This window comes from Propioniciclava sp. LT294, assembly GCF_059516005.1.
Window position 1 is genome coordinate 397,817 of record NZ_JCAKNG010000001.1, and the last position, 56,791, is coordinate 454,607.

General features: G+C 69.8%; 52 protein-coding genes and 1 pseudogene (1 of these 53 only partly in view). 21 read left to right on the forward strand and 32 right to left on the reverse strand.

What is annotated here, in order from left to right:
- Together AC5YDA_RS01860 and AC5YDA_RS01865 are read left to right on the forward strand one after the other, a co-directional pair.
- On the forward strand, positions 1-588 hold the 3' portion of the coding sequence (locus AC5YDA_RS01860) for a magnesium and cobalt transport protein CorA (protein ID WP_496188200.1). It extends 474 nt beyond the left edge of the window; the window shows 588 of its 1,062 coding nt (coding positions 475-1,062); its start codon lies off the left edge, out of view; the stop codon is at positions 586-588.
- A 53-nt stretch (positions 589-641) separates the two neighbouring features.
- The gene (locus AC5YDA_RS01865; protein ID WP_496188201.1) at positions 642-1,952 is read left to right on the forward strand and encodes a TrpB-like pyridoxal phosphate-dependent enzyme; all 1,311 of its coding nucleotides are present in this window, start codon (positions 642-644) and stop codon (positions 1,950-1,952) included.
- A 363-nt stretch (positions 1,953-2,315) separates the two neighbouring features.
- On the opposite strand, the pseudogene AC5YDA_RS01870 reads toward AC5YDA_RS01865, so the two are convergent.
- Together AC5YDA_RS01870 and AC5YDA_RS01875 are read right to left on the reverse strand one after the other, a co-directional pair.
- Positions 2,316-2,819, reverse strand: a pseudogene (locus AC5YDA_RS01870) (YflT domain-containing protein); the annotation flags it as partial.
- The gene (locus AC5YDA_RS01875; RefSeq protein ID WP_496188202.1) at positions 2,816-3,772 is read right to left on the reverse strand and encodes an HpcH/HpaI aldolase/citrate lyase family protein; all 957 of its coding nucleotides are present in this window, start codon (positions 3,770-3,772) and stop codon (positions 2,816-2,818) included. The gene AC5YDA_RS01875 and the pseudogene AC5YDA_RS01870, both read right to left, overlap by 4 nt.
- A 51-nt stretch (positions 3,773-3,823) precedes the next feature.
- Here AC5YDA_RS01875 and AC5YDA_RS01880 point away from each other — a divergent pair, with 51 nt between their 5' ends.
- Entirely contained in the window at positions 3,824-5,032 is a 1,209-nt protein-coding gene (locus AC5YDA_RS01880) for an MFS transporter (RefSeq protein ID WP_496188203.1), read from the forward strand.
- Between the two features lie 61 nt (positions 5,033-5,093).
- Here the strand turns inward: AC5YDA_RS01880 and AC5YDA_RS01885 are convergent, their stop codons facing one another.
- Together AC5YDA_RS01885 and AC5YDA_RS01890 are read right to left on the reverse strand one after the other, a co-directional pair.
- Complete coding sequence (locus AC5YDA_RS01885; RefSeq protein ID WP_496188204.1) at positions 5,094-6,392, reverse strand: Nramp family divalent metal transporter; 1,299 nt, start codon at positions 6,390-6,392, stop codon at positions 5,094-5,096.
- Positions 6,393-6,526: 134 nt separating this feature from the next.
- Entirely contained in the window at positions 6,527-7,207 is a 681-nt protein-coding gene (locus AC5YDA_RS01890) for a GNAT family N-acetyltransferase (RefSeq protein ID WP_496188205.1), read from the reverse strand.
- 61 nt (positions 7,208-7,268) lie between these two features.
- Here AC5YDA_RS01890 and AC5YDA_RS01895 point away from each other — a divergent pair, with 61 nt between their 5' ends.
- The gene (locus AC5YDA_RS01895; RefSeq protein ID WP_496188206.1) at positions 7,269-7,688 is read left to right on the forward strand and encodes an OsmC family protein; all 420 of its coding nucleotides are present in this window, start codon (positions 7,269-7,271) and stop codon (positions 7,686-7,688) included.
- A gap of 103 nt (positions 7,689-7,791) precedes the next feature.
- Here AC5YDA_RS01895 and AC5YDA_RS01900 read toward each other — a convergent pair whose 3' ends face one another.
- The 5 genes from AC5YDA_RS01900 to dapA form a co-directional block, all read right to left on the reverse strand.
- Positions 7,792-8,943, reverse strand: a complete 1,152-nt coding sequence (locus tag AC5YDA_RS01900; RefSeq protein WP_496188207.1) for an Mrp/NBP35 family ATP-binding protein — start codon at positions 8,941-8,943, stop codon at positions 7,792-7,794.
- A 129-nt stretch (positions 8,944-9,072) separates the two neighbouring features.
- Positions 9,073-9,606, reverse strand: coding sequence for a DUF1003 domain-containing protein (locus AC5YDA_RS01905; protein ID WP_496192726.1), 534 nt, complete (start codon positions 9,604-9,606; stop codon positions 9,073-9,075).
- Positions 9,587-10,858 (reverse strand): magnesium transporter MgtE N-terminal domain-containing protein, encoded by a 1,272-nt coding sequence (locus AC5YDA_RS01910; RefSeq protein ID WP_496188209.1) that lies wholly within the window; start codon positions 10,856-10,858, stop codon positions 9,587-9,589. The genes AC5YDA_RS01905 and AC5YDA_RS01910 overlap by 20 nt, the downstream gene beginning before the upstream one ends.
- Positions 10,859-10,880: 22 nt before the next feature.
- Complete coding sequence (locus AC5YDA_RS01915) at positions 10,881-11,327, reverse strand: sec-independent translocase (RefSeq protein WP_496188210.1); 447 nt, start codon at positions 11,325-11,327, stop codon at positions 10,881-10,883.
- A 31-nt stretch (positions 11,328-11,358) separates the two neighbouring features.
- Positions 11,359-12,240: a 4-hydroxy-tetrahydrodipicolinate synthase gene (dapA, locus tag AC5YDA_RS01920; protein ID WP_496188211.1), complete on the reverse strand. Its 882-nt coding sequence runs from the start codon at positions 12,238-12,240 to the stop codon at positions 11,359-11,361.
- Positions 12,241-12,291: 51 nt separating this feature from the next.
- Here dapA and AC5YDA_RS01925 point away from each other — a divergent pair, with 51 nt between their 5' ends.
- Positions 12,292-12,942, forward strand: coding sequence for an O-methyltransferase (locus tag AC5YDA_RS01925; RefSeq protein ID WP_496188212.1), 651 nt, complete (start codon positions 12,292-12,294; stop codon positions 12,940-12,942).
- Between the two features lie 78 nt (positions 12,943-13,020).
- Here AC5YDA_RS01925 and glgC read toward each other — a convergent pair whose 3' ends face one another.
- Entirely contained in the window at positions 13,021-14,244 is a 1,224-nt protein-coding gene (gene glgC / locus AC5YDA_RS01930) for a glucose-1-phosphate adenylyltransferase (RefSeq protein ID WP_496188213.1), read from the reverse strand.
- Positions 14,245-14,386: 142 nt separating this feature from the next.
- Here glgC and glgA point away from each other — a divergent pair, with 142 nt between their 5' ends.
- Positions 14,387-15,583: a glycogen synthase gene (glgA, locus tag AC5YDA_RS01935; RefSeq protein WP_496188214.1), complete on the forward strand. Its 1,197-nt coding sequence runs from the start codon at positions 14,387-14,389 to the stop codon at positions 15,581-15,583.
- A gap of 70 nt (positions 15,584-15,653) precedes the next feature.
- Here the strand turns inward: glgA and AC5YDA_RS01940 are convergent, their stop codons facing one another.
- From AC5YDA_RS01940 to dapE, 4 genes are read right to left on the reverse strand one after another with little or no spacing between them, the layout of a single operon-like run.
- The gene (locus AC5YDA_RS01940; RefSeq protein ID WP_131167178.1) at positions 15,654-15,821 is read right to left on the reverse strand and encodes a DUF3117 domain-containing protein; all 168 of its coding nucleotides are present in this window, start codon (positions 15,819-15,821) and stop codon (positions 15,654-15,656) included.
- The gene (locus tag AC5YDA_RS01945) at positions 15,793-16,122 is read right to left on the reverse strand and encodes a DivIVA domain-containing protein (RefSeq protein WP_496188215.1); all 330 of its coding nucleotides are present in this window, start codon (positions 16,120-16,122) and stop codon (positions 15,793-15,795) included. Before AC5YDA_RS01945 ends, AC5YDA_RS01940 begins: the two co-directional genes overlap by 29 nt.
- A 1-nt stretch (position 16,123) precedes the next feature.
- Positions 16,124-16,882: an LOG family protein gene (locus AC5YDA_RS01950; protein WP_496188216.1), complete on the reverse strand. Its 759-nt coding sequence runs from the start codon at positions 16,880-16,882 to the stop codon at positions 16,124-16,126.
- 16 nt (positions 16,883-16,898) lie between these two features.
- Positions 16,899-17,954, reverse strand: coding sequence for a succinyl-diaminopimelate desuccinylase (gene dapE, locus AC5YDA_RS01955; RefSeq protein WP_496188217.1), 1,056 nt, complete (start codon positions 17,952-17,954; stop codon positions 16,899-16,901).
- Between the two features lie 65 nt (positions 17,955-18,019).
- Here dapE and AC5YDA_RS01960 point away from each other — a divergent pair, with 65 nt between their 5' ends.
- From AC5YDA_RS01960 to AC5YDA_RS01970, 3 genes are all read left to right on the forward strand, one after another.
- Positions 18,020-19,069, forward strand: coding sequence for an Rv0361 family membrane protein (locus AC5YDA_RS01960; protein WP_496192727.1), 1,050 nt, complete (start codon positions 18,020-18,022; stop codon positions 19,067-19,069).
- 80 nt (positions 19,070-19,149) lie between these two features.
- Entirely contained in the window at positions 19,150-20,085 is a 936-nt protein-coding gene (gene dapD, locus AC5YDA_RS01965) for a 2,3,4,5-tetrahydropyridine-2,6-dicarboxylate N-succinyltransferase (protein WP_496188219.1), read from the forward strand.
- 8 nt (positions 20,086-20,093) lie between these two features.
- The gene (locus AC5YDA_RS01970) at positions 20,094-20,963 is read left to right on the forward strand and encodes a hypothetical protein (RefSeq protein WP_496188220.1); all 870 of its coding nucleotides are present in this window, start codon (positions 20,094-20,096) and stop codon (positions 20,961-20,963) included.
- A gap of 16 nt (positions 20,964-20,979) precedes the next feature.
- On the opposite strand, the gene dapC is transcribed toward AC5YDA_RS01970, so the two are convergent.
- On the reverse strand, positions 20,980-22,080 hold the full coding sequence (dapC, locus tag AC5YDA_RS01975) for a succinyldiaminopimelate transaminase (RefSeq protein ID WP_496188221.1): 1,101 nt from the start codon (positions 22,078-22,080) through the stop codon (positions 20,980-20,982).
- Positions 22,077-22,397: a ferredoxin gene (fdxA, locus tag AC5YDA_RS01980; protein ID WP_496188222.1), complete on the reverse strand. Its 321-nt coding sequence runs from the start codon at positions 22,395-22,397 to the stop codon at positions 22,077-22,079. The genes dapC and fdxA overlap by 4 nt, the downstream gene beginning before the upstream one ends.
- Before the next feature lie 70 nt (positions 22,398-22,467).
- Here fdxA and AC5YDA_RS01985 point away from each other — a divergent pair, with 70 nt between their 5' ends.
- Positions 22,468-23,022, forward strand: a complete 555-nt coding sequence (locus AC5YDA_RS01985) for a hypothetical protein (protein ID WP_496188223.1) — start codon at positions 22,468-22,470, stop codon at positions 23,020-23,022.
- 5 nt (positions 23,023-23,027) lie between these two features.
- Here the strand turns inward: AC5YDA_RS01985 and AC5YDA_RS01990 are convergent, their stop codons facing one another.
- From AC5YDA_RS01990 to AC5YDA_RS02010, 5 genes are all read right to left on the reverse strand, one after another.
- Positions 23,028-24,794, reverse strand: coding sequence for a VanW family protein (locus tag AC5YDA_RS01990; RefSeq protein WP_496188224.1), 1,767 nt, complete (start codon positions 24,792-24,794; stop codon positions 23,028-23,030).
- 159 nt (positions 24,795-24,953) lie between these two features.
- Positions 24,954-27,023, reverse strand: a complete 2,070-nt coding sequence (tkt, locus tag AC5YDA_RS01995; protein WP_496188225.1) for a transketolase — start codon at positions 27,021-27,023, stop codon at positions 24,954-24,956.
- Between the two features lie 102 nt (positions 27,024-27,125).
- Complete coding sequence (locus AC5YDA_RS02000; RefSeq protein WP_496188226.1) at positions 27,126-28,475, reverse strand: MFS transporter; 1,350 nt, start codon at positions 28,473-28,475, stop codon at positions 27,126-27,128.
- Positions 28,476-28,606: 131 nt separating this feature from the next.
- Positions 28,607-31,276, reverse strand: a complete 2,670-nt coding sequence (gene pulA / locus AC5YDA_RS02005) for a pullulanase-type alpha-1,6-glucosidase (protein WP_496188227.1) — start codon at positions 31,274-31,276, stop codon at positions 28,607-28,609.
- Positions 31,277-31,285: 9 nt separating this feature from the next.
- Complete coding sequence (locus tag AC5YDA_RS02010) at positions 31,286-33,079, reverse strand: ABC transporter ATP-binding protein (RefSeq protein ID WP_496188244.1); 1,794 nt, start codon at positions 33,077-33,079, stop codon at positions 31,286-31,288.
- Positions 33,080-33,150: 71 nt separating this feature from the next.
- Between AC5YDA_RS02010 and AC5YDA_RS02015 the strand changes: the two genes are divergently transcribed.
- The 8 genes from AC5YDA_RS02015 (at position 33,151) to AC5YDA_RS02050 (ending at position 40,511) form a co-directional block, all read left to right on the forward strand.
- Positions 33,151-33,618: a MarR family winged helix-turn-helix transcriptional regulator gene (locus tag AC5YDA_RS02015; protein WP_496188228.1), complete on the forward strand. Its 468-nt coding sequence runs from the start codon at positions 33,151-33,153 to the stop codon at positions 33,616-33,618.
- Positions 33,619-33,729: 111 nt separating this feature from the next.
- Positions 33,730-34,191 carry a hypothetical protein gene (locus AC5YDA_RS02020; RefSeq protein WP_496188229.1) on the forward strand — a complete coding sequence of 154 codons (462 nt, stop codon included), beginning with the start codon at positions 33,730-33,732 and terminating at the stop codon, positions 34,189-34,191.
- Positions 34,192-34,497: 306 nt separating this feature from the next.
- Positions 34,498-35,475 (forward strand): metal ABC transporter solute-binding protein, Zn/Mn family, encoded by a 978-nt coding sequence (locus AC5YDA_RS02025; protein WP_496188230.1) that lies wholly within the window; start codon positions 34,498-34,500, stop codon positions 35,473-35,475.
- Between the two features lie 9 nt (positions 35,476-35,484).
- Entirely contained in the window at positions 35,485-36,330 is an 846-nt protein-coding gene (locus tag AC5YDA_RS02030) for a metal ABC transporter permease (protein ID WP_496188231.1), read from the forward strand.
- Positions 36,327-37,148 carry a metal ABC transporter ATP-binding protein gene (locus AC5YDA_RS02035; protein WP_496188232.1) on the forward strand — a complete coding sequence of 274 codons (822 nt, stop codon included), beginning with the start codon at positions 36,327-36,329 and terminating at the stop codon, positions 37,146-37,148. The genes AC5YDA_RS02030 and AC5YDA_RS02035 overlap by 4 nt, the downstream gene beginning before the upstream one ends.
- 46 nt (positions 37,149-37,194) lie before the next feature.
- Entirely contained in the window at positions 37,195-38,148 is a 954-nt protein-coding gene (locus tag AC5YDA_RS02040) for a COX15/CtaA family protein (protein ID WP_496188233.1), read from the forward strand.
- A gap of 121 nt (positions 38,149-38,269) precedes the next feature.
- On the forward strand, positions 38,270-39,157 hold the full coding sequence (locus tag AC5YDA_RS02045; protein ID WP_496188234.1) for an RNase H family protein: 888 nt from the start codon (positions 38,270-38,272) through the stop codon (positions 39,155-39,157).
- 82 nt (positions 39,158-39,239) lie between these two features.
- Positions 39,240-40,511, forward strand: coding sequence for a citrate synthase (locus AC5YDA_RS02050; RefSeq protein WP_496188235.1), 1,272 nt, complete (start codon positions 39,240-39,242; stop codon positions 40,509-40,511).
- A gap of 21 nt (positions 40,512-40,532) precedes the next feature.
- Here AC5YDA_RS02050 and AC5YDA_RS02055 read toward each other — a convergent pair whose 3' ends face one another.
- From AC5YDA_RS02055 to AC5YDA_RS02095, 9 genes are all read right to left on the reverse strand, one after another.
- On the reverse strand, positions 40,533-41,162 hold the full coding sequence (locus tag AC5YDA_RS02055) for a prepilin peptidase (protein WP_496188236.1): 630 nt from the start codon (positions 41,160-41,162) through the stop codon (positions 40,533-40,535).
- Positions 41,159-42,040 carry a type II secretion system F family protein gene (locus AC5YDA_RS02060; RefSeq protein ID WP_496188237.1) on the reverse strand — a complete coding sequence of 294 codons (882 nt, stop codon included), beginning with the start codon at positions 42,038-42,040 and terminating at the stop codon, positions 41,159-41,161. The genes AC5YDA_RS02055 and AC5YDA_RS02060 overlap by 4 nt, the downstream gene beginning before the upstream one ends.
- 10 nt (positions 42,041-42,050) lie before the next feature.
- Positions 42,051-42,986, reverse strand: coding sequence for a type II secretion system F family protein (locus AC5YDA_RS02065; protein WP_496188238.1), 936 nt, complete (start codon positions 42,984-42,986; stop codon positions 42,051-42,053).
- Positions 42,983-44,239, reverse strand: coding sequence for a TadA family conjugal transfer-associated ATPase (locus tag AC5YDA_RS02070; protein WP_496188239.1), 1,257 nt, complete (start codon positions 44,237-44,239; stop codon positions 42,983-42,985). The genes AC5YDA_RS02065 and AC5YDA_RS02070 overlap by 4 nt, the downstream gene beginning before the upstream one ends.
- A 212-nt stretch (positions 44,240-44,451) precedes the next feature.
- Positions 44,452-45,639, reverse strand: a complete 1,188-nt coding sequence (locus AC5YDA_RS02075) for a CpaE/TadZ family protein (RefSeq protein WP_496192728.1) — start codon at positions 45,637-45,639, stop codon at positions 44,452-44,454.
- Positions 45,636-46,388 carry a Flp pilus assembly protein CpaB gene (cpaB, locus tag AC5YDA_RS02080; RefSeq protein WP_496188241.1) on the reverse strand — a complete coding sequence of 251 codons (753 nt, stop codon included), beginning with the start codon at positions 46,386-46,388 and terminating at the stop codon, positions 45,636-45,638. The genes AC5YDA_RS02075 and cpaB overlap by 4 nt, the downstream gene beginning before the upstream one ends.
- 31 nt (positions 46,389-46,419) lie before the next feature.
- The gene (locus AC5YDA_RS02085; protein WP_496188242.1) at positions 46,420-47,439 is read right to left on the reverse strand and encodes a pilus assembly protein TadG-related protein; all 1,020 of its coding nucleotides are present in this window, start codon (positions 47,437-47,439) and stop codon (positions 46,420-46,422) included.
- On the reverse strand, positions 47,427-47,810 hold the full coding sequence (locus tag AC5YDA_RS02090; protein WP_496188243.1) for a TadE family protein: 384 nt from the start codon (positions 47,808-47,810) through the stop codon (positions 47,427-47,429). Before AC5YDA_RS02090 ends, AC5YDA_RS02085 begins: the two co-directional genes overlap by 13 nt.
- A 102-nt stretch (positions 47,811-47,912) precedes the next feature.
- Positions 47,913-48,119 carry a Flp family type IVb pilin gene (locus AC5YDA_RS02095; protein WP_496189428.1) on the reverse strand — a complete coding sequence of 69 codons (207 nt, stop codon included), beginning with the start codon at positions 48,117-48,119 and terminating at the stop codon, positions 47,913-47,915.
- Positions 48,120-48,502: 383 nt separating this feature from the next.
- Here AC5YDA_RS02095 and AC5YDA_RS02100 point away from each other — a divergent pair, with 383 nt between their 5' ends.
- Positions 48,503-50,002, forward strand: a complete 1,500-nt coding sequence (locus tag AC5YDA_RS02100) for a vWA domain-containing protein (protein WP_496189427.1) — start codon at positions 48,503-48,505, stop codon at positions 50,000-50,002.
- A gap of 14 nt (positions 50,003-50,016) precedes the next feature.
- Here the strand turns inward: AC5YDA_RS02100 and AC5YDA_RS02105 are convergent, their stop codons facing one another.
- Positions 50,017-50,745, reverse strand: coding sequence for an FCD domain-containing protein (locus AC5YDA_RS02105; protein ID WP_496189426.1), 729 nt, complete (start codon positions 50,743-50,745; stop codon positions 50,017-50,019).
- 183 nt (positions 50,746-50,928) lie between these two features.
- On the opposite strand from AC5YDA_RS02105, the gene AC5YDA_RS02110 reads away from it, so the two are divergent.
- Positions 50,929-52,359, forward strand: coding sequence for a serine/threonine-protein kinase (locus AC5YDA_RS02110; protein ID WP_496189425.1), 1,431 nt, complete (start codon positions 50,929-50,931; stop codon positions 52,357-52,359).
- Positions 52,360-52,369: 10 nt separating this feature from the next.
- Here the strand turns inward: AC5YDA_RS02110 and AC5YDA_RS02115 are convergent, their stop codons facing one another.
- Positions 52,370-53,758, reverse strand: a complete 1,389-nt coding sequence (locus tag AC5YDA_RS02115) for a serine hydrolase domain-containing protein (RefSeq protein WP_496189424.1) — start codon at positions 53,756-53,758, stop codon at positions 52,370-52,372.
- 766 nt (positions 53,759-54,524) lie between these two features.
- Between AC5YDA_RS02115 and AC5YDA_RS02120 the strand changes: the two genes are divergently transcribed.
- Positions 54,525-56,735: an NADP-dependent isocitrate dehydrogenase gene (locus tag AC5YDA_RS02120; protein ID WP_496189423.1), complete on the forward strand. Its 2,211-nt coding sequence runs from the start codon at positions 54,525-54,527 to the stop codon at positions 56,733-56,735.
- The last annotated feature ends 56 nt before the right edge of the window (positions 56,736-56,791 follow it).

Here is a 56,791-nt window from a genome sequence, read left to right on the forward strand (position 1 = left end):
GCCACCCCCCACGAGCTGGCCGAGGGCCCTTGGCGCATCCTGTACGCCATCCTCGACCATGTCGTGGACGACTTCACCGAGACGGTGACCGAGATCGAGCAGGACGTCGACGCCGTCGAGGAGGTGGTGTTCGCCCCCGATGTCCGCACGGACGTGGACGGGGTCTACCACCTCAAGCGTGAGCTCATCGAGTTCAAGCGCTGCCTCATGCCCCTGGCCCTGCCCCTGCAGCGACTGCAGAGCGACCGGCTGCCGAACGTGCCCGCCGAGGCGCGCGCCTACTTCCGGGAGGTCTCCGACCACCTGACGGCAGCGCGCGAGTCGACCGCCGCGCTGGACGAGGTGCTGACCGCGCTCATCCAGTCAGCACTCACCCGGGTGTCGCTGTCGGACAACCAGGACATGCGCCGCATCTCGGCGGCGGTGGCGATGTTCGCCGTCCCCACCACGATCGGGGCGATCTACGGCATGAACTTCGACAACATGCCCGAACTCCACTCCGAGTACGGGTACTTCATCGTGCTGGGGGTGATGGCGGCCTTCGTCATCGGCATCGCGGTCTTCTTCACCAGGCGCGGATGGCTGTAGGAAGCGCGTCGAGATGACCCCGGGCGCCGGTGCGGCGCCCCTAGAGTTGCGCCATGGCCGAACCCACAAAGGTGTTCCTCGACGAGGACGACATCCCCACGCACTGGTACAACATCGCTGCGGACTTCCCCACCGCCGCTCCCCCGCACCTGCACCCGGGCACCCAGGAGCCCTTGACCGCCGCGGACATGGGCGCCCTCTTCCCCGACGGTCTCATCGAGCAGGAGTTGTCGACCGAGCGGTGGATCGAGATCCCTGAGGCGGTCCAGGAGATCTACCGCCTGTGGCGTCCCAGCCCGCTGCACCGCGCCCGCCGCCTGGAAGCCGCGCTCGGCACGACCGCGCGCATCTACTACAAGTACGAGGGCGAGAGCCCGGTGGGTTCGCACAAGACGAACTCGGCCGTGCCGCAGGCGTACTACAACAAGCTCGCCGGCCGGAAGCGCTTGACCACCGAGACGGGCGCCGGCCAGTGGGGCGCCGCGCTGGCGTTCGCGACCCAGGTCTTCGGCCTCCGGTGCGACGTGTGGCAGGTGCGCAACACGTACGACACCAAGCCGTACCGCCGCATCCTGATGGAGACCTTCGGTGCGTCCGTCACTCCCAGCCCGTCCGACAAGACCGAGGCCGGACGCGCGCTGCGGGAGCGGTTCCCGGACACCACCGGCTCGCTCGGCATGGCGATCTCCGAGGCGATCGAGGAGGCCGTCAAGGATCCGGACGCCTCGTACTCGCTGGGGTCCGTGTTGAACCACGTCGCCCTGCACCAGAGCGTCATCGGCCAGGAGGCGCTCAAGCAGTTGGCCAAGTTCGGCGAGCAGATGCCCGACTTCCTGTTCGCGTGTGCGGGTGGCGGGTCGAACCTCGCCGGCATCTCATTCCCGTTCATCCGGGAGAACCTCGAGGGCCGCGCACGCGTCGACATCGTCGCCTGCGAACCGGCCGCCGCTCCGTCGCTGACCCAGGGCGAGTACCGCTACGACTTCGGCGACGCCTCCGGCATGACTCCGCTGCTCAAGATGTACACGCTCGGCAGCGACTTCGTCCCCGACCCGGTCCACGCCGGCGGCCTCCGCTACCACGGCATGGCGCCGCTGGTCTCGCACGCCTACCACGAGGGCCTGCTGCGGGCGACCGCCGTCAAGCAGCGCGAGGCGTTCGCGGCCGGCGTGACGTTCGCCAGGGCCGAGGGCATCGTGCCGGCCTCGGAGTCGAACCACGCCATCGCCGGAGCCATCGCCCAGGCGAAGAAGGCCACCGAGGACGGCACCTCGCCGGTGATCCTCATCGGCGTCTCCGGCTCGGGCCAACTCGACCTGCCGGCCTATGCGGAGTTCCTCGCCGGGACCATGCTGGACGCCTGATCCCCCGAAACCCACGAACGCGGTTCCTCGCCCCGGCGAGGAACCGCGTTCGTGTCGGTCGGCTCAGCGCTCCGACGGACCCGATTCCGAGGAGCCCGAGGACGGCGGACGCCAAGGACCATCGGGGTCGGCGGGGTGCCACGGCTGCTGGCCGGGCTGCTGCTGGCCCGGGCCGGGCCACGGCGCGGGCTGCTGGGGTTGGCCCTGCTGTCCGGGCTGCGGCCAGGGCTGCCCCGGCGGCTGGCCCTGCTGCCACGGCTGCTGCGGGCCCTGCTGCCACGGCTGGCCCTGGCCGCCCTGTTGCCACGGCTGGGACTGGGGGCCCTGCTGCCACGGCTGGCCCTGGGGCCCCGTCGGGTTGTTGAACTGGGACGCCCGCGCACCCGGCGCCTGCGCCAGCAGTTCGCGCGCCTGGGCGACGACCTTGTGCTCACACAGGAGCTCGTACTTGGTGGCGATCGTCTGCGTGACCGACGTGAAGTCGCGCTGGCCACGGCTGACGGCGTACCCGAGCACGGCGAAGAGGAGGCCGATCGCCACGCCGATGACCAGCGCGGTGAGTAGTTGGCCCAAGAAGTTCTGGCTCGGGAACAGGATCATCATGAAGATCGCCACGATGAAACCGGTCGACAGGCCGCTCATCATGCCCTGGCCCAGGACGGTGCCCCACGTGCGGCGTCCGGTGACCCGCTCCACGAGGCGCAGGTCGGTGCCGACGATCGCGAGGTTGCCCACCGGGAAGTGCTGGTCGGCGAGGTGGTCGACGGACTTCTGGGCCTCGGCGTAGGTGGCGTACACGCCCAGCGACTGTGGGTACTCCAAGCGGAACAGCGCCTGGTTTCCGGCGATCGGGTTCTGCTGTGTCATCGGTGTTCCCTTCCTGCCCCCATGCCGGCGGCCTGCCCGCGAGCGACGATCGCCCCGGCCAGCTTGACTCCTGCCTCGTCCACCATCTCGTCATCGACCACGATCGCACCGCGGGCCCCGCCGTCGAACGACGCGGCCCTCGCATAGGCGTCCACGATGCGGTGCGCGCGCTCGAAATCCTCAACGCGCGGCGAGAAGGCGGCATTCCCCGCCTCGACCTGCAGGGGGTGGAGTACCCACTTGCCGTCATACCCGAGCGCGGCGGCCCGGGCCGCGGACGCCTCGAACCCCGCAACGTCGCGGATCGCCACGTAAGGGCCGTCGATCGCCTGCAGGCCGTGCGCGCGGGCCGCGACGAGGATCGACATCAGCACGTGGTGGAAGGCGTCCGCCGGGTAGCCCGCCGGCTGGGCGCCGACGTTGAGCCCGCCCATGCCGAGCGATGCCATGAAGTCGCCGGGCCCGTACACCAGGCTCTCCAGCCGGGGTGAGGCGGCTGCGATCTCGGCGACGTGGAGGAGACCGACGGCGTCCTCGATCTGCGCCTCGATGCCGATACCGCCCACGACGAGTCCGGCCCCCTGCTCCACCTGGGTGACCAGCAGATCCAGGGCGACCACCTGGGACGCGGCGGTCACCTTGGGCAGGACCAGGCAGTCGATGCGCGCGCCCGCTCCGCCGACGACCTCGGCCACGTCGCGGAAGGTCCAGGGCGTCGACCAGTCGTTGACCCGCACGGTGACGGTGGGTGCGATGAACCCCGCCGGGTCGTTCAGCGCGTCGACGATCCGGCGGCGCGACTGCTCCTTGACGGCCGGGGCCACGGCGTCCTCCAGGTCGAGGAAGAGGGCGTCGACGCGCAGGTCGCGGGCCTTGGCGATGAAGCGGTCGGAACTCCCGGGCACGGCGAGCACCGTGCGGCGGACGCGGGAGGGACGGGTCGGACGGGGCATGCGCCCAGCCTAGGGTGACGGGCCCGGCGGTGGGGCCGCTAAGGTGCGCGCGTGACCCTCGCCCGACCCACTCCCGGATCCGCCTGGTTCGTCATCCTGGGCGGAGTCAGTGCCGCGCTCCACGTGGCGAAGCTCTCCCCCGCCATCCCGGCGCTGCAACGCGACCTCGGGGTCTCGCTGGTGACCTCCGGGCTCCTGCTCTCGCTGGTGCTCCTGGCCAGCGCCCTGACGGGACTGTTCGTCGGTCTGCTCGTGGAGCGTTTCGGCCTGCGTCGCAGCCACCTGGTGGGCCTGGGCGTGCTCAGTGCGGCCGGTTTCGCGGGCGGCTTCGCGCCGGACGAGGCCGTCCTGCTGGTGCTGCGGGCGGTCGAGGGCATCGGGTTCCTGCTGGCCACGGTGCCGGCTCCCGCGCTGGTCCGGCGGCTCGTCACCCCACACCGGTTGACCCGCATGCTGGGCTTCTGGTCCGCCTTCATCCCGGTGGGAGCCGCCGGCGCCCTGCTGGTCGGGGCCAGCGTCATCGACGTGTGGCGCTGGCCGGGTTGGTGGTGGCTGACGGCCACGGCCTCCGCGGTGGCCGCACTTCTCGTCCGGTGGCGTGTGCCGGCCGACCCGGCGCACCGTGGGTCCGCGGACGGGGTTGCGTTGTCGGTGGGGAACCGCGCGAGGCAGACCCTGGTCCACCCCGCCCCTTGGCTGCTCGCCCTGACGTTCGCGTGCTACTCCCTGCAGTGGCTCGCCGTGATCGGCTTCCTGCCGTCGGTCTACGCCGCCTCAGGCTGGGGGCCCGCGACGGTCGCCGTGCTGGCCGCACTCGTGGCCCTGGCGAACGTCGTCGGCAACGTGGGTGCGGGCTTCGCGTTGCACCATGGGGTCGGGCCACGCACCACGTTGCTGGCCGGCTTCACCGCGATGGCGCTGGGTGCGGTCCTGGCCTTCGCCTCACCGACGTCGGGGCTTCCCCTCGTCCAGTACTCCGGCGCGCTCCTGTTCTCGGCATTCGGCGGTCTGGTGCCGGGCACGCTGTTCGCGATCGCGCCGCGCCTGGCCCCCAGCGAGCGCACGATCTCCACCACGGTCGGCTGGATGATGCAGTGGTCGGCGTTGGGACAGCTCGCGGGCCCGCCCCTGGTGGCCTCACTGGCCACGCTCGTCGGTGGCTGGCAGCTCACGTGGCTCGCCACCGGATCGGCGTCCGTGGTGGGGATCCTGCTGGCCGTCCTCGTCACCGCCCACGCGACCCGGCGCGCGGCCCACTGACGCGTGGAGGGGCGCCCGCGCATCCGCGGGCGCCCCTCCAGGCTCCGGTCCGAACTCGTGACTAGGTGATGGCCTGCCAGAGCTGGTAGACGCCCAGGATGCCGAACAGCAGCGCCGTGATGCCGAGGGCGATGTTCTGCACGAGGCTGTTGCGCCACTCCTTCGGGATGTGTCGTCCGTTCAGCAGGCCGAGGTTCGCGATCGCCATGAACGGCATGAACAGGGATCCGAGGACGCCGTAGGCGATGATCAGGCCGAACGGCTGGTCGAGGAACAACAGCATCATGGGCGGGAAGGTGAGCCAGAGCAGGTACCACTTGAAGTACTTGCCCCCCACGCGGGTGTCCGGGTGCCCCTCCTCGAGACCGCGCATGCGACCCATGAAGTCGGCGAACATCAGGGAGACGCCGTTCCACACACCGATGACGGACGAGAACGCCGCCGCGAAGAAGCCGATCAGGAAGGCCTTGCCGACCACCACGCCGTAGCGCGCCTCAAGGACGGTGGTGAGGTCGAGCAGGCCCTTGTCGCCGGCACTGAGCTTGACGCCGGCAGCGCTGACCACCTCGGCGCCGACGATCATCATCGACACGACGAAGATGCCGGTCACGACGTAGGCCATCGTGTTGTCGATGCGCATGACCTTCATCCACTTGGGCGTGTACCAGCCCTTCTCACGCAGCCAGTAGCCGTAGGCAGCCAGGGTGATGGTGCCGCCGACCCCGCCGGCCAGCGCGAGGGTGTACATGACCCCGTTGGGATCATCCGGCAGCCGCGGGATCAGGCCGTTGAGCATCGCCGGGATGTTGGGCGTCGCGATGGCCGCCAGCGCGACGATCGTGATGAACATCACGCCCACCAGCGCAGCGGTCACCTTCTCGACGATCGCGTAGCGGTTGAACCACACGAGCAGGAAGCCCACGATGCCCGTGACGATGGCGAACACCTTCAGCGGCACCTGCGGGAACAGCGCGGCCAGCGGCAGCGCGGTCGAGGACATCGCGCTGGCGCCGTACACGAAGCCCCAGATGACGATGTACGGCGCGAAGTAGAAGGTCGTCCACCTGCCCAGGCGGCGCCAGCCCTCGAACATCGTGTAGCCGGTCGCGAGGGAGTACCGTCCCGCACCCTCGACCAGGACGATCTTCAGGATCACACCGACGATGACCGCCCACAGCAACAGGTAGCCGTAGCGTGAGCCGGCGACGAGGGTCGCCACCATGTCGGCCGCACCCACGCCGGTTCCGGCCACCACGATGCCCGGCCCGATGATCTTCCACTTGGCGACCCGGCCGCCGTCGTCGTCCACTCGTTCGTGATGACCGACCTTCCGGCCGTCGTCGACTGTTTCCTCGTGCATAGGACCCCTTCGTCTTCACTGCGGACGCATCAGGACAGTGCGTCTTCTTTGGCAACGTAGCGGGCTGCCCGAGGGGCCTGCCACTCCGACACAGCGGATTTCAACAGTCGACCCGGGATTCGAAAGAGTCGCCCTCAGGCGAGCGGGACTGCCAGGTTGACGCCGTGGGCGGTGAGCCCGAGCCGTTGGGCGACAGCACGCGAGGCGATGTTGGTGCGTGCCACCCGGAACGCGGCGAACCCGGACTTCTGGACGCCGGCCGCCAGGGCCGCCGCGGCGACCTCGACACCCACGCCTCGGCCTCGGGCCTGCGGGGCGACGAGCACGCCGACGTCGACGGGCCAGCCCCACAGCGTGGTCAGCACGGACGCCGCGACGAGGTGGTCTCCCTCGATGACGCCGAAGCTGGCCTGCGGCGTCTTGTCGAAGCCTGCCTCACTCCACTCCGCGGCGGACACGAGGGGGCGGAGTTCCTCGCGATCCTCGGGTTCGGTCAGGACGGCGGAGGAGGTCAACGGGGTGGTGTGGTCGGCCCAGAAGTGGTCGGCGGGGCCGAGGACGGGGCCGGTCGCGAGCGGCTCCCACGTGGCGGGGTCGACGAGGGCTCCCGGCTCGTGGGCCAGGGCGAGTTCCGCCACCTGCGCGACACGGGCGAGCGGGGCGTCCACGTAGGCGTGGTCGCCCAGCAGCAGCACCAGCGCGGCGTCATGGGGGCGTCCGGAGGCGGCCACCGTGACCGGGAGCAGACCTGGGACGGGCACCCCGAACCGACGGGACCAGTGCCCTTCGATCCGGGTGCGCGTCGCGGCGTCCATCTGCGCAGCCTAGCGCCGCGTGAGCACTGCGCGCGGGAGGTGCGCCCGGCATGATGGCCTCATGAGCGATGCACCAGCGACCACCGTGACCCTCACCCGCCGCGACCTCATGCAGTACGTGGCCACCAACGGCCGGGGCGCCACCATCCAGATCGGCGGGGAGGGCAACTTCTCCCCCGTCGAACTCCTGCTCGCCGCCATCGGCGGGTGCACCGCCGTCGACGTGGACGTGATGACGTCCCGTCGCGCCGAGCCGGAGGTGTTCGAGGTCGTCTCCTCGGGCCGCAAGATGACGGAGGGCGGCAACCACATGGAGGACCTCACGGTCACGTTCCGCCTGCGGTTCGCCGAGGACGCGGACGGCGACAAGGCCCGCTCGCGCATCGAGCCCGCGATCAAGGCCTCCCACGAGCGCGACTGCACCGTCTCCCGCACCGTCGAACTCGGCACCCCGATCGCGTTCGTGGTCGAGGAGGCCTGAGTCTGAACTCGCCCCCCGTGTTGCATTTCCGGGTGGAACAACCCCAAGGATCCTTGGGGTTGTTCCACCCGGAAATGCAACACGGGGGGCGAGACGGGTGGGCTCAGCTCACCACGAGGTTCAGCTTGCGACCCGCGAGGCCCCGCCTGCGGGTGGCGAGCCTCTCGGCCAGGCCGGTCAGTGCGTGGGCAGCCGGGTTGTCCGCATGGGTCCTGACCAGCGGGACGCCCTCGTCGCCGGACGCGCTCATGGCCGGGTCGATCGGAACCTCGGCCAGCAGCGGGACGTCGTAGCCCAGGCGCAACGTCAGGGCCTCGGAGACGCGCGCGCCGCCGCCCGTCCCGAACAGGTCGACGCGGTGGGTCTCGGCGCAGTGCGGGCACGTCGACTCGAGGTAGGCCATGTTCTCGATCACGCCGATGACCTTCTGGTCGACCATGGACGCCATGGTCCCGGCCCGCTCGGCGACCTCGGCCGCCGCCTGCTGCGGGGTGGTCACGACGATGACCTCGGCGTTGGGCAGCTTGGTGCCCAACGACATGGCGACATCGCCGGTGCCCGGGGGCAGGTCGACGAGCAGGAAGTCGAGGTCACCCCAGTAGACGTCGGCGAGGAACTGCTGCAGCGCCCGGTCGAGGATCGGCCCGCGCCACGCGATCACCTGGTCGCGGGACTGCTTGAGCATGCCGATGGAGATGACCTTCAGATCACCGGCGGGCACCGGCAGGATCATGTCGTCGATGCCGGTGACGTCGGCGTCCGCGATGCCCAGCATCGGGGGGATCGAGTGGCCGTAGATGTCGGCGTCCAGCACGCCCACCTTCTTGCCCCGGGCCGCCAGCGCCTGGGCGAGGTTGACGGTGATCGACGACTTGCCGACCCCGCCCTTGCCTGAGGCGATGAGCAGCACCTGGGTCAGGTTGTCCGCGTTCGCGAACGGGATCGCCCGCTCCTTCACGCCCCCGCGGAGCTTCGTCTTCAGTTCGTCGCGCTGCTCGTCCGACATGACACCGAAGTCGAGGTCGAGCCCGGTCAGGCCCTCGACACCCTGCAGCGCCGCGTGCACGTCGTGCTCGATGGTGCCACGCATGGGGCACCCCGAGATCGTCAGCAGGACCTTGACCCGGGCGAACCCGTCCTCGTCCACCTCGACCTTCTCCACCATGCCGAGTTCGGTGATGGGCTTGTGGATCTCCGGGTCGTTGACGCGGGACAGCACGTCCCACACTGCGGCGTTCAGGCTCTCGACAGACATGGGCCCCACCTTACTGAGCCTCGTGGGCGTCTCCCACATGCTGCCCTGCGTGGACGCCGGACACGCGCGGCGTCGAATGGTGCTCGCCGCGAGCCCGAGGGCGAGGGCGAACGGGGGACACCCCGGCCCTCACTGCTCCGTGCGCCGCTTGTCCCGCTTGTCCCGCTTCGGCGCCTCGGGCGCCGGGTCATCATCGCGGCTGAGCTCCTCCACCAAGTCGCGGAGTTCGCCCCGGATGAAGTCGCGGGTGGGCATGTCGTTGATCCGCATGCGCAACGAGGCGATCTCGCGGGCGAGGAAGTCCATGTCGGCCCGCGACTGGGCCGCGACCTCCCGGTCGCGCTCGGCGGTGACCCGGTCCCGGGCCTCCTGCCGGTTCTGCGCCAACAGGATCAGCGGTGCGGCGTAGGAGGCCTGCAGCGAGAGCAACAGGGTGAGGAAGATGTAGGGGAAGGGGTCGTTGAGCAGGTGCGGCGCGATGTTGTTGATGATGGTCCAGGCGATGATGAACACCGTCATCCAGATGAGGAACCGCGCGGTGCCCATGAACCGGGCGAAGCCCTCGGCGAAGGCGCCGAACGCGTCCTCGGAGAACTTGATCTTCGGCCACCACCTCCGGTGGCGTCCGGGCGTGTTGAGGCGGTCAGGCGGACGCTGGGCCATCGCTCACCCCTTCGGCCAACTGCAGGCCCCGCCAGTCGGTGGGGAGGATGTGGTCGAGCACGTCGTCGACGGTGACCGCACCGACCAGCAGGCCCGCGTCGTTGACCACCGGCGCGCAGACCAGGTCGTAGGTCGCGAAGTAGCGGCTGACCGAGGCGACGTCGTGGTGCGGGTGGAGCGGGGTGATCGACCCGTCCACGAGGCCGGCGGCGAGCACGGACGGGGGCTCCCGCAGCAGCCGCTGGATGTGGACCGCCCCCAGGTAGCGCCCGGTGGGGGTGTCGAGGGGCGGACGGCACAGGAACGCCAGGGCGGCCAGCGCCGGCGTGATCTCCTCGTTGCGCAGCAGGGCCAGGCAGTCGGCCACGGTGGCGTCCGGCCCCAGGACGACCGGCTCCGGCGTCATGAGGCCACCGGCGGTGGCCGCGTCGTAGTTCAGCAGGAGCCGGACGTCCTCGGCGTCCTCGGGCTCCATCCGCTCGAGCAGGGTCTCGGCGAGTTCGGGGGTCAGCTCTGCGATCAGGTCAGCGGCGTCGTCGGGGTCCATCTCCTCGAGGATGTCGGCCGCCCGCTCGGTGTCCATCGTCTGGATGACGCGCACCTGCTCCGCCTCCGGCATCTCCTCCAGGGCCTCGGCGAGGAGTTCGTCGTCCAGCGCCTCGACGACCTCGGCCCGGCGCTCCGGGCTCATCTCATGCAGTTCGCGCGCCACGTCTGCCGGCTTCATCTCGGACAGCTGCGCCAACACCTGGTCGGTGCCCTGGCCCGAGTCGACGAAGAAGTCGGGCACCTCTGTCCAGTCGACGATGACCACGTGCCCCCGTGCGAACGGGGAGCGGCTGGTCACCTCGCGCAGCGCGACCTCACCGACCTCCCACGCGCCTCGGGCGCGGGTCTGCATGATGGCCACGTCGTAGATGGTGGTCGCCGGAGCGCCGCCCCAGTTGACCTTCTTGTCGAACAGGTCCTCGAAGACGAGCGACTCGTACTCCCGGCGCTGGAACGCGACCGTGTTGACGACGCCCGAGATGATGACCTGCTGGGCGTCGATGGAGTGCACGCGCTCCATGGGCAGGAACACCCTCCGAAGGCGCAACAGCTCCACCACGAGTCCCTTGACCCGTGGCGAACGCGCGTTCGCGCGGTTCTGCACGACCACGTCGCGGACCTTGCCGACCTGGTCCCCACTGGCGTCCAGCACGGGAAGGCCCTTGATGCGCGAGGTGAAGATCGAGGAAGGCAACCCACTCACGGTGCGAAGGTTATCGCACGCGTCACGTCGCCTCGGGGTCGAACGGAACCCTGCTCGGCACCACCCTGTCCGCGTCCGGGCCGTCGCTCCCGGCGGCGTCCGACGGCGATGGGTTCGCACCCTCCGGGGCGGCGTCGGGCGAACCCGCGTTCCGCGCGTCCTCCAGCGTGTTGCGCACCAACGTGCCGCTGGAGAGGGCCTCGTCCCGGATCTGGCGGAGGTCCTCGACCTCCTCACCGCTGAGCAGGTGCTTGCTCACGAACGTCTTGGGGTTCAGGTCCGCCAGGCTGATGTCGGCGAAGTCGTCGCCCAGCTCCTTGCGGAGCTGGCCACGGGCGTCGTTCCCGATGCGGCGCAGGTAGCTCAGGACGCGCGCCGCCTTGCGGGCGAGCTCGGGCAACTTCTCGGGACCGAACACGATGATCGCGAGGACCACCAGCGCGGTGATCTCCCAGAGGTTGAAGTCCATCCCGTGTGACCTCGCTCGTGCCGCGCCCGGGTCAGAGCCCGGCGGCCTCGAGGAGTTGGACGAACGTACGCGCCTGCGCTGGGCTCGCCGGCTTGAGCGGACGGCGCAGCACCGCGGGATTGAACCCACGAGCGGCCAAGCCGGCCTTGACCAGCATACAGCCCTGCGTCGCGAACACCCCGGTGTACACGGGGAGCAGGCGACGGTAGACCTCCAGCGCATCCTGCTGGGCGCCCTCGGCGAGGAGGTCCATCCACTCCTTGGTGACGGCGCCGCTGAAGTGCGTCGACGTCCCCACCACGCCGACACCGCCGATGGACATGAGGGGCAGCGTGACCGCATCGTCGCCGGAGTAGTAGGCCAGGTCGGTCGCCGCCATCACCCGTGCCGAGCTGACCAGGTCACCCTTGGCGTCCTTCACCGCGACGATGAGCGGGTGGCGGGCCAGCTCGATGATCGTCTCCTCGGGGATCGGGATCGCCGAGCGGCCGGGGATGTCGTAGAGCATGACCGGCAGGTCGGTCGCGTCGGCCACGAGCAGGAAGTGCTCCAGCAGGGCATCGGCGGGGGGCTTGCTGTAGTACGGCGTCACGACCAAGAGGCCGTCGCAGCCCGCCTCCACCGCGTCCCGGCAGCGCTTGATGGTGGCGGCCGTCTCGTTGGTGCCGACACCGGCGATGACCTGGGCGCGGTCTCCCACCTCGCTGACGACGGCCTTGAGCAGTGCGCTCTTCTCGTCGTCGTCCGTGGTCGGGGACTCCCCCGTGGTGCCGTTCACCACGAGCGAGTCGTTGCCCTGCTCGTCGACCAGATACGCGGCGAGGCGCCTGGCCTCGTCGAGGTCGAGGGATCCGTCGTCGTGGAAGGGCGTCACCATGGCCGTGATGAGGCGCCCGAAGGGAGGATGGGCCATGCGCGACAGTCTAGGACACCCCCGGGCCAAGTCTGACGATAAGGTGGGCGCGTGAACGCAGCCGCGAAGCCCGCCGCCTCCCACCCGTCCGCCGCCGCATGGGCCGAGTCGTTCGTCCCCGAGGCCGCCGGGGCCGCTGATGCCCGCGCGGCCGCCGAGGGCATGGGCCTCACTCCCGTCTCCCCCGGCGTGTCCGCCACGCTGGCGTTCCTCGCCCGCACCACGGGCGCACGAGCCGTCGTCGAGATCGGCACCGGCACCGGCGTGTCGGGGCTGGCGCTGCTGTCGGGAATGGTGCCCGAGGGCGTCCTGACGTCGATCGACAGCGAGCCCGAACACCAGGCCGCAGCCCGCACCGTCTTCGCCGCCGCCGGCCACCCCGCACGGCGCGCACGCCTCATCGCCGGTCCCGCCCTGCAGGTCCTGCCCAAGCTGAGCGACGACGCCTACGACATGGTCCTCGTGGACGGCGACGAACTGGAGTACGTGGAGTACGTCGAGCAGGGCCTGCGCCTGCTGCGCTCCGGGGGGCTTCTTGTCCTGCACGGCGCGCTCGCCGGCGGGCGCATCGCGGACGACTCCAACGAGGATGACGAGGTCGTCATCATCCGGGAGGCCCTGGCTGCGGTTCTGGAGTCCGACGAGCTCTCCCCGATCGTCCTGCCCATCGGCGACGGCCTGCTGGTCGCACTGCGCAGCTGAGGGCTCCGGCGACCTCAGCCCACGACCGAACGCCCGACGGCCCCGCGGAGAATCCGCGGGGCCGTCGCGTTGCTGCGGTCAGGCGCTGACGCGTCCACCCTTGGTGACCACCGTGATGCCCGAATCCGACACGTGGAAGCCACGCGCCAAGTCGGCCTCGCGGTTGACACCGACCTCGGCGCCGTCGTCCACGATGACGTTCTTGTCGAGGATCGCGCGGCGGATGACCGCGTTGCGGCCGATGCGGGCGCCGGAGAAGACCACCGACTCCTCGACCTTGGCCCACTTGTCGACGACCACGTTCGGGGACAGCACGGAGCGGTCGACGTCGCCGCCGGAGATGATGCTGCCGGCCGAGACGATCGAGTCCTCAGCGGTGCCGCGCAGCGTGAACTTCGCCCCGGGCGCCTGAGCCTGCTGCGTGAAGATCGGCCACTGCCGGTTGTACAGGTTGAACTCGGGCTCGACGCTGACCAGGTCCATGTGGGCTGCGTGGTAGGCGTCGATGGTCCCCACGTCGCGCCAGTAGCTGCGGTCCTTGTCGGTGGACCCGGGCACGTCGTTCTGCGTGAAGTCGTAGACCTGGGCCTGACCCTTGTTCACGAAGAAGGGGACGACGTTGCCGCCCATGTCGTGCTTGGAGTCCGGGTCCTCGGCGTCCGCCTTCAGCATCTCCACGAACGCCTTGCGGGTGAAGATGTAGTTGCCCATCGAGGCGAAGGACTGGTCCGGGCTGTCGGGCAGTCCGGGCGGGTCGGCCGGCTTCTCGAGGAACTGGTTGATCTTGTTGTCGTCGGCAGCGTCGATGATGCCGAAGGCGGAGGCTTCCGACCGCGGGACGCGGATGCCCGCCACCGTGCACTCCAGGCCGGAGTCGATGTGCGACCGGAGCATCTCACTGACATCCATGCGGTAGATGTTGTCGGCGCCGAACACCACGATGTAGTCCGGGTCCTCGTCCGTGATGAGGTTCAGCGATTGGTAGATGGCGTCCGCGCTGCCCTGGTACCACTGCTTGCCCGTGCGCTGCTGTGCCGGCACCGAGGCGACGAAGCTGCCCAGGAGCGTCGACATGCGCCACGTCTGGGCGATGTGCCGGTCGAGGGAGTGCGACTTGTACTGGGTCAGTACGGCCAGCTTCGTGAGGCCGGAGTTCGCAAGGTTGGACAGGACGAAGTCAATGAGGCGGTAGGTGCCGCCAAAGGGAACCGCCGGCTTGGCCCGGTCGGCGGTGAGAGGCATCAGACGCTTGCCCTCGCCACCGGCCAGGACAATCGACAGGACATTCGGTCGATTGCTCATGCCCCCAACCTAGGCCACCCGACCCCGGCGAGCGCTGCAAATCCCATAACTGTCACGCCGACTTCACCGGGGTGTCACTCGTGCCCACGGCGGTCTGACCAGTTTTTCCTCGTCTTTCTTGGGGCTGTGACACGATCGGGCCATGCGCGTTTCGATCCTCACCCGTGAGTACCCCCCGTTCATCTATGGCGGCGCCGGCGTCCACGTCGGGCAGCTCGTCCCGCAATTGCGGAAGTTCACCGACATGGTCGACGTCCAGTGCATGGGCGAGCCGCGCGAGGGCGCGACCGCCCACGCCGAGAACTACCCCGAGGGAGCCAACGGGGCGATCCGAACGCTCGGCGCGGACGTCGCGATGGCTGCGGCGATCCCCGAGGTGGACGTCGTCCACGCCCACACCTGGTACGCCCAGTTCGCCGGCATCATCGCGTCGGAGTTCCAGGATGTCCCGCTCGTCGTGACGGCCCACTCGCTCGAGCCCGACCGCCCGTGGAAGGTCGAGCAGCTCGGCGGCGGCTACCGCGTCTCCAGCTGGATCGAGAAGACCGCCTACGAATGCGCGGACGCCGTCATCGCCGTGTCGGCCGCCATGATCAAGAACATCCAGGACGCCTACCCGTTCGTTGAGACCGAGCGCATCCACGTGGTGAAGAACGGCATCGATCCCGAGGAGTTCAAGCCGGACCACGACACCGACGTCATCGCGGGCCTCGGCGTCGACCTGTCGAAGCCGATCGTCACCTTCGTCGGCCGCATCACCCGGCAGAAGGGCCTCATCCACCTCGTCCGGGCGGCGAAGATGTTCGACCCGGACACCCAGGTGCTCCTGCTGGCCGGCGCCCCGGACACCCCGGAGATCGCCGCCGAGTTCAACGGCGCGTTCGCCGAGCTCAACGAGGCCCGCGGCAGCGGCGTGGTGTGGGTCCAGGAGATGCTCCCGCGCGAGGCCGTCCGCCAGGTGTTGACCCACTCGACCGTGTTCGCCTGCCCGTCGATCTATGAGCCCCTCGGCATCGTCAACCTCGAGGCCATGGCCTGCGAGCTGCCGGTCGTGGCGTCCGCGGTGGGCGGTATCCCGGAGGTCGTCGTGGACGGCGAGACCGGCCTGCTGGTGCCCTACGACCCCAAGAGGGCGGATGACGCGGAGTTCATCGCGAACTTCGAGCGGACCTTCGCCGACAGGATCAACACGGTCACCCGTGACCCCGAACTCGCCGAGAGGATGGGCAAGGCCGGACGCCAGCGCTGCATCGACGAGTTCAGTTGGGAGAAGATCGCCCAGGAGACCGTCGAGGTCTACCGGGCCGCCCAGGCCCGGCGCGCGGCACGCAGGGGCTGAGACACCGCACACAGCAATGTCCCCCGGGTCTGACGACCCGGGGGACATTGTTCGTTCGGCGTGGTGGTCGTCAGCCGACGACGCTCTTGAGTGCCTCGAGCAGCTCCGCTGCCTCGGTGGCATTCATCTCGATCACGAGTCGGCCGCCACCGTCCGCGGGAATGCGCATCGCGATGACGCGGGACTCCTTCGCGACCTCGATGGGGCCCTCACCCGTGCGGGGCTTCATTGCTGCCATGTTCTCCCTCTCTGCCAGACTGCGAGAACTCGCTGGGGTCCATTATCGCAGACGCTCCCCAAGGGTGTTCCAGCTGGGTGGCGAGGCGGCCCAGCAACTCGTCCACCTGCGCGGTCGAATACCCCCTCGTGGTCAGGGCGAACTGCACCTCGCGGAGGTCCCGGGCGGTGAGTTCCCCGGCGGGAAGGTCGAGCACCGGGGCGTCGTGGACGGGCGGCGGCATCTCGCCCAGGCGTCCGGAACCGGCGACCGCCGCGACGGCCAGCACGACCACGACGAGTGCGACGAGGAACCAGATCACGTCAGTGGCTGTTCATCTCGAGCTGATGGCCGTGCTCGACGATGATGGTGACCGCCTCCTCGACATCGTCGACGATGTGCAGCAGGTCGGCGTCCGGCTCCGAGATGTAGCCGTCGGCGAGCATCCGCTGCCGCAGCCAGTCGACCAGGCCCTGCCAGTAATCGCGGCCGAACAGGATGATGGGAAAGGACGTGATCTTCCCCGTCTGGACCAGGGTGAGCGCCTCGAACAACTCATCCAGGGTGCCCATGCCGCCGGGCATGACGACGAATCCCTGCGCGTACTTGAGGAACATCACCTTGCGCACGAAGAAGTAGCGGAAGTTGATCCCGAGGTTGACGTGCTTGTTCAGCCCGACCTCGAAGGGCAACTCGATGCCCAGGCCGACCGAGACCCCGCCCGCCTCGGAGGCACCCCTGTTGGCGGCCTCCATGATGCCCGGGCCACCGCCGGTGATCGTCGCGTATCCCGCCTGCGCCAAGGCTGCACCCAGCCGGACGGCCTCGGCGTACATCGGGTGCTCCCTGGAGGTGCGCGCCGAGCCGAAGACGCTCACGCCGCGCCCCAGCTCGGCGAGCGTGCCGAACCCCTCCACGAACTCCGCCTGGATCCGCATCACACGCCACGGGTCCGCGTGCAGCCAGTCCTCGCCCCGACGTCCCTGCAGGAGCCGTTGGTCGGTCGTGGTGTCCTGCACCTGCCCGGAACGGCGGATCACCGGGCCCTGCTGCCGGAAGTTCTTCCTGGACGTCTTGGTCACCGCAGCAGCCTAACCGTCAGGCCAGCCAGCGCAGGAGGGCTTCGTGGCAGGTGTCGAGGTCGGCGACGGGGCAGAACTCGTCATCGGTGTGCGCCTTGCCGGGATCCGCCGGCCCGAAGTTCACCGCCGGGACGCCGAGGGCCGAGAAGCGAGCGACGTCCGTCCAGCCGTACTTGGCGCGGGGCTCGCCCCCGACCGCGGCGAGGAACTCGGCCGCGGCCGGACGGTCGAGCCCGGGGCGCGCGGCAGGCGACTCGTCGGTGAAGACCAACTCGTGGCCGGCGAAGACCTCGGCACAGTGCGCCTTGGCGTCGGCGATGCTACGGTCCGGCGCGAAGCGGAAGTTCACGGTGATCGTGCAGCGGTCGGGGATGACGTTGCCCGCGATCCCACCCACGACGCCAACAGCGTTGAGCCCCTCGCGATATTCCAGGCCCTCGACCTCCACCGTGCGCGGGGAGTAGTCGGCCAGCCGCTGCAACAGGACGCCGGCGTCGTGGATGGCGTTGTGCCCCAGCCAACTGCGTGCCGAGTGCGCCGCCGCCCCGGTGGTGGTGACGTCGAAGCGCAGCGTTCCCTGACAGCCGCCCTCGATGTGGGCGCCCGTCGGCTCCATCAGGACCGCGAAGTCCCCCTCGAGCAGGTCGGGTCGGGTGCGGGAGAGACGCCCCAGCCCGTTCTTGACCGCCTCGACCTCCTCGTTGTCGTAGAAGATCCACGTCACGTCGTGGCGCGGCTCCACGAGCGCGGCGGCCGCCGCCAGGGCCACCGCCACACCCCCCTTCATGTCGCACGTACCGCGTCCGATGATGAGGTCGCCCTCGCGCCGGGAGGGCAGGTTGCCGGCGACGGGCACCGTGTCGAGGTGGCCGGCGACCACGACGCGGGTGGCCCGGCCCAGCTGCGTGCGGGCCACGACGGCGTCCCCGTCCCGATGGAGGTGCAGGTGGCGGTACCGGCCCAGGGCCTCGGCCACGGCGCCCGCCAGCGCGGCCTCGTTGCCGCTGACCGACTCGATGTCGGTGATCGCCATGAGCAGGGCGGGCAGGTCAGCGGTGAGGTCGAGTGCCATGGCGGACAGCCTAGTCCCAGCCCTTCGTGGCAAACTGGCACCTGATGATGACCTCAGGAGACGCCATGCAGCAGCCCGACGAGCCCACCCAGGCCATGCCGGCTTTCGAGGCGGACGGACCCGCCCCACGGGCCGACGACTCGGCCGGTTCCCGGACCGTCGATGACGCGCGTCGGGGCCCTCGCCCGTTGGTCTGGGCCCTGGCCGTCCTCCTCGTGCTGGCGCTCATCGGGGGCGTCGTGTGGTTCGCCGTGTCCACCACCCGCGCCAACCGCGAGGCCTCGATCCGGGACACGGCCACGGCGTACCTGACGGCGGTCGCCGAGGGCGACGCCGCCGCCGCGCTCAACCTCCTGGCCGAGAAGCCGGCCAACGTCGCCCTGCTCACCGATGACGCGCTGGCAGCGTCGAAGCAGGCCGCCCCCCTGACCGAGATCCGGGCCGGCGCCGTCGGCGGAGGCGACGACACCCCGACGGTCGACGTCTCCTACCGCCTGGGCGAGGAGGCCGTCTCCACGACGCTCAAGCTGACCGGCGACGGCAGCTCCTGGAAGGTGTCCGACGGCACCGGCGAGCTGGTCGTCCCCGAGCGCCGTGCGCTCACGGTCAACGGCGTCACCCTGACCGAGGAGAACAACCCGGTGTTCCCCGGCCGGTACACGGCCGCCCCCGTCAACGACCGGGTGAGGCTCGACGGCGAAACCGTCGGCACCATCGCGACGCCGGAGCAGGATCCCACGTCGCTCCAGGTGACCCCGGTGTTGTCCGAGGCGGGGCGTGAGGTGGTGCTCAACGCGGTCCGGACGCGCTACGACGAGTGCCTGGCGGCGACGGAGTCCCGTCCGGCCAACTGCCCCTTCGGCGTGTCGACCGACGGGGTCCAGGTCGCCGAGGGGTCGGTGCGCTTCACCGGCGTCAACAACCCCTGGGAAGGGTTCGCCCCGACGCTGGATCCCGGGGCGATGACCGTGGCCGGCAAGATCCCCTTCGAGGTCCGTGCCACCGCGACGGTCTCCCGTGGCGGCCTCAGCATGGACGCCACGACGGCGCTCCGGGGCGAGCGCGGCTACACCGTCGACCTGAACCAGGACCCGGCGGTCGTCAGCTGGTGGTGAGCCGGCCTTGAGTAGGCTGGGGCCGATGTGGACGCGGGCCGCCCGATTTCGGCCCACCGCCTGGACACGAGGAGACATTCATGATCACTGCTGCACGCCCCGCTTGGGGCTGGGGCCTGGCCACCACCACCGCTTCGGGTGACGTGCTGGACGTGTGGTACCCCTCCCCCGCCCTCGGGATCCCCGCCGAGGAGGAGACGGCCCCCGCCTCCCTGCTGACCGCCGTGATCGAGGACGACCTCCGCGGCGTCCGCACCGAGGTGGTCCGCACCGAGATCGACCTCGATGGCGCCCCGGCCTCCACGGCGGACGCCTACCTGCGGCTCCACCTGCTCAGCGCCCGCGTGTGCGCGCCGCGCAGCATCAACCTGGACGGCATCTTCGGCACCCTGCCGAACGTGGTGTGGACCTCCGCCGGCCCCTGCGCCGTCGAGGGCTTCGAGGACGTGCGTGCCGCGCTCCGGGCCGCCAAGGGCCACCTCACCGTGTACGGCGTGGACAAGTTCCCGCGCATGGTCGACTACGTCGTCCCCGCGGGTGTCCGCATCGCCGACGCCGACCGTGTCCGCCTGGGCGCCCACCTCGCGTCCGGCACCACCGTGATGCACGAGGGTTTCGTGAACTTCAACGCCGGCACGCTGGGTGCCTCGATGGTGGAGGGCCGCGTCTCGGCCGGCGTCGTCGTGGGTGACGGTTCCGACGTCGGCGGGGGTGCCTCGATCATGGGCACGTTGTCCGGTGGCGGCAAGGAGCAGATCTCCGTCGGCGAGCGCTGCCTGCTGGGCGCCAACGCGGGGATCGGCATCTCGCTGGGCGACGACTGCGTGGTCGAGGCCGGCCTCTACGTCACCGCCGGCACCAAGCTGACCCTGCCTGACGGCCGGGTGGTCAAGGCCGCGGAACTGTCGGGACAGGACGGGCTCCTCTTCTACCGTGACTCGGTGACCGGTGCGGTCTCCGTCCGCCCCCGCAAGGGCCAGACGGTCGAGCTGAACGCGGCTCTGCACGCGAACTGAGCGCGGTCTTGAAGGCGCTCCGACGAATCCTCGTCGCGCTGGTCATCACGAGCCTCGTGATGACCGGCATCGTCGTCGGCCTGTTCGCGGTGTACACCTGGAACAGGGAGCCCCTGCCCCTGTCGGACCAGTGTGCGGCGTCGGTGGCCGACATGACGGTGCCGGTGAGCCCCGAGCAGGCGGAGAACCTCTCCGTGATCGTCGGCGTCGCCACCCAGCGCGGGCTGGCACCCCGGGCGTCCACGATCGCCATCGCGACGGTGTACCAGGAGTCGGGCATCCGCAACCTCACCTACGGTGACCGGGACTCGCTCGGCCTCTTCCAGCAGCGACCCTCGCAGGGCTGGGGGACGCCGGAGCAGGTCCGGGATCCCTACCACGCCTCAGAGCGGTTCTACGCGGCCCTGGTCGAGGTGCCCGACTGGCGGACCGGCGATGTGAACGACGTGGCGCAGGCTGTCCAGCGCAGCGGACACCCCAACGGGTACGCCAAGCACGTGGAGAACGCCCGGCGTCTCGCCAGCGCGCTGACCGGGGAGACGCCGGCGTCCTTCTCCTGCCGTGTCTCCGACCCGCCCCCCGGTGACCCCGAGGCTCTGGCGACCTTCCTGGAGCGGACGCTGCCCTCCTCGAGCCGGGTGACCCGCACCTCGGACCGGGTGACCGTCAGGGCCGCGACCGAGAGCCTGGCCTGGTCCGCGGCGTCCCTCGCGATCGCCAACCACCACCGCTTCGGATTGGCCGGTGTCGAGGTCGCGGGGCGCTCGTGGACGCCCAGCCCACGCGACCTGGCCCCGTGGGTCGGGGAGCCGTCAGGAGGATCGACGGTCGTGATCCGGTTCGACGTGAAGCCGTCGCCGACGCCGTCCGGCCGCTGAGGGGCTTGGGGGCGCCTCAGCCGGCCAGCCTGGACGCTGCGGCGGTGATCCGCTCATCGGACGCCGTCAGCGCGATCCGGACGTGCTGGGCACCGGCCGGGCCGTAGAAGTCACCCGGCGCGGCCAGGATGCCGCGCTCGGCGAGCCAGTCCACGGTGGCGCGGCAATCCTCGCCCCGGGTGGCCCACAGGTAGAGCGAGCCCTCGGAGTGGTCGACGCGGAACCCCGCCTGCTCGAGCGCCGGCTTGAGCACCCGGCGCCGGGACAGGTAACGCTCCCGCTGCTCCACGACGTGGTCGTGGTCGGCCAGCAGGGCGACCATGACGTCCTGGACCGGTCCGGGGACCATGAGTCCCGCATGCTTCCGGACCGACAGCAGTTCCCCCAGCACCGAGGCGGAGCCGGCCAGGAATCCCGCTCGGAACCCGGCCACGTTCGAACGCTTCGACAAGGAGTGGGCGGCGATGAGCCCCTCGGTGGTGCCGCCACAGACCTCCGGGTGCAGGACCGAGACCGGTTCGGCCTCCCAGCCGAACTCCCCATAGCACTCGTCCGACGCGAGCACCGCGCCGACCGAACGCGCGGCGTCCACCCAGGCGCGGAGTGCGTCGGCCCCCAGGATGGCACCGTGCGGGTTGGCCGGCGAGTTGACCCAGATGAGCTTCGGACGCGCGGCGGCGGCCTCGGCCGGGTCGTCGGTGGCCAGTACCTCGGCACCGGCGATGCGGGCGCCCACCTCGTAGGTGGGGTACGCCGTCGTGGGGATCACGACGGTGTCCCCCGCTCCGATGCCGAGTTGGAGCGGCAGGTGCGCGACGAGTTCCTTCGTGCCGACCACCGGCAGGACGTTGGCGTCCTCGAGCGGGACGCTCCCCCACCGCGTCTCGAGGTACGTGCGGATGGCCCTTCTCAGCGCGGGGGTACCCCACACCGTCGGGTAGCCCGCCCAGCCGGCGGCCGCAGCGGCCAGCGCGTCCACAGCCAAGGGGGGAACCGGGTCGACCGGCGTCCCGACCGACAGGTCACAGACGCCGTCCGCATGCGCCCGGGCGCGCTCACGCGCCCCGGCGATGGTGTCCCACGGGAAGTCGGGCAGCCGGCCCGACAGCCCGGTCACTCGCCCTGGGGCGGAAGTGCGGCGACCAGCGGGTGGTCGGCTTCGATCTTGCCCATCTTGGCCGCGCCGCCCGGGGAACCCAGGTTGTCGAAGAACTTCACGTTGACGTCGTAGAACTCCGCCTGGTCGGCGGGGACGTCGTCCTCGTAGTAGATGGCCTCGACGGGGCAGACGGGCTCACAGGCGCCGCAATCCACACACTCGTCGGGGTGGATGTAGAGCATGCGGTTGCCCTCGTAGATGCAGTCGACGGGGCACTCCTCGACGCACGCGAGGTCCTTCACGTCGACGCACGACTGGGTGATGATGTAAGTCATCGAATACGCTCCTGACAGTTCCCTACGCTGGACTCAGTGCCCCACCATACAACGCCGGACAGGAGGTTCGATGCACGTGCCAACCGATGTGGTGGCATCTCTGCGACCGGCCCTCCGGGTGGGCGAGCGCGTCAGCCTCCGGGCACTCGATTCGGGCACCGCCCGCGAGGTGATCGGGTTCGTGACGACGTTGTCGGATGCACGGATCGGTGTGGTGGACCGGCGGGGCACCGAGCACGCCCTCGACCGCACGGACGTCGACGCGATCCGGCGGGTTCCGGTCGCCCTCGGCCGGAGGCCCGAGGCGACTCCGCGGGACCTGCTGGATGCACTGGCCGACCGCGCCCGGGTCCCGGGGACGGCTTGGGTGGCACGCATCTCGTCCCTGCTCGAGGGCCGGACGCCCCCGGCCGCGGTCCCGCCGTGGGGCGAGTGGGCCGAGATCGACGGCGTCCGGGTCCGCTTCGAGGGCGAGTGGGTGACGCTGCCCGGCGCGTCGGTCGACACGATCGTGGCGGCGGCCTGGTGGGCGACGCGGATGGGCGCCCGTTCCGTCCAGGTGCGCACGGAGGACGCGGGCGGCGGTGACGCGCTCGCCGAGGCGGGGTTCACCCCGCTCGGCTGACGACCTCAGCGCTCGATGCGGTCGGGCTTTGCGTTGGGGTTGGTGCACACCACCGGGGTGAGCGTGTTGTAGGTCCACTTGAAGGGCTCGGTCTTCACCAGCGCTCCGTTCTTGTAGAACAGGCGGTTGTAGTTCACCGTGAATCCGTCCTTGGCTTCCTGGGGGCTGCACACCGCGGAATCGTCCTCGATCGCGGGGCCCGGCGACTTCACGGCGCTCTTGACCGGCTCGGACGCCTTCACGTCGTAGATCTTGGTCGACCACACCCGCACCGTGACCTCCCACCCCTTGGGACCGTTCCTGGTAAACGCCTGCATGAGGACGCCGTAGTCGGTGTTGTTCTTGAACTTCATGTCGACGGAGTTGTAGTCCAGTGTGGCCTCGCGCCCCACCGGGTAGCGGCTGAAGTACAGCGAGTGGGGCTTGTGGTAGACGTCCTCCAGCCCAGCGAAGAAGATCGCGTTGAAGGTGGTCGTCGTGGTCTGCGAGATGCCGCCGCCCATCCGTTCGACCACGCGACCGCCGTCGATGGCGCCCCCGGCCTGCCAACCCCGGGCGATGGTGCGCGGGCCGAGCACCTTGTTCATCGAGAACGTTTCGCCCGGCTTGAGGAGGACGCCGTTGATCAGGCCGGCCGACTTGCCGATGTTGTTGATGCGGTAGGCGGAGCCGGGGAAGTAGGTCGTGAACTCACCCGTGACTTGCTTGATGCCCATCTTCACCGCCATCTCCGTCGTGAAGTCGGCCTTCTTCTGGGCGACGGTGACGGAGGCCTTGCGCTCGTCACCGGACTTCACCATCGCCTCGCGGACGACCTGGACGAGCTCCTCCTTGGCCACGCCCATGCCGTCGACGGAGGGGACGATGGTGGGCTTGCCGCCCTCGAAGGTGAAGCGGGCGTTCTTGGGTTCCTGGTGGCCAAGCCCGGCGATCGCGGTGCTGGCCTGCTCCATGAGGGCGTCGGCGTCCAGGGTGGCCCGGAGCGCGCCGTCGACCGTCTCGATGGAGAGGGACTGGGCGATCATGGCGGGCTCGATGGCGAAGGTCTTGTCGCCAGCGTTCATCGTGATCGGGCCGGAGAGAGCGGGGGTGATGACCTCGTCCAGGGTCCGCTGCGCCTCGGCGGTGGTGACGTCGGGCTCCTGCTCGCCGACGACGGCCTCGACCTCGGTGCTGTGGAGGTAGGCGGCCACCAGAGCGGCCTTCGTGGCCTCGGCGTCCACCTTGGTGCCGGCCGCCCCCTCGCTGAGTGAGGGCTTCCCGTCCACCATCGCCAGTTCGGCGTTGACCGGCTCCGTGTCCGCCAACTGCGCCAGCTCGGACGCCGTGGCGTCCAGCGCGGCCTCATCCCGCGTGACGACGGCGTCGTGGGGGCGGCCACCCGTCAGGTTCTCCCAGATGACCCGCGGGTCGAAGGACTTCCTGCCACCGGCGGCGGCCACGGACGCGTGGGCGTCCACCCCCAACCCGAGTTCGCTCGGGGACTTGGTGAGCAGGTGTTCACCCGAGTTCACGGTGATGGGAGCCGTCGAACGCCCGGCCAGTTCGGTGGTGAGCTTGTCCTCGGCCTCGCGGGGGGTCAGGCCGCCCACCTCGACGCCTTGGATGGTGGTCTTCGGAGCGAGCGTCTCGCCCGCCAACGCGTAGCCCGCACCGTAGCCGCCGCCCAGGAGCAGCACCGTCCCGGTGATGACGATGGCGGCAAGTCCTCCCCGACGCCTCTGGCGGGGCGCCGGGGCCGGGGTTGCGGTGGAGGGGGCGGTGTGGGTCATGCGCTCAACTTTCAAGGGTTCTCCCGACATGCTAGGTGAGCGGTGCCCCCGCGTCCGAATCACCGGTGGTGTTGCCGCACCCCCGGATGCACTTCCGGGTGGCAGAACCCCGAGAATTCTCGGGGTTCTGCCACCCGGAAATGTCACACGGGGGTCAGGTCAGCCGATCAGGGCCTTGGCCTTCTCCACGGCCGCCTCAGCGGTGATGCCGAACTCCTGGTACAGGGTCTTGGCCGCGGCGGAAGCGCCGAAGTGGTTGAGACCGATCGCCTCGGTGTTCGCGCCCAACAGGTCCTTCCAGCCGACCGTCGTCCCGGCCTCGATGACGACCTTCGGGAGGTCGGCGGGCAGGACCTCGGCCTGGTAGGCCTCGTCCTGTGCCTTGAACCACTCGACGCACGGCATCGACACGACGCGGGCCGGGACGCCGTCCGCCTCGAGCTGGGCGGCCGCCGCGACGGCCAACTCGAGTTCGGATCCCGTGCCGACGAGGACGACCTGGGGCTCCGCGGAGGCCTCCTTCAGGACGTAGCCGCCCTTGGCCACGCCCGTGGCCGGCGCGAAGCCGGAGCCCTCGGAGCGGTCCAGGGTGGTCACGTTCTGCCGGGACAGGATGAGCGCGGACGGCTTGTCCTTCGTGCGCAGGATCTGCGCCCACGCCTGGGCGGTCTCGTTGGCGTCGCCGGGGCGGACGACGTTGATGTTCGGCATGAGGCGCAGGCTCATCACGTGCTCGACCGGCTGGTGGGTCGGGCCGTCCTCGCCGACGCCGATGGAGTCGTGGGTCCAGACGAACACGGGGTTGACGTGCGACAGCGCGGCCAGGCGCGGGGTCGTCCGCATGTAGTCGGAGAACACCAGGAACGTGGCGCCGTACGGGCGGGTGAGCCCGTCCATCGCCATCGCGTTGATGATGTTGCCCATCGCGTGTTCGCGGATGCCGAAGTGCAGCGTACGGCCGCCCGGGCGTCCGGTGAAGTCGTGGCTGCTGCGATCGGCCGGGATGAACGAATCGACGCCCTTCATCGTGGTGTTGTTCGAGCCCGCGAGGTCGGCCGAGCCACCCCACAGCTCGGGGACCACGCCGGCCAGCGCGTTGAGCACCTGGCCGGACGCCGCGCGCGTGGCGAGCGAGCCGGCTTCGAAGACCGGGAGCGCGTCATCGAGACCGTCCGGGACCTCCTTCGTCAGGATCCGGTCGAGCAGTGCGGCCCCGTCGGGGTTGGCGTCGCGCCACTCCTGGTAGCGCGGCTCCCACTCGGCACGCGCGGCGGACGCGCGGTCTGCGGCGTTCTTGCGGGTGTACTCGACGACCGCACCGTCGACGGCGAAGGGCGTGTCCTCGAAGCCGAGCAGCGCCTTCATCGCGGCGATCTCGTCGCCACCCAGCTTCGACCCGTGGATGCTGTGGTCGCCGGCCTTGTTGGGCAGGGGCCAGCCGATGATGGTGGTGACCTTGATGAAGTGCGGCTTGTCGGTGACCTGGCGGGCCTTCTCGATCACCTCGAAGAGCTCTTCGACCTTCTCCTCGTAGGTGGTGAATCCATTGGTGAAGTCGACGTGGTGGGTGTCCCACCCGTAGGCCGCGTAGCGGGCCTCGACGTCCTCGGAGAAGGCGATCTTGGTGTCGCCCTCGATCGAGATGCGGTTGTCGTCGTAGAACAGGAACAGGTTGCCCAGGTTCTGCGTCGCGGCCAGGGACGACGCCTCGGAGGCGACACCCTCCTGCATGCAGCCGTCGCCGGCGATGCAGTACACGTCGTGGTCGAAGACCGACTCGCCCGGCGTGGCGTCGGGGTCGAGCATTTCGCGGACGCGACGGGCGCTCATGGCGAAACCGACCGCGTTGGCGACGCCGGCACCCAGCGGACCCGTGGTGCACTCGACGCCCTTGGTCACACCGAACTCGGGGTGCCCCGGGGTGATGGAATCCCACGTGCGCAGCGCCTGGAGGTCCTCCATCTCGAGCCCGTAGCCGGCGAGGTACAGCTGCGAGTACTGGGTGATGGAGCTGTGGCCGGCGGACAGCACGAAGCGGTCGCGTCCGAGCCAGCGGTCGTCGGCAGGGTCACCCTTCATGACCTTCTGGTACAGGAGGTACGCCAGCGGCGCCAAGGAGATCGCGGTGCCCGGGTGGCCGTTGCCGACCTTCTCGACGGCATCGGCGGCGAGCACGCGTGCGGCGTCGACCGCCTTGCGGTCCAGATCGGTCCAGGTGAATTCAGACATGGTCGAAGCATTCCTCCAGTCGACGGTCATGGGCAAGACAGGTGTCCGTTCGCGAGCCTATGCCACCGCCACGCGGGACGGGGGCGGTTGCCATCATGATTCTCAGGCCTCGTCGAGCGCGCGTCCCCGCTGCTCGGGTAGCAGCAGGGCGGCCCCGGCCGCGATCAGGAACGCCACGCCGAAGACGCTGAACGGCAGCGCGATGCCCCCCGCCGCCAACAGGACCGGGACGAACCACGGCGACGTGGTGATGATGGACGCGATGCGTCCGAACGCCGCCGCCGACCCGGTGCCCGTACCGCGGACACCGGTCGGGTACAGCTCCGGGCCCACGGCGTACAGGGCGCCCCAGGCGCCGAGGTTGAAGAAGGACAGCAGACACCCGAACACGATGATCAGGGTCTCGGTCGGGGCGAAACCGAAGCCGACCGCGGAAGCTGCCGAACCCAGCAGGAAGACCGCCAGCGTGACGCGGCGGCCCCAGACCTCGATGAGCCAGGCCGCGACCCCGTAGCCGGGCAGCTGGGCCAAGGTGATGATGAGGGTGAACGCGAAGCTCCGGACGAGCGGGAAGCCCCTGCCGACCAGCAGGCTGGGGATCCAGATGAACGCCCCGTAGTACGACAGGTTGATGCAGAACCAGACGATCCACAGCGCGGCGGTGCGCACGCGGTACCGGGGCGACCAGATGGAATCGGTCGCCATGGAGGCCTTGAACCCCGAATCGGGGCTGGTCACGGACTCGACGCCGGCGGCCTCCTCGTAGATCCGGACGGCGGCCTCGGCCTCGGCGACGCGCCCCTTCTTCTCGAGGAAGCGGACCGACTCGGGCAGCCGGAACCGGACGTAGAGGGCGTACAGGGTGGGCACGATGCCCACGCCCAGCGCCCAGCGCCACCCGTTCGCGTCCAGCGGGATGATGAAGTAGCCGATCAGCGCGGCCATGATCCAGCCCAGCGCCCAGAAGGCCTCCAGCCCCACGATGACACGGCCGCGGATCGCCTTCGGCGCGTACTCGCTGACCAACGTGGACGCCACCGGCAGCTCGGCACCCAGCCCCAGGCCGACGAAGAAGCGGAGGGTGGAGAGGATGGCGACGGCGGCCAGGATGCCCACGCCCTCGGGACCGGGCACCAGGGCCGACACCCCCGTGGCCAGCCCGTAGACCACCAACGTGAGGGCGAACACGGTGCGGCGTCCGATCTTGTCGGCGAGGAGGCCACCGAGCGACGCGCCGACGGCCATGCCGACGAAGCCGATCATGGCGATGTAGCCGAGCATGTCGGGCTTCATGCCCCACTGGGCGCCCAGGGCCGCCATGACGAAGGAGATCAATCCGACGTCCATGGCGTCCAGCGCCCACCCGACGCCGGAGCCCACCAGCAGCTTTCCGTGCTTGCGGGTGAACGGCAGCCGGTCCAGTCGCTCGGCGCGCGTCAGCATCTCAGCCATGGCCCCTCCTCGGGCGAGCCCCTCCCACGAGGGGACTCGGCAAGGGTAGGGCCTCGGGGCGGGGCGACGCCAGATCTTTCTAGTGCAGTGGACGATATTTGAGGCGGGGTCTGCACCCCGCCCGCCGGCCCTCACCAACGCTGGACGAACACCGCCGTACTCAGCCCCGGGACGGAGAGTTGACCGTCGTCGCAGCGCGCGGTCCGGACGAGGTCGTCCGCCCCCGTGGCCTGGACGGGGTGCAGCGAGCAGAGGCGCCCGAACAGGGGTGGTGCGATGTGGCGCACCCACCAAGGGTTGGCGTTGAACACCACCACGATCGCGGCGAACCGCTCATCGACGCGGACGCCCGCGCGGTCGTCGAGGACCATCACGACGACGCCGTCCCGCTGCGCCCACGATCCCGACAGCGGGAAGGACACCTTGGCGTGCACCTGGTCCGCGTCGGCGAGCCGGAACAGGCGGCTCGAGGCACGCAGCCGCAGCAGGTCGAGGCAGACGGCGTGGGAGAGCCGCATGTCCGCCGGGCTCGGCTTGAGGGCGGGGTCCGCCAGCAGCGGCTTCATGTAGACCCACTTGTCGGCGTTGTCGGCGGCCGGCGGCAGCCCGGCGCCGAAGCCATTGTCGGTGAGGGTGAAGTCGAGGTAGTTGAACCAGTCCCCCGAGGTGTAGGAGTTGCGATCCAGGGACTTGCTGCGGAGGAAATCCGTGCCCGCGTGCCACATGACGGGGCTCTGCCCCAGCGTCGCCACCGCCAGCGCCAACGCGTTGGCCCGGACGCGCTGCGCCATGGGCACGTCGTGGGGCAGCTTGAGGGTCAGCGCGTCGAAGAGCGTCTCGTTGTCGTGGGCGTCGACGTAGGTGATGACCTCGTCGGGCGCCTCGGCGTAGCCTGCCGCGACGCCGTCCTTGTACGGCACGCGGTCTCCGCGGATCGGACGCCGCGTCCGGGCGGAGGTGAAGGTGTAGTCGCGCAGGTTCCCGGCGAGACCGAGCTGGATGATGTCGGTGCACCCGAGGAGACGCTCGCGCTGCTGCGCCGGCGTCCCGTTGGTGGCGGCACCGTTCGGGGCGCCCGCCAGACCGGTGGCGAAGCCCTGACAGCGGGGGTCCTCGTCGAAGGGACCTCCACCGCGCACGGCGTCCCGGAGGCGATCCGAGAAGGTGGCGATCTGGGTGCCACCCAGCTGGCCCTGGGTCGCCTGGACGAAGCGGGCGTTCCCGGCCACCTCACCGAAGTCCCAGCCCTCGCCGTAGAGGGTGACCGCCCTCCCGTCGACGCCGTCCCGCTCGGGCGTGAGGGCGTCCAGGGCGGCGCGGACGGCGAGCATGTTGTCGCGGGTGTGGTGGCCCATGAGGTCGAAGCGGAAGCCGTCCACGCGGTAGTGCCGCACCCAGTGGACGACCGATTCGACCATGAGCTTGCCGGCCATCGCGTGCTCGGTCGCCACGTTGGGGCAGCATGTCGACCGGGCGACCGCGCCCGACCCGTCGAGACGGTGGTAGTAGCCGGGCACGATGCGGCCCAGCACCGACGTGCCGCCCTGCCCCTCCCCGTCGGTGTGGTTGTAGACCTGGTCGAGCACGACCAGGAGCCCCATCGCGTGCAGGGATCCGACCATCAGGCGGGTCTCCCGAACGCGGCCCGCCCCGTTGATCGCCTCCTCGCTGCACAGGGATCCCTCCGGGACCTGGTGGTGCCACGGGTCGTAGCCCCAGTTGAAGGCAGGGCGCTCGGCAGCGCGCACCGCTTGCTGCTGCTCGTGGGAGTCGGGTGCCGCCGCCTTGAGCGCGTCCCGGTCCGGGGCCGTGCGGCGACACGGGTCCTCCTCGACGGAGGAGTAGTCGAAGATCGGCAGCAGTTGCACTGAGGTCAGGCCGGCCTCGGCCAGGCGCCGCAGGTGGCGGGTCCCGTCGCTGTCACACGCGAAGGCGGCGAAGGTGCCGCGCAGGGCCTCCGGCACCGTCTTGTCGGCACGCGAGAAGTCGCGGACGTGCAGTTCGTAGACCACCTGGTCAACGGGGTGCCCGAGCCGGGGCGACGGGGTGTCGCGCCAGACCTGGGGTGCGATCTCGGGGTCGTCGAGGTCGAGGACGAGCGAGTGGGTCGAGTTCAGCGTCAGGCCGATCGAGTACGGGTCGGTCACCCGGTTCTCGACCACGCGACCGAAGGCGGGTGCGAACACCGTCACGGAGTACTGGTACCGGGCCCCCTTCCAAGTGGCGTCACCGCTGGCCGACCAACAACCGTCCGGCTCTCGGTGCATCGGCACCCGTTCGGGTGCGTCCTGCAGCGAACGTCCGACCTCCCACAGGAGCAGGTGGGCCGTGTGGGCCGTGGGTGCCCACACCCGAGTCGTCGGAGTCCCCTCCTCCCAGGAGACTCCCAGCCGGGCGTGCACCGCGTCCGGGTAGAGCGCGTCGAGGAGTCGCGCGAACTGGACGCCGCTGGCCTCGACGAGGAGCCCGTTGGGGTGGCGGGCCGTCACGACGACCTGACCGCGGAGGAGTCCACGCAGGTCCGGCACGGTGGGGACGGCGAGCGCGATCTCCTCGGCCAGGTGGGGGTGCTCCCGACGCAGGCCCTCGGACGGGGGTTCGGCTCTCGGCGTCAAGGGGATGGTCACCCACGGGACGGGCTCGCGCCGACCGGGGTCGACGCCCCCGTCCGGCGCGACGTGCAACATCCACTCGAGGTCGGATGCCAGGACGCCGGCCGGCAGTGCGGTGCGCGGCCACATGATCGTGCGCGGGTCCACCCAGTGCCCGCGCGCGAGGGCCAGGTCGCCGGGAGTCCGCATGGTGCCAGCCTAGGACGCGAGCGCGGCGTAGCGACCGCCGGCACTCACGAGTTCCTCATGGCTCCCCCGCTCGACGATGCGACCCTTCTCGAGGACGACGATCTCGTCGGCGTCGCGGATCGTGCTGAGCCGGTGGGCGATCGTGAGCGTGGTGCGACCTGCGGCGAGGTGATCCAGGGCCGCCTGGAACTCGCGCTCGGTCTCGGTGTCCAACGCGCTCGTGGCCTCGTCCAGCACCAGGACGCGTGGATCCGCCAGCAGCGTCCGCGCCACGGCGACCCGCTGGCGCTCACCGCCGGAGAATCGGTGGCCCCGGGCACCGACGATGGTGTCGAGCCCGTCCGGGAGGCGCCGGATCGTGTCGGCGACCTGCGCCGCCTCGAGGGCGCGCCAGAGGTCGTCGTCAGCGGCGTCCGCCCTGGCCTGGAGCAGGTTCTCGCGGATGGAGGCGTGGGTGAGGTAGGTGTCCTGGGTGACGACGCCGATGGCTCCGGCCAGATCCGCGGACCTGAGGTCGCGGAGGTCGATGCCGTCGATCGTGACTCGACCGGCCGTGGGGTCGGCCAGGCGGACGAGCAGCGTGGCCAGCGTCGACTTGCCTGATCCCGTCTCCCCCACCACGGCGATCGAACGTCCGGGTGCCAGGTGGAGGTCGATGTCGCTGAGAACCTCCGCATCGCCGTCCGGATAGCGGTAGGAGACACCTGTGAAGCGGACGTCGCCGCGCACCTGCTCCTTGGGGAGGGGCGTCGGGTGGGCGGGTTCGGCAACCTCGACGGGGAGGTCGAGGTACCCGAAGATGCGGCTGAGCAGGGCCATCGAGCTGATCCACTGGGCGCCGACGTTGAGCAGCCCCAGGACCGGACGGAAGATCTGGCTCTGCAGCGCGGTGAACGCGACGAGGGTGCCGATGGTGACGCCGCCGGTCAACTCCGGGAAGCCGCCCGCCAGGTAGATCAGCGCCGGGATCGCCGAGAAGATGATCTGCATCGTCGCCATCCGCCACTTGCCGGCGAGTTGGCTGCGGACCTCGAGTTCGGCGAGGTGGCCCGAGGTGAGGGTGAACGCGTCGACCCGGGTGGCCTGGATGCCCAGGGTCTTGGTGAGCAGGGCGCCGTTGACGCTGAGCGCCTCGTCGACCTGCGCGTGCAGGTCGGCCATGGCGCGCTGGCGTTGGGTGGTGATGTCGCGGCGGACGAGCGCCACGCGGCGGGTCAGGGCGATCGCGGGCGGGAGTACGACGAGGCTCAGCAGCGACAGCCGCCAGTCGAGGACCACCATCGCGATGGCGGTTCCGACGGCTGTGGTGAGGTTGGACGCCACGGACGTGGCCGTGGTGGTGATGACGGACTGCAACCCGGCGATGTCGTTGATGAGCCGGGACTGGATCTCACCGCCGCGCGTCCGCTTGAAGAAGGAGAGCGATTGCCTCTGGACGTGCGCGAACACGTCGGTGCGCAGCCGGCTCATCACGCGCTGGCCCATCGTCGTGGCCAGCCACGTCTGCACCACGCCGAGGATCGCCGTGGCCACCGCGATCGCGATCATCCCGCCCACGAGCCACGCCAGCAGCGTGGTGTTGCGGTTCGGGAGAGCGTCGTCGATGACGGCCCGGAGGAGGAAGGGCTGCGCCAGGCCCACGAGGGACGCGGCTACCACCGCGGCGATGACGACGGCGAGAGCGCCCTTGTGAGGGGCGAAGAGCGCGGCCACGCGGGCCACGGAGACGGGGGACTCGATGAGCTGCGCGCGGTCGCGCGGGTCGATCCGCTGCGGGCCACGCATGTCGGGGCCACCGGTCATCTCGCCCACGGGTGCCTCCTTCCGGTCCTTCGATATGCTGAGGTTACCTCAGCATCAACCGGGAGGACGGGGTGGACATTCCCGAGACCGAACTGGCCGACCTCATCCTGCGCGTGGCGCGTCGACTCCGACGCACGACGGCGGATGAACTCGAGGGCCTGCCCGTCAACCCCCACCAAGCGCGCGCACTGCGGACGATCACACGGCTGCAGCCCTTGCGGATGGCCGACCTGGCCGAACGCCTGCACGTGGCGCCACGGTCAGCCACCGACGTCGTGGACGCCCTGGTCGCCGGGGGCTGGGTGGCACGCGATGCCGACCCGTCGGACGGCCGGGCGACCCTGCTGTCGATCACCCCCGCCGGGTCGGGGCTCAACGACGAGGTGGACGCAGCTCGCGCCCGTGCGGCCCGCGCCGTGCTGGGGGGCTGGGACATGGAGCGACGGGCGCAGGTGGCCGGGGCGCTGGCGTCCCTGCCCCCGGAGGAGGGGGGATCACTCCCCGCCCCCTCGCCCCCATCCAGTGTTGCCAAACCGTGACCCGCAGCGGCGCGGCATCCCGCGGCGATGGGTCTTGGGCAATTGCGCCAGCCCGCGATAACACTGATATGTTGAGAGCGCACATTGCTCAGCTCTGAGGGGACCCCCACCATGACCGAACAGACCCCGTCTGGCATCTCGCGCCGGACCCTCGCCAAGGGCGCCGCATGGAGCGTCCCCGCCGTCGCCGTTGCGGCGGCTGCTCCCGCCTACGCGCAGAGCGTTCCCTGCGTTCCCGTGCTCGATGAGGTCAACTCCTGCAAGAACGCGAAAGCCGACCAGTACAAGCTGGTTTTCACGCTGAGCGGGAGCAACTGCGGCGCCTGCACCCTGGAGATCCGGAGGGTCTACGAGGCCACCGGCCAAGGCCGCACCATCTGGGCGGGGGTCGCCACCGGCGGGACTCCGATTTACGTCTGCGAGCCCTACAACATGTCGAACTACATCATGATCGAGGCAAGGATCAATTGCCCCGGCGATGAGGGAACGTGGCAGTCCTACAAGGTCCGAATGCCGCAATTGACCAGCTCCAATTGCACCACTGAGGAGTGGGCGGCCAACTGCCCGAGCTAGACGACCACCGACACCACTGCTTGAGAGCAAGCCCGCCAGAGGCCCGCGAGACATCGTCTCGCGGGCCTTCACCGTTCTTTCAACCCTTCGACGACATCGACCCGACCACCTCGGCGTCCCACCGATTCGTTCAGCCGACCCGCCGGGCGGAACGCCCTTGGCCGGACCCGTGCCGGGCATTCGGAACCGCGCCTCGCCCCAAGGCCGCCACTGCCGACGCGGGACACGACCCCCGCCTTGGAGGACAGGGCAACCCCACCCCCGACCATTTGAGAATGATTCTCGATCTGCTCTAGCATGGTCGCCATGCGCTCCTCGATCCTCGCCGTGCCCCTGCTGCTCACGCTCGCCGCGTGCTCGACCCCCGCCACCCCTGGGACGACAGGAGCGCCCGGGGCGTCCGCCCCTGCCGTCATCGCGACCACGACGCAACTCGGCTCGATCGTCGGCGACATCACCGCCTGCGCCGGCACCACGTCCGCGACGCTCATGGGGCCCGGTGACGACCCGCACGACTTCTCGCTCGCGTCCAACCAGGTCGCGTCCCTGCTGAAGGCCCCGCTGGTCGTCGCGAGCGGCCTGGGCCTGGAGGCTGGGATCGCTTCCACCTTGGAGAACGCGAAGGCCGACGGCGCCACCATCTACGAGGTGGCACCCCACCTCGACCCGCTCTCCTACGCCGACCTGGAGGCGAGACAGGAAGCGCGGCGCCAGGGCGACGCACACGCGGACGAGGGCGACGAGCACACCGAGGGCACCTACGACCCGCACGTGCACATGGATGTCGCGCGGATGGCCAAGGCCGCGGCCCTGATCGGCGACGAACTGGCGAAGGCGACGGGCGTCCAGAAGTACGCAGGGTGCGGCACCGAGGTGGAGACGAAGCTCCAGCAGACGGACGCCGAGGTCCGACAGATCCTGGCGGCGATCCCCGCAGAGAAGCGCGTCCTGATCACCGACCACGAGGCCTACCACTACTTCGCCGACGCCTACGGCTTCCAGATCGCGGGCGTGGTCATCCCCGGCGGCTCCACCGACGCCGCACCCAGTTCGTCCGAACTCGCCGATCTGGTGAAGGTGGTCCGGGAGGACAAGGTGTCCGCGATCTTCAGCAACAACACCGTCAATCCGCGGCTGGTCCAGGCCGTCGCACAGGAGGCCGGCACCGACATCAAGGTCGTCCAGCTCTACGAGGGCTCGGTCGGGCCCGCCGGCTCGGGCGCCGAGACCTACTCCGGCATGATGCTCACCAACGCGCGGCTCATCGCCGACGCCCTGAAGTAGGTTGGGGCAGTGGATTGGTTCCTTGAGCCCTTCATGCTGGGCTTCCAGCAACGCGCTCTGATCGGCGGGCTCGCCGCCGGCCTGATGACTTCCGTCGTGGGGGTGTGGCTCGTCCTCCGCGGCATGAGCTTCTTCGGCGACGCCTTCGTGCACGGCGTCCTCCCCGGCATCGCGGCGGCCACCATCTTCGGCTTCAACCCGTACCTCGGTGCTGCCGTGGCCGCCGTGATCATGGTGGGTGGCATCGAACTGATCCATCGCCAGACGGCGCTGAAGGAGGACACGGCCATCGGCCTGCTGTTCGTCGGCATGATGGCCCTCGGCGTGGCGATCATCAGCAAGTCGACCTCCTACACCGGATCGCTGACGAACATCCTCTTCGGCGACATCTTCGGGGTGAACGCCGAGACCCTGACGACCATGGTCGCCCTGGGGACCCCGGTGCTCCTCGGGTCGCTCCTGCTCTACCGCCCGCTGCTGGCCCTCAGCTTCTCCGCGGCGAAGGCCAAGACCCTGGGCATGAATCCCCGCTTCACCCACGCGGCGCTGCTCGTCCTGATCGCGACCGCGGTCATCGCGAGCTTCCAGGCGGTCGGCACCGTGCTCGTCTTCGCCCTCCTGGTCGGCCCGCCGGCCACGGCGGCGCTCATCACACGGACGGTCCCCCAGATGTTCGCGGTCTCCGCGTCGTTGTCGGCCGTCGTCGTCTGGGTCGGCCTCATCCTCAGCTACCACCTCGGCACGGCCGGCGCCGCCACGATCGCGCTCGTCGCCATCGCCGCGTTCTTCCTGACGCTGGCCGTCCGCCCCGTGTTCCGCAAGCGTGAACAGTCGAGCGAGGTGGCGTCCGCATGACCGGCAACCAGCTGAACGGCGACGATCTCGAACTGCTGGCCGAGGCGTCCGACCTCGTGCTCGGCTACGACCGGAACGTCGCGGTCCGCCCGTCCAACTTCACGATCCCCCACCGCAAGGTGACGGCGATCATCGGCCCGAACGGCTCGGGGAAGTCCACGATCCTGAACGCGCTGGCCGGCGTACTGGATCCCCTGGCCGGCTCCCTCCGCGTCCTGGGCGAGAAGCCCGGCCAGGGCCGGGTCGCGTACGTCATGCAGTCGCTGGCGCTCCCCGAGGGAATGCCCATCACCGTCCGCGAGGCGGTCGCCATGGGCCTGTACCCCAAGCTCGGCTGGTTCGGACGCCCCTCCGCCGAAGACAAGCAGCGTGTGCAGCGCGCCATGGAGCGCCTCGAGGTCACCCACCTGGCCCACCGGCACCTCCACGAACTCTCCGGCGGACAGCGACAACGCGTCTACGTGGCGCAGAGCATCACCCAGCGCCACTCTGCGCTGCTGCTGGACGAGCCCCTGACCGGGCTCGACATCCTCTCGGCACGGACGATCGACGAGATCATCCACTCCGAGCGCCAACGCGGCCACGCCGTGGTGCTCACGACCCACGACCTGGCGGAGGCACGGGCGGCCGACTGGGTGATCCTGATGAGCGGGCACGTGGTGGCCTTCGGGCCTCCCGGGGAGGTCCTCACCCGCCCCAACCTCGAATCCGCCTACGGACTCGGCGCACTCCACGAGGCGGACGGGGCGTTCATCGACGACCCGCACCTCGAGGAGGATCCCGAGCACGAGCACTCGCGACACCAACACCCTCACTGAGGCTAAGGTGGAGCCGCCTACTACACAGAGTCGGAGAGGCTCCACCATGACGACGGTTCCCCGCTGGGTTCTCACCCTGTTCCGCTCCGCCCGGCTGTTCACGCTGCTGGCTGTCATCGGCGGCACGCTCGTGGCCGCCACCCACTCGGGCTTCGAGTGCGGCAACTGGCCCGGCTGCGACGCGGACGCCCTCCTGCCCGGCGGTCCGGTCAACGAGTTGCTCTACCGCAACCCCTGGATCGAGATGACGCACCGCGCCTCCGCCGTCCTGTCGGGTCCGCTGGCCCTGGTCTCGGCCGTCGTGGCGCTGTGGCTGCGCGGCGTCCACCCGCTCGTGAAGGTGCTGCCGTGGGTGACGGTCGCCGGCGCGATCGTCGCCGGCTTCGTCGGCCGCGGCATCGTGCTCGGTGCGGTCTACCCGACGTGGGTCGGCGCCGCCGACCTCGGCTCCGCTCTCGCGGCGCTGGTCGCGATGACGACCGCCACCGTCCTGCTCGAGCGGACGCCCGCGCAGTGGTTCGGCACCAGGGCCGGCGCCTATGCGTGGGGTGCCGTCGGGGCTCTCTGGACCATGCACGTGACCGGCATCTACGCCGCCGGGCCGAGCTCGTACACCCGGGTCACCAGCTGGCCGGTGTGGCGCCTGCTGGAGGCCGACATCCACGGCAGCCTCGTCGCCCAGTGGCTGCGCTTCCCGCTGGTGGCCCTCGCGGCGGTCCTGATCGTCCTCGCCGCCCGCGAGGCCAGGGCGCTCGGCCTGTGGCGCGAGGGCATCACCGCGGTGGTCCTGACGATCGCCAACCTCGCCTTCGGCGCCGGCATCGCGCTGTCGGGCACGGACGCCCTCGGCGTCCCGTTCGCGATGTGCTCGGTGGCCGTGTTCTTCACGATGATCCTGCTCGCGGCGCGCTCGTCCGCCCTGCCGGCCAGGGCGAGGACATCCCGCCGCATGACCGACACCGTGTCGGCGACGGAGGGCGCCGCAGCCGCGCGCCCCTAGGCTGACCGGGTGGGGCCTGTGCGGCCCCCCGTGTTGCATTTCCGGGTGGAGAGACCCCAAGGATCCTTGGGGTCTCTCCACCCGGAAATGCATCACGGGGACATACGGAACAATGGGGCGGGTGATCATCGCTGCCGCAGACGGTTCCTCGCTCTCCAACCCCGGCCCGTCGGGCTGGGCCTGGTTCATCGACGGGGACCGCTGGGCCGCAGGCGGCTGGAAGCTGGGCACCAACAACATGGGCGAGCTCATGGCGGTGCTCGACCTGCTGCGCCAGACCCGCGGCGCGGAGGACGACCTGCTGGTGATGTGCGACTCCCAGTACGTGATCAACTCCATCACCAAGTGGATGCCCGGCTGGAAGCGCCGGGGTTGGAAGAAGGCCGACGGCAAGCCGGTGCTCAACGTGGAGCTCCTGAAGGAACTCGATGCCGAGCTGGCCGGACGCCGGGTCACCTTCGAGTGGGTGAAGGGCCACGCCGGCCACGAGCTGAACGAAGCGGCGGACGCGCGCGCCCGGGCCGCGGCCACGGCATTCCAGAAGGGCCTGCCGGTGGACGAGGGCCCGGGCTTCTCCCCCACCGTCGTCCGGACGCCGACGCCCGACGTCGCCCCGGGTCCGCGCCGCGAACCTGACCTGTTCGACGCGTCCCCCGACCCGGAGGAGGATCCGGACGAGCACGCCGTGGTGGCCCTGCAACGCCAGTGGGTCTCGGACGCCGTGCGCTCCGACCGCCACGCCGCCGAGGAGATGCTGCACCCGAAGTTCATGGAGCACGACGTGGCCGGACGGGCCTCCGGCAAGGGGCGGACGTTGGCGACACTCAAGCCCTACGACGACCCGATCACGGTCGAGGTCGAAGGGGTGGACGAACTCGCCCCTTGGGTCGTCATGCTCCGGTGGCGTGCGCGTTCACGCGGGTCCGTGAGCCTGCGCAGTTCGATCTGGGTCAAGCAGGGCGACACTTGGCGGTTGCGGTTCGAGCAGCAGACGACGACGACGCGGTGACCCCTTCTCAACCCGTGGGCGACCCGTGACCGCGGGCTGAGCCGCCCCGCACGCATCAACTTTCACAACTACGCTGCGTCGTATGACCGACACCCTCTCGATCAGCAGTGGCGGGGCGACGTACGACCTGCCCATCACCGACGGCACCATCAAGGCGACCGACCTCAAGCAGGTCAGCACGTCGAGCGGCCCCTTGGCCACCTATGACCCCGGCTTCATGAACACGGCCGCGTGCAAGAGTGCCATCACCTTCATCGACGGGGACGCTGGCATCCTGGAGTACCGCGGCTACCCCATCGACCAGCTCGCGCAGCACGCGAACCACTTGGAAGTTGCCTACCTCCTGCTGAAGGGCGAGCTTCCGGACGCCCACCAGCTGGCCGCCTGGGAGACGCAGGTCAATACCCACCGGTTCGTCCACGAGAACGTGGGCAGCTTCATCCGCGCCTACCGCCACGACGCGCACCCGATGGCGAAGCTGATGTCGGCCGTGGCGTCCATGCAGACGTTCTACCCGAGCTCGCGGCGCATCGATGACGCCGAGGCGAACGAGATGAACATCATCCGCCTGATCGCCAAGATCCCGACGATGGCCGCCTGGGCCTACCGTCACTCGATCGGACGCCACTACGTCTACCCGAACGACGAACTGGGTTACGTCGACAACTTCCTGGCGATGCTGTTCCAGAGCCAGCAGCGCGTCTACCAGGCCGACCCGCGCGTGTCACGAGCGATGGAGATCCTGTTCGTCCTGCACGCCGACCACGAGCAGAACTGCTCAACCAACGCCGTGCGCGCGGTGGGGTCGGCGGGCAACGACGTCTACACCTCGGTGGGTGCCGGCATCGGTGCGCTGTTCGGTCCGCTCCACGGTGGCGCCAACGAGGCCGTGCTGAAGATGCTGCGCGAGATCGGTTCGGTCGACCGCGTCCCCGAGTTCGTCGAGGGCGTCAAGGCCGGCAAGGCGCGACTGATGGGCTTCGGCCACCGCGTCTACAAGAACTACGACCCGCGCGCCCGCATCATCAAGAAGGCCTGCGACGACGTGTTCGAGGTCACCGGCGTGAACCCCCTGCTGGGGATCGCCGTCGAGCTGGAGCGGATCGCCCTGGAGGACGAGTACTTCGTCAAGCGCCGCCTGTACCCCAACGTCGACTTCTATTCGGGCCTCATCTACGAGGCGCTCAATTTCCCGCCGGAGATGTTCACCGTGCTCTTCGCCGTCCCGCGGACGGCCGGCTGGTGCGCCCAGTGGCTGGAGGGCGTCTCGGACCCGGAGCAGAAGATCATGCGTCCCAAGCAGATCTACACGGGCCACCGCGAGCGGGACTTCGTCCCGGTCGAGGCCCGCTGAGCTGACCGCACCGTCGGGCTGTCACCACGGCAGCCCGACGGTGGCGGACGCCACCCCCACGGCCGCCCCCATGATGAGGGCAGGCCCCATCGGGACGTCGGCCTTCAGGTCACGCTTGAAGGCCAGGAAGACCAGCGCAGCGATCCCGTGCAGCACGATGCCCGCCACGACGCCCACGCCCACGGCGGGCCAGCTGAACCACCCCAGGATTCCCCCCAGGAGCGCGGACAGCTTCACGTCACCGAAGCCCAGCATGCCGCGGGCCAGGATGCCCGCCACGAAGAACCCCACGAACAACACCAATGCGGCGAGTGCCGAGCGCCCCAAGGCGTCCCAACCAAACCCGGACGCCGCGAGCGCGACGGCGCCCACGAACCACACCCCGAGCGACGGCAGAACCACCGTGTCCGGCAGCCGGTGCTCGGCCAGGTCGACGACGACCAGGACGCCGGCTGCGCCGGCAAGCAACGCCAGCAGGGTGGCCTCCCCAGGATGCCGAGCGACAACGCTGGCGCCTGCACCGAGCAGGGCAGCGAGCGGCGTCGCCCAGCGCGCGTAGCGCGCCTCAGATGCCGTCGCCACCCGCGGCAACCCGTACAACACAGCCAACGCCACGGCCGCCGCGAGCGCTGCTCCCCAGAGAGCGGTCATCGGCCGCCAAAGGCTGCCATGATGCCGAGCGCCGCCGGGCCCATGATGACCACCATGAGGGCTGGCAGCAGGAAGAGGATCAGCGGGAAGACCACCTTCACAGGGATCTCCATGGCCGCTCGCTCGGCGCGCTGGCGGCGCGCCACCCGCATCTCCCGTGCTTGGGTGTGGAGGACGTCCGCAAGGGGAATGCCGTACTCCTCCGCCTGGATGACTGCCCGCATGAACCGGCGCAGGTCGGGCACGGAGAGTCGTTCCGAAAGCGCTTCGAAGGCCATGCGACGAGGTTGTCCGACTTGGATGTCCTGCAGGGTCCGGATGAGTTCCCCGGCAAGGATTCCCTTGCCATTGCGGGCAACGCGCACCATGGCCGCGTCGAAGCCGAGCCCGGCCTCGACCGCGATGCTCATCTGGTCGAGGGTGTCGGGCAGTTCGAGCTGAGCGGCCTGACGCCTCTTGATGCCAGCGTTCCACAGCAGCAGGTCGGGCAGGAAAAAGGCGAACCCGAGCAGGAACGCAGCGAGCAGCACGCTCTGCGTCGTCCCCGCGCGCAGGACGACCAGGACGCCGAGAACGCCGCAGAGGAGGGCTCCGATCAGCTTGGCGCCGATGACGCGATCCACAGGCCAGCGCTCAGGCCGGCCCGCGCGCACGATCAAACGGTCGAGGAAGGAGACCATCCTGGAACCGACGATGCGGCGTCCGATCCCGGCCTGCCGCGCACGACGGGCTGGGGCCCCCAGAGACGTGGCGAAGCCCCGCTGCAGGTTGCCGCGGACGGCCTTGACTACCTTCCCATCCCCGACCGAGGCAAGCCACACCAAGTAGGAGGCACCCCCGGCGAAGAGGGCGATGGCGGTGATCACGAGGGGAGGCACGATGCGTTCCTCAGTACTTGATTCTCACGAGGACGCGCAGCCACAGGATGCCGATGAGAAGCATGATGCCACCGGCGACGAGGATCAGGATCCCGGTCAGCGACTCGTACAGCCGGGCGATGTAGGACGGGTTCACCAGCGAGAGCAGCAGGAACATGACGAACGGGAGGGCCCCGAGGATGATCGCCGAGAGCTTCCCTTCGGCTGCGAGCGCGTCCACCTGCCGCTTGAGGTGGGTGCGCTCGCGAATGGTACGGCCCACGCCCTCCAGCACGTCGGCGAGGTTGCCGCCGACTTCACGATTGATCGCGATCGCCTGCACGATCCAGTAGAAGTCGTCATTCTTCACGCGCACGGCGGCGTCCTCAAGGGCGGCGACGAAGGGACGGCCCACCCGCGCCTCGTTGCTGACCCTGGCGAACTCCTCCGACGTGGGCGCCTCCGTCTCGGCGGCCACCGTGGTGCAGGCTTGGGGCAGGCTGTAGCCGGCGCGCAGGCTACCGGAGAGGATCGCCAGCGTCTCGTCGAGCTGCAGCCCGAATTTCTTGCGACGGCGCTCAGTCTGGATCCGTACGAGGATGTACGCGAGGAGAGGGCCGAGGAACAGCAGGACAAGCCCCTGCAGCGGCCCCCAGAGCAAGCCGCCCACGGCGAAGAGTGCCACCATTCCACTCGCGACGAGGACGAGAAACTCCTGCGGCGTGGACCGAATGCCCGCTTGGTCCAGGGCTTCCTCCAAAGCGCCCGCACGAGTCCCGAGGGCCCGCCCCGCAAGGCGGGTCGCGGCGTCCGCCGATCGCGTGAGGCCACTCAGTGGCGCCGTGTCCGGTGGGCGACGTCGGGACAGGGCCACGACGCGACCCCCGCTGAGGATCAGGTACAAGACGGCGACGGCGGCAACGACCAGGACAGCGGCGCCGAGCCAGAGGATCTGGGTGTCGGTCACCGACGCGGCCCCCAGGTCTCGCTGGTCCCGAACGCGGTCGGGGACACGTGGATGCCCAGTTCCTCGAAGCGCTCGGTGAAGGCGGGCCGGACGCCGGTGGGGATGGTCCGGCCCAGGAAGCGGCCAGTGTGGTCGACGCCGGCGGAATAGTCGAAGAGGTAGACGTCCTGCAGGGTGATGGTCTGACCCTCCATGCCGTGCACCTCGGTGACCGCGGTGATCCGGCGCGTGCCGTCCCGGAGGCGGGACAGGTGGACGATGAGGTCGACGGCCGAGGACACCTGCTCGCGGATCGCGCGCAGAGGAAGTTCGATCCCGGCCATCATGACAAGCGTCTCGAGCCGGGCGAGGCAGTCGCGCGGTGAGTTCGAGTGCACCGTGGACAGCGATCCGTCATGGCCGGTGTTCATCGCTTGGAGCATGTCCAGGGCCTCGGCGCCACGCACCTCGCCGACGACGATGCGGTCGGGCCGCATACGCAGGGCGTTGCGGACCAAGTCGCGGATCCCGACCTCGCCGCGTCCCTCCACGTTGGCCGGCCGGGACTCGAGCCGGACAACGTGGTCCTGCTGGAGTTGGAGTTCAACAGAATCCTCGATCGAGATGATGCGCTCAGATTGCGGGATGAAGGACGACAGAACGTTCAGCAGGGTTGTCTTGCCCGTACCCGTGCCGCCCGAGACGAGGATGTTCAGTCGCGCCTGCACACAGGCCTGCAGGAGTTCGGCCATCTCTGGGGTCATCGTGCCGAGCCGCGCCAAGTCCTCGATCGAGAGGGCGTTACGCGAGAACTTGCGGATCGTCAGCGTCGAGCCGCTCACCGACAGTGGCGGGATGATGGCGTTGACGCGGGAGCCGTCCTCGAGCCGGGCGTCCACCAGAGGTGAGGATTCGTCGATGCGGCGACCGACGCGGGTGACGATCCGGTCGATGATGCGCCGCAGGTGCGGCTCACCGTCGAAGAACGCCTCGCTGCGGAAGAGCAGGCCGTCACGCTCGACATAGATGTTGTCCGGCCCGTTGACCATGATCTCGGTGATGGAGGGGTCCTCGATCAGCGGCTGGATGGGGCCGAGTCCGAGGACGTCGGCCTCGACCTCGCGCATCAGGCGTTGCCGTTCTGCGGTGCTGAGAGGAACCCGCGCCTCCTCCACGACCGTGTTGAGCTCGTCGCGCACCATCTTCTGCAGGCTGGCCTCGTCGAGGTCCGGATCGTTCAGGCGTGTCCCCAACCGGTCGAACAGGGCCGACACGGCGGACGCCTTCAGGGCGCCCAGCGCGTCCGACCGAACGGGTGCAGACGTTCGGGTGGTCGGAACACGTTCGGACAGGCGGGCTGAGGCCGGCGGAACGGGTGTTGCCGGCTCCGCGTTCGGGGCAGGTGCCGGGGCGGGCATGGCAAAGTGCCGCCCGTCCGATGACGGGTCCTGCTGACGCGCTGCCTCCGCGCGCTGGAAGAGGAAGCTCATCGGGCCCGCCTTCCGAACCGGGTCGTGCGCTGCGTCTGGGGAACGAAGGCGTCGACGAGCATGCGAAGGCCCTTGGTGACCGGGTCGCGCCCGTCGGACTGGATCAGGGGAATGCCCTGGTTGGTGGACAGCGGCACGGCGGTCGACACGGGCAGGACCACGTCGACCTTCGCGCGGGTGGTCGCCTCCACGTCGGCGACGGTCAGGCCGCGCGACCTGTCGTGGAAGTTCACGACGATGTGGCGCGTCCCCGTGACCATCCGCAGCTCACTGAGTGTGTCGAGTTCCTTGCGCAGGCCACGGACGCCGGGCACGTCGAGGCTCGTCACCAGGACCAGGGAGTCGGTGTGGTCGAGCGCCGCGAGCGTGTGTTCGGTCAGCCCGGGCGCGGTGTCCACCACCACGAAGGCGAACTGGCCCTTGAGTGTCTCGATCAGCTGGGCCACGTCCGCCGCGGTCACGGTGTCGGCAGCCGCAGGTGACTCGGAGCCAGGAGCGACGAACAGGCTGGTGGCATGCTGCGTGAGATAACTCTTGACCGCGATCGAATCCTTGGCCGCCGGTCCGTGGGCAATGTCGGGAAGGGTGCGTTCAGGGCTGAGGTTGAGGGCACTCGCGACATCGCCGAAGTGCACGTCGATGTCGACCAGCACCACCTGGTGCGGAGCCCGCTGGGCAAGGCCGATCGCCAGATTCGTGGCCACCGTCGTCTTGCCGACACCGCCCTTGGGGGAGGTCACCGTGATGACGCGGCTGACCTGCGCGGGGGCAGGCGCTTCGGTGGCCGCACCCGCAGGCGACGAGCCGCGCTGACGCAGGACGAGGTCCGCGGCCCGATCGAGGGTGGCCCGCAGTTCCTCCGGGGTGGCGAACGGAGACAGCACATCACGGACGCCCGCGCGCAGCGCGGCGAAGGCGATCCGCTCTGCGGCCGGGGTGAACAGGATGACATTGACCGGGCTGCGCCGTTCGAGGTCTGCGGCCAGGTCGAGGGCGGCGTCCTCAGAGCCCGATGCGTCGATGAGGGCGATGTCGGGCTGACCGGCGCCCGCCAGCAGTTCGAGGAACCCTGCGGCGTCGCGTGGCAGTTCGGAGGGCTCCACATGGAGAAAGGAGTCGCCGATGGCTTCACGCAAGCGTGCTGAGATGCTTTGGTCGCGGGTGCTCAGGAGGACCTGGATCATCCGAGCACGTTCCCTGCGTGGACGACCTCGATGCCGGCTGAATCGGTGGTCGGGGTCTGCAGCGACAGCCACAAGGTCCCGAATTGCTGACCGTGCACGATGCGCTCCGCGAGCGGTGCCTTGACGGCGACCGTCACGATCACCTCGGAGCCGGGCAGGGCCTCGCCGCGCGTCGGCGCGGGAGTGGCGTTGCTGGCCTGCTGAGCGGGGGCACCCTGCACCCGTGCAACGAGCACGTCGTTGGCGATGATGTCGGTGACGTCGACCTCGTCGGGCTCCCCGGCGACACGCCCCTTGATGGACAGAAAGACGCCGACCTTGTCGCCTGCGCGCAGCTGGGATCCTGCGACCTGCTGCGGCGAGAGCTGGACCGAGACCAGTTGCATCCCTTCGGGGATGGGAACGGGAGCCGTCACCTCATTGGAGCCCGGGGGCACGAACCGGGAGGCGAGCACCTGCTCGCCCGCCTTCAGCGACGTGCTGGCGACGTTGCTCCCGGGCAGCTGTTCCAGCCGAGTCACAGCTCCCGACACGATGGCGACCCGAGGCAGTTGGCGGATCTCCGCGTAGTCGGAGAGCGCGGACGCGGTCGTTCCTGCCGGGACCTCCTTGGTCACGACCAGCACGGGGGCCGGCTGCTGCGCAGCCAGCGCCCTGGCGTCCGCGTTCTGGACGTAGAAGAAGACCAGGACGCCGCCCGCGAGCGCGAGGACGAATGCGAGGACCCCGAGGAGGCCGCGTCGTTGCATGAAGGTGATCCTTTTGTCTGGAGTAAGGCTCTCAGCCGCTGAGCTTGACGGTCTTCACGCCGAAGTCCTCGGCGAGGGGATTGCTCGGAGCATCCCCCAAAGGCACCTTCTTGACGAAGTAGCCTTCGATCCACAGCTCGGAGGAGTTGCAGGTGGATGTGTTGTACGCAACCGTGTTGGGAGGTTTCAGGCACCAGGCAGTCGGCTCGAAGGCGGCGTAGCCCACGAGGTGGAACTGCGCGTTGGCCCCGCCCAACTCGTTCCAGGCGTCGTAGATGGGGATGAGGACCTCACCCGCGAGGAGGGCCGCCTGGAGCTTTTCCGGGGGGCAGGACGAAGACGGAGGTGGAGGTTGGCCACCCGTCTTGCCAGGGGCCATGTCCCCTGCATCTGTTGTGACGGTGCAGGTGGTCCCGTCAGTCGGATCCAGCCAATGGAAGCCGCCCGGGACGATGTTGGAGCTGGGGCCAGGAGCTCCGCAGGGGTCGGTGGCAGAAGGCATTGACGGAGCCTTGACGATCAGTCTCATCCACGCTGACGCGTCATCCAAGGCGTCCTCATCGAAGATGCAATCGGGCATCGCCAGGGGCAGCGTCGTGCCGCCACCCATGGCTTCCCAAGAGGCCGTAGCTTCGGCGACCACCGGCGCGGATGTGACGTTCAGGACTCCCGCAAACCACAGCTGGCGCACTGACCGCGTCCGCACAGTGACATGTGGTTCTGCGCCCGAGGTGACTAGGCCGATGACAGAGCCGGAAGCGTTGGTGTCAAGTTTGTTGGAGTCTGCAAAGGACGCCGCAGTCGGGTGATTGTCCTCAACTGTGGGGTCGCCCATGATGCACTCGGGGCTGGTGACGGATTCCGCGCACGCTTGGGCGATGGCGATCGCACCCGCGTCGGCGCCGTTTTGGAGTTGTTTCTTGTCCGACCACAGCGCGCCCACGTCGACGGAGAGCGCGCCGAAGCCGACCAAGACCAGCAGACAGATCGCCACGATGATGGCGCTGGCGCCCTTCTCCCGGAGGGCGAAAACTTGCGCTATCCGCTGCATCGCATGGTCCCCGTAGCCTTGAGGTCAGGTATGAGAGGGAAGAAACCGGTGAGCCCGCCCTCGAAGTCGTAGGTGATCGTCACTGTCACGGCGTCGTCCCCACCCGCGCCAGACGCACATCCAAACGGAGCGATGACCACTTTGGCGGGATCCAGGACGCCGAGTGCCTCATGGGCGGCGGCTGCGGCCTTGGTCGATGCGTCGGCTTCTTGGTGGTGGATGGCGTAATAGCGCGCCGCTTCGCGGGCCGAGCCCGCGATGGTGCCTTGGGCAAAGAACGCATAGCCGAATTCCATGATGCCCATCAACAGGGTGACGAGGAGCATGGCCACGAAGGCAAACTCCACCGCGGCGGCGCCGCGCTCACCCACTTCCCCATGGTTGACTCGCACGTTTGTTCCCCATCCCCGGAGTACCGGCAGCCATTAGTGAAGCGGCTGGTCGGCCTTGCCGACCATCCGCTTCCCATCTGATCAGGCAGGCAGGGTGCCACCGAGCGCGACCAAGACCGTCTCGAAGGCTGCAACGATCTGGTCGCCAATGAGGAAGACCACGGCGACGATCACGGCAGCGATGGCGGCGACCATGATGCCGTACTCGACGGCGGTGGCACCCTTCTCGGACTTGACGTCGAGGCGACCGACCAGCACGGCAGCCATGGTCTGGAAGTAGTTGAGCATGATGATCCTTTCGGAGGTGGGACGGTGTCGGCTCCTCGGACGACACGTCCTGAGGCAAAGGAACTTGCTCGACAGATGCAATCGTGAGGCTCCGGTTGAGTCCAGTCAATCCATCTCAGCCCGCGAAAAGAGGGCCCGACAGGCAGGACGAGTGGCGTCGTCGACGCGCCGCGCATCGACCCACCGGCCCATTGTTCCCCCGACTTGGAGCGATGCGACGCTCCGGGGCTCGTCGGGGTCCAGGCAGGGAGAACCCTGAGGCCTAACCTCGTTATGGCAATTGGTTGCCAAACCCCAATCCGAGGTTGAGACTCCTCGGGCCTGCCCTAGGATCCTGCTGCGCCCTCGACGTGATCGGCGCACCTGACAGGGGGTTTGGCCTCATGGGGTGGAAGAGCATGTTCGCGGCCGGCATCACCGCCCTGTCCGTGCTGCTCGGCTCCCCCGCCTGGGCGGCGCCGACCCAAGCCAGCCGGGCCGAGGTTCTGCAGCAACTGAGCATCACGAGGGAGCCGTCCGACTACGTCGTGCTGGTGGACGTGTCCGGCTCGATGAGCATCGACAACCGGTACGACCGCGTGCGCTCGGCGCTGGACGGCATGATGTCCACCCTCTCCGGCCCTGACACCGTCGCGCTGATCACCTTCAGCGACGCCGCCGAGGTCGCCTACCAAGGCACCGACAAGCAGGCCGCCCTCGCCGCCCTCCCCGCGCGTCCGACGGGGGCGAAGACCGACATCGGAGCCGGGATCGAAGCGGGCCTGAACTACCTCCAGCGTCCGGGAGCCACGGCCAGCGGCGTCCTCGCCCTGATCACCGACGGCACGATCGACGCGCTGCCCGACTCTCCTTATGCCGCCGCGGACGCGCCCGGCTGGGCCACGCTCACCCAAGAAGCCAGAGCACTGTCGGAGAAGCAGTCCGTCGCGGCGTACGCCATCGCCTTGGGCAACGAGACGGACGCCGGCCTGCTCGGCAAGGTCTTCCCCGAGGCGCGCAACGTGCCGGGGGACCAGATCGGCCCCTACCTCGGGCGCATCGACGCCGAACTCCTCAACTTCAAGGCCGCCGAGCAACTCAGAGGCGACGCGACCGCCGCGGTCTCCGCCACGTGGTCGAACCTCGACCCTGAGAGCCTCGTCGCCACGGGGAGAGCCAACCCGACCCTGACCCTCACCTCCACCCTCACCAAGGCCCCGGTCGAGGTCACGGGCCTCGCGGTGGTGCTGGGCGACGGGGAGGCCGGCGCGTCCGGCCTGCCCGAGGTCGTCGCGCTCGAGCCCGGCGAATCGCAGCAGTTCCCCATCACCTTGACCGTCGGCAGGCTCGGCCCCGGAGGCGGCTCCCTGGTGACGCGGGGCACCGTCGAGAGCCCGTGGCGGGCCGCGGCGTCCGAGTTCGGGGTGACACTCAACCCGCGGTTGGACACCGCCCCCGTGCACCTGACCCCCACCGCCACGACCGCGGACGAGCCCGCCACCCAGACCCAGAACACGTCCTTGCTGCCCGCACTCGGTGGCGCGGCCGCCCTCCTCGTCGTGTTGCTCGCGCTGCTGGCGGTCCGCAGCAGACGCGCCGAGCTGCGCGGAGCCTTCCAGATCACCCGCGAGGGCGTGACCGTCCGCGAGTTCATGCTGTCGGGGGCCAGGATCGACCTGGCCCGTACCGCCGGCCCCCAGGCGTCCGGGCTCGTCGGCAGCATCTCGCCGCAGAGGAAGGACGGCACCGAGGGCGTCCGGGTCGTCGCCAGGGTCGGCAAGCAGAAGGTCACCACCGTGCTCCGGGACGGGGAGCAGGTCACCGTCGGCGGCCTCACGCTGCGGTGGACGTCCCAGCGGACGCGCACCCTCGACATGGTGAACGAGGGGCTCGACGGGGCCTGACCCTCGCGTCCCGTTCAGCCCTCGAGGAACTCCTCGTCCACGTGTGGATCGAGGACCAGGGGCGGCCCGACGAGATAGGGGGCGTCCATGCGGGGGGCCCCGACGAAGTGCAGTCGATCCACGACCGCCAGGCTCAGGACCTCGAGGTCGCCGAACTCTCCGGACTCGATCAGGTCGACCACACGTTGGTGGCAGCGCATCACCTCGCTGAGCACGCCCCGCTCCACGGGGACGCGGAGACCGTCGCAGGCAGTCCGCTGGCGAAGCTCCTTGCAGAGGCGCGCCAGTTCCGCGTTGGGGTGGAGCGAGATCAGGCCTGCGTAGAACTCGTCGTCAGCACGCCGGAACTCGCCGTAGTCGTTCTTCGCCAAGGCGCTCTCGACCCGGTCGGCGAGATGCCGCAGCGTGATGATGTCGACCGTCCGTGCTCGCTCACCGGCCGCACGGATGGCCGGCGGCTCGATGAGCCGCCGGATCTGCAGGATCTCCTCGTCCGGCATCTCTGCCAGCGACCGGGCCCGCACCCGATCGTTGCCCACGCGCTCGAGGAACCCGTCCCGGCCCAACTCCATCAGGACGGCCACGGCCATGGGCTCCTCGACGCGCAGCAGCGATGCCACGCGCGCAATGGATTGGGGGCGGTCGGGCGCCAGGATGCCGTCGACCACGAGCATCCGCAGGCAGGCCACCAAGTACGCCGGCGCGCGCGGAAAACGCTCACTCGGCGTCGCCTTCACATGCACCGGTGCTCCTCCTGCGGTCCTGGTCCGAGCCTAGGGGGCCGGGCCGGGCGAGGTGGTTGTTGCCGCAATATCGGCCATGACGAACGCACCCGGGGCCCCACCGCCCCTTTCCGCTTGTCATGCCCACGTCCGCCCCGTCGGATCGAGTTTGGAGACAACGGCCTCGGCGCGGACAATGGAGGGGTGGAACCAGGCGCAAGGCTCGACCACCGGTACCGCCTCGACACCCGCATCGGGCACGGGGCGGTGGGTGACGTCTGGCGAGCCCGCGACCTGAACCTGGGCCGGGAGGTGGCGGTCAAGACCATCCGACTGGGGGCCGGCTCCAACGACGTCGTCCTCGGCCGGTTCCGCCGCGAGGTGGACGCCGCGGCCTCCCTGAACCACGGCAACGTGGTGTCCCTGCACGACGCCGGGCGCGACGGCGATGTCGCCTATCTGGTCATGGAACTCCTGGAGGGCCCCTCGGTGGCCGACCTGGTGACGAACGGCGGCCCCGTCACCCTCCAGCAGGGGCTCACCATCGGCGAGGACGTCGCCCTCGGGCTCGTCGCGGCCCACCGGGCCGGCATCATCCACCGCGACGTGAAGCCGGCCAACGCCGTGCTCCACCAAGGCAGGGTCAAGATCGTCGACTTCGGCATCGCCCGCCTCACCGAGCACCAGGGTGAGGCCCTGACCGAAACGGGCTTCACGGCCGGGACCGCCGCATACCTCTCCCCCGAGCAGGCCCGGGGCGACCAGGTCGAACCCCGCAGCGACGTCTACTCGCTGGGCTGTCTCCTCTTCGCCCTGTTCACCGGCCAGCCCCCGTTCCCGCGCGACCTGCCCGTCGCCCAAGCGCTCGCACACCTCACCGAGGAGCCCCCGCGACTGCGCGCCCGGCGTCCGGGCCTCCCGGAGGAGCTGGACACCCTCGTCCACCGGATGCTCGCCAAGGATCCCGCCGACCGCCCGACCTCGGCCGAGGTGGCGGATGCACTGGCCGGGATGCGGGAAGGTGACCGGACCGCGATCCTGCCGACGGGCATGCCTGTGAGCCCGCTGCCCCAGCGCCCCAGCGGTGTGGCGCCCCGACGTGCACTCCGCCCCTCGGGCTCCCGCTGGCCGGGCGTGGCCGCGGCCGCCGTTCTCGTCGCCGCCCTCACGCTGGGTTTCTGGCAACTCCGGCCCGACGATGGGAGCTTCTCGACCGCGTCCGTCGCCCGTCCGCCCGCGACGACACCGTCCCCGACCGCCCCGATCCCGGCGGCGCCGGCACCCGCCCCGTCCCCGTTCGGCCCGGACGGCGTGTGGACGCCCATCCCCAAGGCGCCGCCGACGACGACCCCCGCCACCACCTCCGGCTCGCTGGCCACCACGTCGACCCGCGCCCCCGTCGACCTGGGGCCCTCGGTCCGCGCCATCTCCAACGCCATCGCCGGCGTGGCGAACCCGGGCGCGCGCAGGCAGCTCGAGCGCGAGTGGGGGTCGCTGTCGTCGGGCCTCACCCCGGCCAACGCGGGCGCACGCCTCGACCAGATGGCCGCCACCGTCCGGAGCACCAAACAACTGACGGACGCCGAGCGGAGCGCCATCCTCGCTGCCATCGGCTCCGCGCGCAGGCAGCTCTGACCAGACCGCCTCAGGCGGAGGCCAGATCCGCCGGGCTCCCGCCCGCCAGGGGCGCCGACTCGATCCACTCCGTCCGGCCCGAGCCGTCGTCACGCAGGTGCACCAGCAGCCCGTGCGGGGAGTCCAGCGTGATGACGTGTCCGACCCAGTGACCCCACGCGACCCAGGCACCGGACGCCGCGACCCCCAGCCGACGGGACCCCCACGTCATCTCCGAGTCGAGCCAGCGCCCGTGACCGACCGGGATCCGGTTGTCCCCGCCGTCGGCGTCCACCCAGCGCAGGATCCAGCCGTCAGGATCGTCGTTGAGCTGCCAGCGGTTCGTCCGGTTCTCGAACGACAGGTACACGGAACCACCCCGCTCGCCACCCACCGTGGGCAGCGCCACGTGGGCCAGCCGTTCCGCCAGGGCCGCGTCGCCGCCACCCGGACGGTCGAACGCCGGGACCAGTGAGGACCACAGCTCGTTGAGGACCTCCTGCATGCGAGCCGTGAGCCCCGTCAGAACGACCACCGCATCCAGGGCCGGCATGACGATCCCGAACTGGCCCAGAGCGCCGTCGCCACGGTATCCACCCCGGGTGTCGAGCCAGACCTGCCAGCCGTAGCCCTGGGCCCAGTCCGGGTTCGTCTGGCTGGCATCCGTCGCCACGTGCTTCTGCCGGTGCCCGGAGATCCACTCCGGGGGCAGGAGGCGTCGGCCGTCCCGGACGCCGTCGTCGGCGAGCAGTTGGAAGAAGGACGCGATGCCCTCGGGCGGCAGGTGGAGGCCGGTGAAGCCGAGCACGCGCCCGTTCGCGTCGGTGTCCCAGCGCGAATCGGTGATGCCGAGCGGACCGAGGACGCGGTCACGCAGCACCTCGTGGACCGTCCGTCCCGTGGCGTGCCGGACGACCTCCGCCAACGTCCAGGTGGCGAACTGGTTGTAGCAGAACGTCGCGCCCGGCTGGCCCTCCGGCTCCACGGCGAGCACGGACCGCCAGGGCTGGCGTCCGGGCAGTTTCGCCAGATGCTGGGTGAACACGGTGTCGGACGTGTGCCCGGTGGCCATGGCCAAGCAGTCACGCACCCGCATGCGTGAGGCCACCGGACCCGCCTCGTCCACCACATCGGCGAAGAGGTCCACGAGCCGGTCGTCGTAGCCGAACGCACCGTCGGCCACCGCGATCCCCACGGCCGCCGAGCAGAAGGTCTTCGACAGCGAGTACAGCAGCGGGGCGTGCTCCTGTGTGTAGGGCGCCCAGGTCGCCTCGGCGAAGATCCGGCCGTGGCGCAGCAGGTGCAGACTGTGCAGCGCGATGCGGCGGCGGGCCAATCCATCGAGGAAGGCGTGCACCCCGGCCGGGTCGACACCCACGTCCGTGGGGAGCGCCCGCGGGAGAGGGCGTTCGATGCTCACCCGATCAGTTTTGCACGGTTCTCCACAGGCAGCTGGGCATGGGATGTGGATGTCGGAGGTGTTCCTGTGGAGCACGCAGCTCCTCTGTGGACGACACGCCGCGACCTTGCCGACGCCCCACCGCCCGTACTAAGAATGTCCTTACACGTCAGGCCGGGAGGCTGGCGTGGGATGGCATGATCGAGTGGCCGCCGGTGGTCTGCAGTCCACCGATTCATCCGGGTGACGTGGATGGAGGCGCTTTCCCTCGTGTCATCGGCCGGAATCGTCACGCCATCTCCGGTCAGAACAAAGATGTCGGGCCCCCACCGCTCATACCGGTGGCGGGCCCGCTCTTGTTCTCGTCGGTTTCCTCGTCGCGGGATGCCCCTTTCGCCTGGCTGGCCCGCGCTTGGTCCCTCCGCCCTTGGTCCCTCTGCCCCCTAGTCCCTCCGCGCCCTCGTCCTTCCGCCCTTGGTCCCCCTGCGCCCTGGTCCCTCCGCACCCCGATCCCTCCGCCCTTGGTCCCTCCGCACCCCGATCCCTCCGCGCCCACGCGTCGGTTTGCCCCACTCGGGCGGGTTTGCCACGCGCTCAGAGGTGGCAAACCTGAGTGTCGGTGCTCCCGGGCGGCGCCCACGTGACCAACCTGAGTGTCGGCGCGCCCCAGCCCCGACGCGAGAGCCCACCCCCGTGTCAGCGCTCCCCCGGTGGCCTGGACCAGCGCGGCGAACCGATAGGGTGGTCGGTGCATCACTGGACACATTCAAGGGAGATCCGAGTCCGCATGGCCAAGATCATCTACACGCTCACCGACGAAGCCCCGATGCTCGCCACCTACTCCCTCCTGCCGATCATCGAGGCCTTCACCTCGACCGCCGGCGTGGAGGTCGAGACCCGCGACATCTCGCTGGCCGGCCGCATCCTGGCCGCGTTCGCCGACCGGCTTCCCGAGACGCAGCGCGTCCCGGACGCCCTCGCCGAGCTCGGCCAGCTCGCGAAGACGCCCGAGGCGAACATCATCAAGCTGCCGAACATCTCGGCGTCCCTGCCGCAGCTGGACGCGGCCGTCGCGGAGCTGAACGCCCAGGGCTACGACCTGCCGTCCTACGCCGAGGCGGACGCCGACGCGAAGGCCCGCTACGACGCGGTCAAGGGTTCCGCGGTGAACCCGGTGCTCCGCGAGGGCAACTCCGACCGCCGCGCGCCGCTGGCGGTCAAGAACTACGCCCGCAAGCACCCGCACTCGATGGGCGCCTGGTCGGCCGACAGCAAGACCGAGATCGCGACCATGGGCCGCGACGACTTCCGCACCAACGAGCAGTCGGTCGTCATGCCCGAGGCTGACACCCTGCGCATCCAGCTCGTGGACACCACCGGTGAGATCACCGTCCTGCTGGACAACCTGAAGGTGCTCAAGGGCGAGGTCGTGGACGCCACCGTCCTGCGCGCCGCCTCCCTGGACGCGTTCCTCGCCGACCAGATCGCCCGCGCCAAGGAGATGGGCGTCCTGTTCTCGGTGCACCTCAAGGCCACCATGATGAAGGTCTCCGACCCGGTGATCTTCGGCCACGTCGTCCGTGCGTTCTTCCCGAAGACGTTCGCCACCTACGGCGCCGAGCTGCACGCCGCCGGCCTCACCGGCAACAACGGCCTGGGTGCGATCCTCGCCGGCCTCGAGGGCCTCGAGAAGGGCGCCGAGATCAAGGCGTCCATCGAATCCGAGCTGGCGGACGGCCCGGCACTGGCGATGGTGAACTCCGACAAGGGCATCACCAACCTGCACGTCCCCTCCGACGTGATCGTGGACGCCTCGATGCCGGCCATGATCCGCATCGGCGGCAAGATGTGGGGCCCGGACGGCAAGGAGGCCGACACCCTCGCGGTGATCCCGGACTCCTCCTACGCCGGCGTCTACCAGGCCGTCGTGGAGGACTGCAAGGTCAACGGCGCCTACGACCCGGTCACCATGGGCTCGGTCCCCAATGTCGGCCTCATGGCGCAGGCGGCCGAGGAGTACGGCTCCCACAACAAGACCTTCGAGATCGCCAAGACCGGCAAGGTGCAGGTCGTCACCGAGTCCGGCGAGGTGCTGATGGAGCACGACGTCGCCCCCGGTGACATCTGGCGCGCCTGCCAGACCAAGGACGCCCCGATCCGCGACTGGGTGAAGCTGGCCGTGACCCGCGCCCGCGTCTCCGACACCCCGGCGATCTTCTGGCTGGACTCCGAGCGCGCCCACGACCGCAACCTGATCACGCTGGTCGAGAAGTACCTCGCCGAGCACGACACCGAGGGCCTGGACATCTCCATCCTGTCCCCCGTCGAGGCGACCAAGAAGTCGGTCGAGCGCATCCGCCGCGGCGAGGACACGATCTCGGTGACCGGCAACGTCCTGCGCGACTACAACACCGACCTGTTCCCGATCCTCGAGGTCGGCACCTCGGCGAAGATGCTGTCGGTCGTCCCGCTCATGAACGGCGGCGGCATGTTCGAGACCGGCGCCGGCGGCTCCGCCCCCAAGCATGTGCAGCAGCTCGTCGAGGAGAACTACCTCCGTTGGGATTCCCTCGGTGAGTTCCTCGCGCTGGCCGAGTCGCTGCAGCACCTGGCCCGCACCTCCGACAACCCGAGGGCGGCCGTCCTGGGCAAGTCGCTGGACGCCGCGACCGGCACCCTGCTGGACGAGGACAAGTCCCCGGCACGCCGGGTGGGCCAGACCGACAACCGTGGCTCGCACGCGTGGCTGGCGGTCTTCTGGGCCGAGGAACTGGCCAAGCAGACCGAGGACGCCGACCTCGCGGCCGCGTTCGGCCCCGTGGCCACGCAACTGCGCGCCCAGGCGGACCAGATCAGCCAGGAGCTGATCGCCGTGCAGGGTTCCCCCGTGGACCTGGGTGGCTACTACCGCCCGGACGTCGACAAGACCACCGCGGTCATGCGTCCGTCGGTGACGCTGAACGATGTCATCGCGCGGTTGAGCTCGCCGGGTCGCTGATAGCCCGGAACCGACCCCCCGCCTGCATTTCCGGGTGGAGTTTCCCCAAGGATCGT

What these genes read in the sequence shown, in the direction of transcription:
- AC5YDA_RS01865 (WP_496188201.1), top strand. Translation starts at nt 642, where the DNA reads ATGGCCGAACCCACAAAGGTGTTCCTCGACGAGGACGACATCCCCACG.
- AC5YDA_RS01875 (WP_496188202.1), bottom strand. Translation starts at nt 3,772, where the DNA reads ATGCCCCGTCCGACCCGTCCCTCCCGCGTCCGCCGCACGGTGCTCGCC.
- AC5YDA_RS01885 (WP_496188204.1), bottom strand. Translation starts at nt 6,392, where the DNA reads ATGCACGAGGAAACAGTCGACGACGGCCGGAAGGTCGGTCATCACGAA.
- AC5YDA_RS01890 (WP_496188205.1), bottom strand. Translation starts at nt 7,207, where the DNA reads ATGGACGCCGCGACGCGCACCCGGATCGAAGGGCACTGGTCCCGTCGG.
- AC5YDA_RS01895 (WP_496188206.1), top strand. Translation starts at nt 7,269, where the DNA reads ATGAGCGATGCACCAGCGACCACCGTGACCCTCACCCGCCGCGACCTC.
- AC5YDA_RS01900 (WP_496188207.1), bottom strand. Translation starts at nt 8,943, where the DNA reads ATGTCTGTCGAGAGCCTGAACGCCGCAGTGTGGGACGTGCTGTCCCGC.
- AC5YDA_RS01905 (WP_496192726.1), bottom strand. Translation starts at nt 9,606, where the DNA reads ATGGCCCAGCGTCCGCCTGACCGCCTCAACACGCCCGGACGCCACCGG.
- AC5YDA_RS01915 (WP_496188210.1), bottom strand. Translation starts at nt 11,327, where the DNA reads ATGGACTTCAACCTCTGGGAGATCACCGCGCTGGTGGTCCTCGCGATC.
- dapA (WP_496188211.1), bottom strand. Translation starts at nt 12,240, where the DNA reads ATGGCCCATCCTCCCTTCGGGCGCCTCATCACGGCCATGGTGACGCCC.
- glgC (WP_496188213.1), bottom strand. Translation starts at nt 14,244, where the DNA reads ATGAGCAATCGACCGAATGTCCTGTCGATTGTCCTGGCCGGTGGCGAG.
- glgA (WP_496188214.1), top strand. Translation starts at nt 14,387, where the DNA reads ATGCGCGTTTCGATCCTCACCCGTGAGTACCCCCCGTTCATCTATGGC.
- AC5YDA_RS01940 (WP_131167178.1), bottom strand. Translation starts at nt 15,821, where the DNA reads ATGGCAGCAATGAAGCCCCGCACGGGTGAGGGCCCCATCGAGGTCGCG.
- dapE (WP_496188217.1), bottom strand. Translation starts at nt 17,954, where the DNA reads ATGGCACTCGACCTCACCGCTGACCTGCCCGCCCTGCTCATGGCGATC.
- AC5YDA_RS01960 (WP_496192727.1), top strand. Translation starts at nt 18,020, where the DNA reads ATGCAGCAGCCCGACGAGCCCACCCAGGCCATGCCGGCTTTCGAGGCG.
- dapD (WP_496188219.1), top strand. Translation starts at nt 19,150, where the DNA reads ATGATCACTGCTGCACGCCCCGCTTGGGGCTGGGGCCTGGCCACCACC.
- fdxA (WP_496188222.1), bottom strand. Translation starts at nt 22,397, where the DNA reads ATGACTTACATCATCACCCAGTCGTGCGTCGACGTGAAGGACCTCGCG.
- AC5YDA_RS01985 (WP_496188223.1), top strand. Translation starts at nt 22,468, where the DNA reads ATGCACGTGCCAACCGATGTGGTGGCATCTCTGCGACCGGCCCTCCGG.
- AC5YDA_RS01990 (WP_496188224.1), bottom strand. Translation starts at nt 24,794, where the DNA reads ATGACCCACACCGCCCCCTCCACCGCAACCCCGGCCCCGGCGCCCCGC.
- tkt (WP_496188225.1), bottom strand. Translation starts at nt 27,023, where the DNA reads ATGTCTGAATTCACCTGGACCGATCTGGACCGCAAGGCGGTCGACGCC.
- AC5YDA_RS02000 (WP_496188226.1), bottom strand. Translation starts at nt 28,475, where the DNA reads ATGGCTGAGATGCTGACGCGCGCCGAGCGACTGGACCGGCTGCCGTTC.
- pulA (WP_496188227.1), bottom strand. Translation starts at nt 31,276, where the DNA reads ATGCGGACTCCCGGCGACCTGGCCCTCGCGCGCGGGCACTGGGTGGAC.
- AC5YDA_RS02010 (WP_496188244.1), bottom strand. Translation starts at nt 33,079, where the DNA reads ATGACCGGTGGCCCCGACATGCGTGGCCCGCAGCGGATCGACCCGCGC.
- AC5YDA_RS02020 (WP_496188229.1), top strand. Translation starts at nt 33,730, where the DNA reads ATGACCGAACAGACCCCGTCTGGCATCTCGCGCCGGACCCTCGCCAAG.
- AC5YDA_RS02025 (WP_496188230.1), top strand. Translation starts at nt 34,498, where the DNA reads ATGCGCTCCTCGATCCTCGCCGTGCCCCTGCTGCTCACGCTCGCCGCG.
- AC5YDA_RS02035 (WP_496188232.1), top strand. Translation starts at nt 36,327, where the DNA reads ATGACCGGCAACCAGCTGAACGGCGACGATCTCGAACTGCTGGCCGAG.
- AC5YDA_RS02040 (WP_496188233.1), top strand. Translation starts at nt 37,195, where the DNA reads ATGACGACGGTTCCCCGCTGGGTTCTCACCCTGTTCCGCTCCGCCCGG.
- AC5YDA_RS02050 (WP_496188235.1), top strand. Translation starts at nt 39,240, where the DNA reads ATGACCGACACCCTCTCGATCAGCAGTGGCGGGGCGACGTACGACCTG.
- AC5YDA_RS02055 (WP_496188236.1), bottom strand. Translation starts at nt 41,162, where the DNA reads ATGACCGCTCTCTGGGGAGCAGCGCTCGCGGCGGCCGTGGCGTTGGCT.
- AC5YDA_RS02075 (WP_496192728.1), bottom strand. Translation starts at nt 45,639, where the DNA reads ATGATCCAGGTCCTCCTGAGCACCCGCGACCAAAGCATCTCAGCACGC.
- cpaB (WP_496188241.1), bottom strand. Translation starts at nt 46,388, where the DNA reads ATGCAACGACGCGGCCTCCTCGGGGTCCTCGCATTCGTCCTCGCGCTC.
- AC5YDA_RS02085 (WP_496188242.1), bottom strand. Translation starts at nt 47,439, where the DNA reads ATGCAGCGGATAGCGCAAGTTTTCGCCCTCCGGGAGAAGGGCGCCAGC.
- AC5YDA_RS02095 (WP_496189428.1), bottom strand. Translation starts at nt 48,119, where the DNA reads ATGCTCAACTACTTCCAGACCATGGCTGCCGTGCTGGTCGGTCGCCTC.
- AC5YDA_RS02100 (WP_496189427.1), top strand. Translation starts at nt 48,503, where the DNA reads ATGGGGTGGAAGAGCATGTTCGCGGCCGGCATCACCGCCCTGTCCGTG.
- AC5YDA_RS02120 (WP_496189423.1), top strand. Translation starts at nt 54,525, where the DNA reads ATGGCCAAGATCATCTACACGCTCACCGACGAAGCCCCGATGCTCGCC.